Origin of the sequence: Porphyromonas sp. COT-290 OH3588 (genome assembly GCF_000769075.1) — a bacterium.
Taxonomy (GTDB): domain Bacteria; phylum Bacteroidota; class Bacteroidia; order Bacteroidales; family Porphyromonadaceae; genus Porphyromonas.
Genome location: NZ_JRFC01000047.1, coordinates 1 through 57,671 on the forward strand (window position 1 = coordinate 1; position 57,671 = coordinate 57,671).

49 protein-coding genes and 1 tRNA gene (1 of these 50 running past the window's edge) are annotated in these 57,671 nt (G+C 49.2%); 27 read left to right on the forward strand and 23 right to left on the reverse strand.

Annotation, left to right across the window (positions count from 1 at the left end):
* Window positions 1-566: 566 nt before the first annotated feature.
* From HQ48_RS08585 to HQ48_RS08645, 13 genes are all read left to right on the forward strand, one after another.
* Window positions 567-1,220 (forward strand): O-methyltransferase, encoded by a 654-nt coding sequence (locus HQ48_RS08585; protein ID WP_044233162.1) that lies wholly within the window; start codon window positions 567-569, stop codon window positions 1,218-1,220.
* Window positions 1,221-1,282: 62 nt separating this feature from the next.
* Window positions 1,283-2,257: a porphobilinogen synthase gene (gene hemB, locus HQ48_RS08590; protein WP_044233163.1), complete on the forward strand. Its 975-nt coding sequence runs from the start codon at window positions 1,283-1,285 to the stop codon at window positions 2,255-2,257.
* A 1-nt stretch (window position 2,258) separates the two neighbouring features.
* Window positions 2,259-2,771 carry a bifunctional adenosylcobinamide kinase/adenosylcobinamide-phosphate guanylyltransferase gene (locus HQ48_RS08595; RefSeq protein WP_044233165.1) on the forward strand — a complete coding sequence of 171 codons (513 nt, stop codon included), beginning with the start codon at window positions 2,259-2,261 and terminating at the stop codon, window positions 2,769-2,771.
* A 26-nt stretch (window positions 2,772-2,797) separates the two neighbouring features.
* Window positions 2,798-3,838, forward strand: coding sequence for a nicotinate-nucleotide--dimethylbenzimidazole phosphoribosyltransferase (cobT, locus tag HQ48_RS08600; protein WP_044233166.1), 1,041 nt, complete (start codon window positions 2,798-2,800; stop codon window positions 3,836-3,838).
* Window positions 3,838-4,608 carry an adenosylcobinamide-GDP ribazoletransferase gene (locus HQ48_RS08605; RefSeq protein WP_044233167.1) on the forward strand — a complete coding sequence of 257 codons (771 nt, stop codon included), beginning with the start codon at window positions 3,838-3,840 and terminating at the stop codon, window positions 4,606-4,608. Before cobT ends, HQ48_RS08605 begins: the two co-directional genes overlap by 1 nt.
* A 230-nt stretch (window positions 4,609-4,838) precedes the next feature.
* Window positions 4,839-5,258 (forward strand): SoxR reducing system RseC family protein, encoded by a 420-nt coding sequence (locus HQ48_RS08610; protein ID WP_160225975.1) that lies wholly within the window; start codon window positions 4,839-4,841, stop codon window positions 5,256-5,258.
* Between the two features lie 6 nt (window positions 5,259-5,264).
* Entirely contained in the window at window positions 5,265-6,236 is a 972-nt protein-coding gene (locus tag HQ48_RS08615) for a Fe-S cluster domain-containing protein (RefSeq protein ID WP_044233171.1), read from the forward strand.
* 31 nt (window positions 6,237-6,267) lie between these two features.
* Window positions 6,268-7,602, forward strand: coding sequence for an electron transport complex subunit RsxC (gene rsxC / locus HQ48_RS08620; RefSeq protein ID WP_044233173.1), 1,335 nt, complete (start codon window positions 6,268-6,270; stop codon window positions 7,600-7,602).
* Between the two features lie 5 nt (window positions 7,603-7,607).
* The gene (locus HQ48_RS08625; protein ID WP_044233216.1) at window positions 7,608-8,585 is read left to right on the forward strand and encodes an RnfABCDGE type electron transport complex subunit D; all 978 of its coding nucleotides are present in this window, start codon (window positions 7,608-7,610) and stop codon (window positions 8,583-8,585) included.
* A gap of 3 nt (window positions 8,586-8,588) precedes the next feature.
* Entirely contained in the window at window positions 8,589-9,266 is a 678-nt protein-coding gene (locus HQ48_RS08630; protein WP_044233174.1) for an RnfABCDGE type electron transport complex subunit G, read from the forward strand.
* A 3-nt stretch (window positions 9,267-9,269) separates the two neighbouring features.
* Window positions 9,270-9,863, forward strand: coding sequence for an RnfABCDGE type electron transport complex subunit E (locus HQ48_RS08635; protein ID WP_044190741.1), 594 nt, complete (start codon window positions 9,270-9,272; stop codon window positions 9,861-9,863).
* A 30-nt stretch (window positions 9,864-9,893) separates the two neighbouring features.
* Entirely contained in the window at window positions 9,894-10,475 is a 582-nt protein-coding gene (gene rsxA, locus HQ48_RS08640) for an electron transport complex subunit RsxA (protein WP_044190742.1), read from the forward strand.
* A 146-nt stretch (window positions 10,476-10,621) separates the two neighbouring features.
* Window positions 10,622-10,885, forward strand: a complete 264-nt coding sequence (locus HQ48_RS08645) for an HU family DNA-binding protein (protein WP_044190745.1) — start codon at window positions 10,622-10,624, stop codon at window positions 10,883-10,885.
* Window positions 10,886-11,039: 154 nt separating this feature from the next.
* Here the strand turns inward: HQ48_RS08645 and HQ48_RS08650 are convergent, their stop codons facing one another.
* From HQ48_RS08650 to HQ48_RS08670, 5 genes are read right to left on the reverse strand one after another with little or no spacing between them, the layout of a single operon-like run.
* A complete protein-coding gene (locus tag HQ48_RS08650; RefSeq protein ID WP_044233176.1) occupies window positions 11,040-12,398 on the reverse strand; it encodes a TolC family protein in 1,359 nt (452 codons plus the stop codon).
* A gap of 11 nt (window positions 12,399-12,409) precedes the next feature.
* A complete protein-coding gene (locus HQ48_RS08655; protein WP_044233181.1) occupies window positions 12,410-13,516 on the reverse strand; it encodes an efflux RND transporter periplasmic adaptor subunit in 1,107 nt (368 codons plus the stop codon).
* Between the two features lie 27 nt (window positions 13,517-13,543).
* Window positions 13,544-14,818 (reverse strand): ABC transporter permease, encoded by a 1,275-nt coding sequence (locus HQ48_RS08660; protein ID WP_044233219.1) that lies wholly within the window; start codon window positions 14,816-14,818, stop codon window positions 13,544-13,546.
* A gap of 22 nt (window positions 14,819-14,840) precedes the next feature.
* Window positions 14,841-16,130, reverse strand: coding sequence for an ABC transporter permease (locus HQ48_RS08665; protein ID WP_044190754.1), 1,290 nt, complete (start codon window positions 16,128-16,130; stop codon window positions 14,841-14,843).
* 25 nt (window positions 16,131-16,155) lie between these two features.
* Window positions 16,156-16,812, reverse strand: coding sequence for an ABC transporter ATP-binding protein (locus HQ48_RS08670; RefSeq protein WP_044233183.1), 657 nt, complete (start codon window positions 16,810-16,812; stop codon window positions 16,156-16,158).
* Window positions 16,813-17,989: 1,177 nt separating this feature from the next.
* On the opposite strand from HQ48_RS08670, the gene lon reads away from it, so the two are divergent.
* From lon to HQ48_RS08710, 8 genes are all read left to right on the forward strand, one after another.
* Window positions 17,990-20,377 (forward strand): endopeptidase La, encoded by a 2,388-nt coding sequence (gene lon, locus HQ48_RS08675; protein ID WP_235300218.1) that lies wholly within the window; start codon window positions 17,990-17,992, stop codon window positions 20,375-20,377.
* Window positions 20,378-20,383: 6 nt separating this feature from the next.
* Window positions 20,384-20,929 carry a DUF1599 domain-containing protein gene (locus tag HQ48_RS08680; protein ID WP_044190760.1) on the forward strand — a complete coding sequence of 182 codons (546 nt, stop codon included), beginning with the start codon at window positions 20,384-20,386 and terminating at the stop codon, window positions 20,927-20,929.
* Entirely contained in the window at window positions 20,926-22,221 is a 1,296-nt protein-coding gene (locus HQ48_RS08685) for a BT_3928 family protein (RefSeq protein WP_044233185.1), read from the forward strand. Before HQ48_RS08680 ends, HQ48_RS08685 begins: the two co-directional genes overlap by 4 nt.
* Before the next feature lie 33 nt (window positions 22,222-22,254).
* Window positions 22,255-23,004, forward strand: a complete 750-nt coding sequence (gene tpiA / locus HQ48_RS08690) for a triose-phosphate isomerase (RefSeq protein ID WP_044190767.1) — start codon at window positions 22,255-22,257, stop codon at window positions 23,002-23,004.
* A gap of 142 nt (window positions 23,005-23,146) precedes the next feature.
* Entirely contained in the window at window positions 23,147-23,674 is a 528-nt protein-coding gene (locus tag HQ48_RS08695; protein WP_044233186.1) for an SPOR domain-containing protein, read from the forward strand.
* Window positions 23,667-24,263, forward strand: coding sequence for a GTP cyclohydrolase I FolE (gene folE, locus HQ48_RS08700; protein WP_044233188.1), 597 nt, complete (start codon window positions 23,667-23,669; stop codon window positions 24,261-24,263). Before HQ48_RS08695 ends, folE begins: the two co-directional genes overlap by 8 nt.
* A 15-nt stretch (window positions 24,264-24,278) precedes the next feature.
* On the forward strand, window positions 24,279-24,899 hold the full coding sequence (locus HQ48_RS08705; RefSeq protein ID WP_081969778.1) for a methylated-DNA--[protein]-cysteine S-methyltransferase: 621 nt from the start codon (window positions 24,279-24,281) through the stop codon (window positions 24,897-24,899).
* A 9-nt stretch (window positions 24,900-24,908) separates the two neighbouring features.
* The gene (locus tag HQ48_RS08710) at window positions 24,909-25,871 is read left to right on the forward strand and encodes a hypothetical protein (RefSeq protein ID WP_044233190.1); all 963 of its coding nucleotides are present in this window, start codon (window positions 24,909-24,911) and stop codon (window positions 25,869-25,871) included.
* A 7-nt stretch (window positions 25,872-25,878) separates the two neighbouring features.
* On the opposite strand, the gene HQ48_RS08715 is transcribed toward HQ48_RS08710, so the two are convergent.
* The 3 genes from HQ48_RS08715 to HQ48_RS08725 form a co-directional block, all read right to left on the reverse strand.
* Window positions 25,879-26,625, reverse strand: coding sequence for a CPBP family intramembrane glutamic endopeptidase (locus HQ48_RS08715; RefSeq protein ID WP_044233192.1), 747 nt, complete (start codon window positions 26,623-26,625; stop codon window positions 25,879-25,881).
* A gap of 1 nt (window position 26,626) precedes the next feature.
* Window positions 26,627-27,256, reverse strand: coding sequence for a helix-turn-helix transcriptional regulator (locus HQ48_RS09245; protein ID WP_160225977.1), 630 nt, complete (start codon window positions 27,254-27,256; stop codon window positions 26,627-26,629).
* Between the two features lie 620 nt (window positions 27,257-27,876).
* Complete coding sequence (locus HQ48_RS08725; RefSeq protein WP_044233193.1) at window positions 27,877-30,669, reverse strand: TonB-dependent receptor; 2,793 nt, start codon at window positions 30,667-30,669, stop codon at window positions 27,877-27,879.
* A 673-nt stretch (window positions 30,670-31,342) separates the two neighbouring features.
* Here HQ48_RS08725 and HQ48_RS08730 point away from each other — a divergent pair.
* Window positions 31,343-31,804, forward strand: coding sequence for a helix-turn-helix transcriptional regulator (locus HQ48_RS08730; RefSeq protein ID WP_044233194.1), 462 nt, complete (start codon window positions 31,343-31,345; stop codon window positions 31,802-31,804).
* Between the two features lie 134 nt (window positions 31,805-31,938).
* Here HQ48_RS08730 and HQ48_RS08735 read toward each other — a convergent pair whose 3' ends face one another.
* A complete protein-coding gene (locus HQ48_RS08735; protein ID WP_044190788.1) occupies window positions 31,939-32,970 on the reverse strand; it encodes a branched-chain amino acid aminotransferase in 1,032 nt (343 codons plus the stop codon).
* Window positions 32,971-33,245: 275 nt separating this feature from the next.
* Here HQ48_RS08735 and HQ48_RS08740 point away from each other — a divergent pair, with 275 nt between their 5' ends.
* The 5 genes from HQ48_RS08740 to HQ48_RS08760 all read left to right on the forward strand — a co-directional run bounded on the left by HQ48_RS08740 (window position 33,246) and on the right by HQ48_RS08760 (window position 37,909).
* Complete coding sequence (locus HQ48_RS08740) at window positions 33,246-33,494, forward strand: hypothetical protein (RefSeq protein WP_044190791.1); 249 nt, start codon at window positions 33,246-33,248, stop codon at window positions 33,492-33,494.
* Window positions 33,495-34,082: 588 nt separating this feature from the next.
* On the forward strand, window positions 34,083-34,373 hold the full coding sequence (locus HQ48_RS08745) for a hypothetical protein (RefSeq protein WP_044190793.1): 291 nt from the start codon (window positions 34,083-34,085) through the stop codon (window positions 34,371-34,373).
* A 112-nt stretch (window positions 34,374-34,485) separates the two neighbouring features.
* The gene (locus tag HQ48_RS08750) at window positions 34,486-35,469 is read left to right on the forward strand and encodes a DUF6427 family protein (RefSeq protein WP_044233199.1); all 984 of its coding nucleotides are present in this window, start codon (window positions 34,486-34,488) and stop codon (window positions 35,467-35,469) included.
* Window positions 35,470-35,504: 35 nt separating this feature from the next.
* On the forward strand, window positions 35,505-37,172 hold the full coding sequence (locus tag HQ48_RS08755; RefSeq protein WP_044233200.1) for a formate--tetrahydrofolate ligase: 1,668 nt from the start codon (window positions 35,505-35,507) through the stop codon (window positions 37,170-37,172).
* 227 nt (window positions 37,173-37,399) lie between these two features.
* On the forward strand, window positions 37,400-37,909 hold the full coding sequence (locus HQ48_RS08760) for a hypothetical protein (protein WP_044233201.1): 510 nt from the start codon (window positions 37,400-37,402) through the stop codon (window positions 37,907-37,909).
* A gap of 123 nt (window positions 37,910-38,032) precedes the next feature.
* On the opposite strand, the gene HQ48_RS08765 is transcribed toward HQ48_RS08760, so the two are convergent.
* The 14 genes from HQ48_RS08765 to HQ48_RS08830 all read right to left on the reverse strand — a co-directional run.
* Entirely contained in the window at window positions 38,033-40,048 is a 2,016-nt protein-coding gene (locus HQ48_RS08765) for an OmpA family protein (RefSeq protein ID WP_052409043.1), read from the reverse strand.
* Window positions 40,049-40,060: 12 nt separating this feature from the next.
* On the reverse strand, window positions 40,061-40,654 hold the full coding sequence (locus HQ48_RS08770) for a radical SAM protein (protein ID WP_044233202.1): 594 nt from the start codon (window positions 40,652-40,654) through the stop codon (window positions 40,061-40,063).
* A gap of 772 nt (window positions 40,655-41,426) precedes the next feature.
* Entirely contained in the window at window positions 41,427-43,481 is a 2,055-nt protein-coding gene (locus HQ48_RS08775) for a TonB-dependent receptor domain-containing protein (RefSeq protein WP_044233203.1), read from the reverse strand.
* A 35-nt stretch (window positions 43,482-43,516) separates the two neighbouring features.
* Window positions 43,517-44,992, reverse strand: coding sequence for a transglycosylase SLT domain-containing protein (locus HQ48_RS08780; protein ID WP_052409044.1), 1,476 nt, complete (start codon window positions 44,990-44,992; stop codon window positions 43,517-43,519).
* A gap of 26 nt (window positions 44,993-45,018) precedes the next feature.
* Window positions 45,019-46,455 carry a metallophosphoesterase family protein gene (locus HQ48_RS08785; RefSeq protein WP_052409045.1) on the reverse strand — a complete coding sequence of 479 codons (1,437 nt, stop codon included), beginning with the start codon at window positions 46,453-46,455 and terminating at the stop codon, window positions 45,019-45,021.
* A gap of 6 nt (window positions 46,456-46,461) precedes the next feature.
* Complete coding sequence (coaD, locus tag HQ48_RS08790; protein ID WP_044190809.1) at window positions 46,462-46,923, reverse strand: pantetheine-phosphate adenylyltransferase; 462 nt, start codon at window positions 46,921-46,923, stop codon at window positions 46,462-46,464.
* A gap of 4 nt (window positions 46,924-46,927) precedes the next feature.
* Window positions 46,928-48,085 carry a Xaa-Pro peptidase family protein gene (locus HQ48_RS08795; RefSeq protein WP_044233204.1) on the reverse strand — a complete coding sequence of 386 codons (1,158 nt, stop codon included), beginning with the start codon at window positions 48,083-48,085 and terminating at the stop codon, window positions 46,928-46,930.
* A 42-nt stretch (window positions 48,086-48,127) separates the two neighbouring features.
* Window positions 48,128-49,696, reverse strand: coding sequence for a replicative DNA helicase (dnaB, locus tag HQ48_RS08800; RefSeq protein WP_044233205.1), 1,569 nt, complete (start codon window positions 49,694-49,696; stop codon window positions 48,128-48,130).
* A 6-nt stretch (window positions 49,697-49,702) separates the two neighbouring features.
* Window positions 49,703-51,490 carry a translation elongation factor 4 gene (gene lepA, locus HQ48_RS08805; protein WP_044233206.1) on the reverse strand — a complete coding sequence of 596 codons (1,788 nt, stop codon included), beginning with the start codon at window positions 51,488-51,490 and terminating at the stop codon, window positions 49,703-49,705.
* A gap of 769 nt (window positions 51,491-52,259) precedes the next feature.
* Window positions 52,260-53,174: a dihydrodipicolinate synthase family protein gene (locus HQ48_RS08810; RefSeq protein WP_044233207.1), complete on the reverse strand. Its 915-nt coding sequence runs from the start codon at window positions 53,172-53,174 to the stop codon at window positions 52,260-52,262.
* A 68-nt stretch (window positions 53,175-53,242) separates the two neighbouring features.
* Window positions 53,243-54,478 (reverse strand): MFS transporter, encoded by a 1,236-nt coding sequence (locus tag HQ48_RS08815; protein ID WP_044233208.1) that lies wholly within the window; start codon window positions 54,476-54,478, stop codon window positions 53,243-53,245.
* Window positions 54,479-54,859: 381 nt separating this feature from the next.
* Window positions 54,860-54,943 (reverse strand) — tRNA-Leu (locus HQ48_RS08820).
* A 253-nt stretch (window positions 54,944-55,196) separates the two neighbouring features.
* The gene (locus HQ48_RS08825) at window positions 55,197-56,843 is read right to left on the reverse strand and encodes a diphosphate--fructose-6-phosphate 1-phosphotransferase (RefSeq protein ID WP_044233209.1); all 1,647 of its coding nucleotides are present in this window, start codon (window positions 56,841-56,843) and stop codon (window positions 55,197-55,199) included.
* Between the two features lie 236 nt (window positions 56,844-57,079).
* Window positions 57,080-57,671, reverse strand: partial view of a ribonucleotide-diphosphate reductase subunit beta gene (locus HQ48_RS08830; RefSeq protein ID WP_044188300.1) — the 3' portion only. The gene runs 452 nt beyond the window's last position; the window shows 592 of its 1,044 coding nt (coding positions 453-1,044); its start codon lies beyond the right edge, outside the window; the stop codon is at window positions 57,080-57,082.

A 57,671-nucleotide genomic window follows, 5' to 3' on the forward strand; every position in this document is an offset into this window, starting at 1 on the left:
CAAAAGGATCTTGAACATCAGCAAGGCATCGTAGGCAGGGTTACCTACGGCATTCTGTGTCTTGGTGTACTTCTTGTTCAGCAGGGTGCGGATACCTCTTCCAATCAACGCAAGCATTGATTTGGCGGAGAAAGGAGTGCTTCATCCGGTCGCGACGAACCTGAGTATATACTTGTAGGAAGCTCGGAGCTGGTTCGGNCGATACAGTTAATTACATATTAAAGATAGTAATAATCAGAGATATATACAACGTTTCTAACCGAAAACAGGCAAAATGCCGTGCAACGGTCTCTGAATACTATCCCCCTATCCCCCTCCCTGAGGGAAATTTCCCTCAGGGAGGGGGATAGGGGGATAGTATTCAAGGCTCCCAAAGCCGCTCAAACACGCAAAAAACACCAAGAAAGATACAAGAAACTTTGTGCGGCGCATTGCGCAATAGTCTCATTTGATGCGGTTGCCCTGCTTCCCTAGTAGATTCTAGTCCGTATCTACAATTTAGCAGTACATTTGTCAGAGTGAAACAACTGAGTTGGTACTATAGAGCTAGATAATAGAATAAATTAATGGCAGTAATCATAGGAGAAGATCCACTAGAGCAGTATATTCTAGAGCACTCGTCGCCCGAGAGTCCTCTTCGTGCGGAGATTTACCGTGCTGCACATGTGCGGCTTATCCGCCCTCGAATGCTTTCGGGACACTTGCAGGGTAATTTACTCAAGATGATTGCCCAGATGTGTCGAGCCAAGTTAGTATTGGAGCTAGGGACTTATACGGGCTATGCTGCCCACTGCTTGGCCGAGGCACTGCCAGAAGATGGGCGAGTACATACGTTAGAGAGCGACGATGAGATGGAGGATTTCATTCGCCACTACATCAATCGAGCGGAGTATGGTCATAAGATCAAGCTACACATTGGAGATGCCATGAAGCTACTGCCAGAGTTGATGCGTCAGAACGACTTCGACCTAGTCTATATCGATGCCAATAAGCGACAGTACCCCGATTATTACAAATTGATCATCGATCATTTACATTCTGGTGCCGTCATTCTAGCGGACAATACCCTCTGGGACGGCAAAGTGGCTCTAGAACCTAAGCCCTCGGATGTGCAAACTCAGTGCATCCTAGAGTTTAATGCAATGGTGCAGGCCGACGAACGGGTGGAAAATCTTATCCTCCCCCTAAGGGACGGATTAACATTGATACGAGTCAAATGATCGCCTACCCAACTTGATTATAAGAATAAATAAGTATTACGATAATAATGTAGAATAGAATTATGTATCCTCTAACTAGACTACGCCGTCTGCGTCGCACCGAGAGCCTTCGCAGTCTGGTGCGTGAAACATCACTTAGCCCTAGAGATTTCATTGCTCCCTTGTTCGTTGTACACGGTACAGGTATTAGAGAAGAGATTGGTTCGATGCCGGGGCAGTATCGACTGTCGGTTGATTGTTTGCTTGAGGAGTGCCGTACACTGGCGGAGCTTGATGTGGCAGGCGTAATGCTATTTGGTATTCCTGAACATAAAGATGCTACGGGCAGTGAGGCCTACAGCGAGCAGGGAATCGTGCAGCAGGCCATTCGTGCTATCAAGCGTGAGCTCCCCGAGCTTATCGTCATCGCAGATATCTGTATGTGCGAGTACACCGATCACGGGCACTGTGGCATCATACACGAGTGTGAGGTGGTCAATGACGAAACGCTTGTTTACCTATCTCGCCAAGCTGTATCGTTTGCAGAGGCTGGGGTAGATATGGTAGCCCCTAGCGATATGATGGACGGGCGCATCATCGCCATGCGTCGAGCCTTGGACGAAGCTGGCTTTAGCTCACTGCCTATCATGTCGTATGCGGCTAAGTTCAGCTCGGCTTTCTACGGCCCATTTAGAGACGCAGCCGACTCAGCCCCTAGCTTCGGCGACCGCAGGGCTTATCAGATGGATCCAGCCAATGGACGCGAAGCTCTTCGCGAGATAGAGTCCGATATAGAGGAGGGTGCGGATATCGTGATGGTTAAGCCTGCCTTGCCCTATCTTGATGTCATCAAAGAGGCTTCTATGCGTTACGACCTACCGATAGCGGCTTATCAGGTCAGCGGAGAGTACGCCATGATTAAGGCCGCTGCTGCCAATGGCTGGATCGATGAGGATCGCATCGTTATGGAGTCTCTACTCTCAATTCGCCGAGCTGGCGCTAAGATCATCATGACCTACTTCGCAGCCCATGCGGCTCGCCTTCTTAGAGAGAAGTAGTATGACAAGGGTACATCTGATTACCGGAGGCGAACGATCGGGCAAGAGTACATACGCCGAGCGTTTAGCCCTCGAGGCAAGCGATCACCCCGTCTACTTGGCTACGGCTCGTATCTGGGACGAGGAGTTTCGCCAAAGGGTTGATCTGCACCAACAGAGGCGTTGCGCATGCTGGGAGAACATAGAGGAGGAAAAATACCCCTCTCGGCACGACCTTTCGGGTCGGACGGTGCTTCTGGACTGCGTTACGCTTTGGGCGACTAACTTCTTCTTTGATCTAGACGCGCTTGTAGACGATGCACTGACCGCTCTCAAGCAGGAGTTTGACGCTCTGCTGGAGCAGCACGACCTTAATCTGATTATCGTAACTAACGAAATCGGTATGGGAGGTGTCTCGCCCGATGCGACACAGAGGCGCTTTACCTCCCTGCAGGGTTGGTTCAATCAGTATATTGCCGAGCGAGCTGATCGGGTAACGCTCATGGTCAGTGGTATTCCTCTGCAGGTGAAATAAGTATAATATCTACACTACAAAGTACTATGATACACTTCTCTATCAAACCTCTAGACGAGAGCTATCGCCCACGCCTTGAGAGTAAAATAAACAATCTTGGTAAGCCCAAAGGCTCTCTCGGTAAGCTCGAGAAGCTCGCTTTACAGCTCGGTATGATACAGCGTAGCCTTACTCCTAAGCTTTGTAACCCATACAATATTATATTCTGTGCCGACCATGGCATCGTAGAGGAGGGCATCAGTCAGAGCCCCAAAGATGTGACGTGGCAGGTCGTGTATAATATGCTCTCGGGGGGGGCAGGGGTATGTTACCTCTCTAGGCAACATGGAGTCAAGCTCCTAATCGTAGACTCTGGAGTCGATCATGAGTTCGCTCCACGCCCCGACCTCATTGACCGAAAGATCGGGTGGGGGACTCGTAGCTATCTCTACGAGGCGGCCATGACTTGGGAGGAACTGGATATAGCACTAGAGGTAGGGGCGGAGATGGTCGATCGGGTTCATGCTCTGGGGTGCAATGTTATCAGTTTCGGCGAGATGGGTATTACCAATACGGCGGCATCGGCAGTATGGATGAGCTTGCTTGCTGGTATCCCTCTAGAGCAGTGTGTCGGTCGAGGTAGCGGACTCGATGATGTCGGTGTACGGCACAAGTATGATATCTTGAGCCGAGCGATCGCCAACTACTCTGGCGATGGACGAGCCGAGGACATTATTCGCTACTTCGGAGGCTACGAGATGGTTATGGCTGTTGGAGGCATGCTTCGTGCTGCAGAGCTTGGCATGGTGCTTCTTATCGACGGATTCATCATGACCGCTTGTTTGCTTGCAGCTTCCAGGCTATATCCCGAGGTACTAGCTTACGCTGTCTATGGGCATCAGGGAGATGAGGCAGGGCATGCTCGTCTACTTAGCCACCTAGGGGCTATGCCTCTACTACATCTAGATATGCGTTTGGGAGAGGGGAGTGGAGCTATCTGTGCTTATCCCATAGTGCAGTCTGCAGCGCTTATGCTCAGTGAGATGGCGTCATTCGAGAGGGCGAACGTAACCAAATACTTCGACTAATGACTTTGGCAAGTCTCTGGCGTTCCTTCTTGGCTGCCTCGTCGATGTTTACGCGCCTACCAGCATGGCGTTTGGCTAGTCTAACTAAGGAGGACTATGAGCATACGATAGACTGGTGGCCCGTCATTGGGCTTATCACTGGCGGAGTAATGGCAGGAGTCTTCCTCGCTAGCTCGTATATCTACTCTTCCCTGATTGCTCTACTACTGGCTATGGCGGCTCGGCTGATACTCACGGGGGCATTTCACGAAGATGGGCTAGGGGACTTTTTCGATGGCTTCGGCGGAGGGCGTAGCAGAGAGCAAATCCTCAGCATCATGAAAGATAGCCACGTGGGGAGCTATGCCGTCATAGGTTATGTGCTGTACTACTTATTATTTGTTTCGGTTTGCCTATCACTCCCCGTTCATATTATTCCAGTGGTTTTACTTTCATCGGATGTCTTTGCCAAATTTGTATCAAGTCTTCAGGTACAGTTCCTACCATACGCCCGCACGAGTGAAACGAGCAAAACGGGGGTGGTCTACAAACCAAGTAGGCTAATCCCACTAGTGCTGTCTGTAGTCTTGGCTATCGGCCTGCCTGCTCTTCTTCTATCGCCTTATATGCTCACCGCATTTATTCTCCCCCTGCTAGTAGGGGTGGCTCTGATGGGCTATATCCGTAGGCGTATAGGGGGCTATACAGGTGATTGTTGCGGGGCTATCTTCCTGCTGACCGAGCTGACGTGCTTGCTCTCAATAGTCTCTGTAATCCGCATTTATGGCTAAACAAAAGCGTAGCGCAATATAATAGGTCGCTTAATAAGGAACTTTATATACCTAAAAATATGGAGTTTCTTGATATAGATTTAATAGATTATACCTACATTTGCGGAGTGACGGATAGTCTTATAGGTAGAGATCGCTAGATGCTTTTGATGCTTTGAGACTGTCTCAGAGAGATTTGTAATGATGAGCTGATAACTCCAGCTCCCCTACAATGATAATTTATGGTAAGTGTGCAGAGACGCGAAGGGACTGTTTGTGATATTAACCAAAACCAAGTAACAGTTCGGATTCAGCAGCTCAGTGCCTGCGCTGGCTGTCATGCTAAGGATTTCTGCTGTTCGACAGACTGTGCCGAGCGTTATGTTCGTGTACAGACATCTGCTACCGACTTTAAGGTCGGGGATGTCGTGTTTGTCGAGGGCGAAGATCGTTTTGGTCGCTTAGCTGTCTTCCTTTCTTTCATCTTACCTATCCTTATTCTTGTGATTTCTTTGGTATTGGGGTTGCAGGTGATGAAGCTAGGAGAGCTCTCGGCTATCCTACTATCATTCGCTCTACTAGGAGTGTACTACGTGGGGCTCAAGCTTCTAGACCGTAGGCTTAGGCGCATCATTAAATTTAATATCCGCAAACTAGATCAAGCATCATAAGGAACTATGATTACCATTATTGTACTAGCACTATTGGGGGGTATCGGTGCCCTATTGCTATTTTTCGTATCCAAAAAGTTTGAGGTTAAAGAGGATCCACGTATTGGAGAGGTCAATGAGGTGCTACCGCAGGCCAACTGTGGGGGTTGTGGCTTCCCTGGTTGCTCGGCTTTTGCCTCGGCTTGCGTCAAAGGCGATAGTCTGGAGGGTTTGTATTGCCCAGTGGGTGGATCTCCCGTGATGGACAAAATTTCGGGTATTTTGGGGCTTGAGAGCGCCAAGAGCGATCCGCTTATTGCAGTCGTGCGATGCAACGGAAACTGTGAGGCTCGACCACGTACTAACCTATATGATGGCGCAACCAGCTGCCGCATTGCCTCGGCTCTGTACAAGGGCGACACAGACTGTAGCTTCGGTTGTCTTGGACATGGGGACTGTGTGGCAGCGTGTGCATTCGATGCCATACATATGAATACAGACACCCTGCTGCCAGAGGTCGTAGAGGACGCTTGTGTTGCTTGTGGAGCTTGTGTCACGGCTTGCCCCAAGAGTATCATAGAGCTACGCAAGAAAGGGCCTAAGGGCAGACGCATCTTCGTGAGCTGCGTCAATAAAGATAAGGGTGGTACTGCAATGAAAGCCTGTAAGAGTGCTTGCATCGGCTGCTCGAAGTGCTTCAAAGAATGTAAGTTCGAGGCCATCACTATGGCAGATAATCTTAGCTACATCGACCATACAAAGTGCCGTCTGTGCCGCAAGTGCGTCAGTGTCTGCCCTACGAATGCGATCCACGAACTAGGCTTCCCTCCCAAGAAGGAGGCTCCAGCAGAGCCCAAGGTAGAAGCCACAAGTAAACCTACCGCCGAGGCTCAGCCAACGGCTACCGTAGGTACACCTAAGGTAGAGCCTGCGCCTATGCCCAAGGTTGAGTCGGAGCAGAGTGCTCCCTCGCAAGTTTCTGCACCTCAATCCAATTAGTCTAATCAAAACACCAGAATAATTGACCAATATGCTAAGGACATTTAGTCTGGGAGGTATTCATCCCCCCGAAAACAAACTATCAGCCGGTAAACCTATTCAGCCCGTAGCCTTACCCAAGGAGGTGATTATTCCGTTGGGGCAACATATCGGAGCTCCTGCTGTAGCTACAGTCCAGAAAGGCGATATCGTTAAGGTCGGCACAGTGATTGCCAAGAGTGGAGGCTTTATTTCTGCCAATATCCACTCCTCTGTGTCGGGGAAAGTGACCAAAATAGACTCTGTCTTCGATGCTAGTGGCTACAAGCGGCCTGCCATATTTATTGCGGTAGATGGCGAAGATACGTGGGAGGAGGGGATTGACCGCTCTGCGGATATCGTTAGGGGCTGTGATCTCGAGCCACGTGCTATCATCGACAAAATACTAGTCTCGGGGATCGTTGGCCTTGGTGGTGCTACATTCCCCACACACGTTAAGTTATCTCCACCTCCGGGGCAGACAGCCGAGGTACTCATCATCAATGCTGTAGAGTGCGAGCCATACCTCACGAGCGATGATATCCTGATGATGGAGCATGGAGAGGAGATTCTCGTCGGTGTGTCTATCTTAATGAAAGCCCTAGGCGTTGGGCGATGCGTTATTGGTATCGAGAATAATAAGCCCAAAGCCATCGCACACATGAGTAATATTGCCTCTGCCTACTCGGGCGTAGAAGTGATGCCTCTGAAGGTGCAATATCCGCAAGGGGGAGAGAAGCAGCTCATCGATGCAGTCCTCGGCAAGCAAATCAAGAGCGGTGCACTACCTATCTCCGCAGGGGCTGTGGTACAGAATGTCGGTACGGTCTTCGCAGTCTACGAAGCTGTACAGAAGAATAAGCCTCTAGTGGAGCGTGTCGTCACAGTAACGGGTAAGAAACTTAGCAACCCCTCCAACTTCCTCGCCCGTGTCGGCACGCCTCTCTCCGTGCTGATAGAGGCAGCAGGAGGTCTGCCAGAAGATACTGGTAAGATCATCGGCGGTGGCCCCATGATGGGTAAAGCCCTTTTGGGGGCTGATGTACCTGTGACGAAGGGAACGTCTGGAGTACTCATTTTGCCTAGAGAGGAGAGCGTACGTAAGCCTATGCGCAACTGTATTCGCTGTGCCAAGTGCGTTAATGTATGTCCCATGGGACTTAACCCAGCGTTCCTAATGCGTGATGTGCAGTATAAGGCTTGGGACGATGCCGAAAAAGGCTACATCGTAGACTGCATCGAGTGTGGTTCTTGTAGCTTTACTTGTCCATCTAGCCGCCCATTGCTCGACTATATCCGCATCGGCAAGCAGCAAGTCATGGGGATTATTCGCTCACGTAAAGTCTAATGTTTATGGAAAAGTTAATTATATCTCCTTCGCCTCACATTCACAGTGGGGATACGGTAGAGCGCAATATGTATGCCGTACTGCTGGCACTTATCCCAGCGTGCTTGGTGTCGATCGCTCAGTTTGGTTTAGGTGCGTTAGTAGTCCTATCGGTAGCCGTAGGCGTATGCGTCTTAGCTGAGTGGCTAATCGTTAAGTATATCATGAAGTCCGAGGTGACTATCACGGACGGCTCAGCGGCACTCACGGGTATCCTTTTGGGGATGAATCTCCCAAGCAATCTCCCCGTGTGGATCATCGCCATAGGCGCTCTCGTGGCGATTGGTGTAGGCAAGATGAGCTTCGGAGGTTTGGGAGGCAATATTTTCAATCCTGCTTTGGTTGGGCGTGTCTTCTTGCTGATTGCTTATCCTGCACAAATGACCATTTGGCCAGAGGCAGGGCAGCTGACGAGCTACACAGATGCTACGACTGGTGCTACGCCTCTTGGTATCATGAAAGGCGTGATCAACTCAGCTCTGGGAGCATCTTGGGATCAACTTCCCTCATCGATAGATATGCTCTTGGGGGTACACGGCGGATCACTTGGGGAGGTTAGTGCTTTGGCCCTGCTATTAGGGCTGGCATACCTGCTCTACAAGCGCGTTATCACGTGGCATATCCCAGTATCTATACTAGTTTCGGCTTTTACTCTTGGCGGACTGATGTATCTAACCAACCCAGATATTTATCCTGCACCTTGGTTCCATTTGCTTACGGGAGGTATGCTTCTTGGTGCGGTCTTCATGGCTACTGACTATGTTACTAGCCCAATGAGCAAACGAGGTCAGCTTATCTATGGCTGTCTGATAGGGATTCTGACTGTGGCTATTCGTCTCTTCGGAGCCTATCCCGAGGGTATGAGCTTCGCTATCCTTATCATGAACGCCTTTACTCCGCTGATTAATATGTATGTGAAACCTAAACATTTTGGAGGGAAATAAGCCATGAAGAAGCTATCATCTACATTGCCCAATATGGTGCTATCCCTCGTGGGAATCTGCCTTGTAGTATCAGGGGTATTGGCCCTGCTCAACGACGTTACCAAAGCACCTATCGCAGAGGCTAAAGTACGTGCCAAGGTTGATGCAATCAAGCAAGTAACTCCAGAGTTTGACAATAATCCGTACGAGGATCGCTTCTCAATGCTTCTAGAGGGCGACAAGGATCCGCTTATGATTTACCCTGCACGTAAGGGAGAAACCAGCGTAGGTTATGCTATCGAAACCTATACCAATAATGGGTTTAATGGTCGCATTTCTCTGATGATGGGGCTAGACACAGCAGGCGTCTTGGTAGACTTCTCGGTCTTGGAGCTGAGCGAAACGCCGGGTCTTGGGACTAAGATTCCAGAGTGGTACCATACGCCTAGCAGTAAAGGACACATACAAGATATGCGTGGCCTGAATATGTCTGATAAAACTCCTCTGAAGGTAACCAAAGACGGAGGAGAAGTTGATGCGATCACTGCCGCTACAATCAGTAGCCGTGCCTTCCTTGATGCGGTTAATCGTGGATACAATGCATATCTTCAAGTCAAGGGGCAAACTGCGGATAGTGTAAGTAGTGCAACAGCCCGTGCCGATCAGCCAGTACAGGCAACCAACAAAGAAGTAACAGAATAGCTTATGAAACCACTAGATATCATTAAGAACGGCATTGTCAAAGAAAACCCCGTCTTCGTCTTGTTGCTTGGTATGTGTCCGACACTGGCGACCACAAGCTCTGCGTCCAATGGACTTGCCATGGGGCTTGCGACGACTTTCGTATTGATTTGCTCCAACAGTGTGATCTCACTCATCAAGCATCTCATCCCAGATATGGTGCGCATCCCCGGCTACATCGTAGTGATTGCGGGCTTCGTGACCGTCGTACAGATGGTTATGCAGGCTTATCTACCCGATCTCTATGCTAGTCTTGGCTTGTTCATTCCTTTGATTGTGGTAAACTGCGTTGTGCTAGGACGTGCAGAGGCTGTAGCCTCCAAGAATACTTTGGGTCATTCGGCTCTTGACGGAGTCGGTATTGGCTTAGGTTTTACACTTTCGCTGACACTTCTAGGGGCAGTGCGTGAGTTTTTGGGCACGGGCAAGTTCTTTGGCATGGAGCTATTCTCCGAGAGTTTTGGGGCGCTTCTGTTTATCCTTGCTCCCGGAGCTTTCATCGTGCTAGGCTACTTGATTGCACTGATGAATACGCTCAAAGAGAAGAAAGCATCCTAATGATCCATCGCTTCAATAGACTATAAGATTATGGCACATTATATCATCATTTTCATAGCGGCTGTCTTCGTTAATAACGTTGTGCTGTCGCAGTTTTTGGGCATCTGTCCTTTCCTTGGCGTGTCCAAAAAGGTAGATACGTCGGTAGGAATGGGGGCAGCTGTCGCATTCGTTCTGGCTATTGCAACCATCGTAACCTTTCTTTTACAGAAGTTTGTCCTAGAGCCTTTCGGTATTGCCTTCATGCAGACTATTTCGTTTATCCTTGTGATTGCAGCTCTAGTACAGATGGTAGAGATTATTTTGAAGAAAACTTCTCCTGCCCTCTATCAGGCTCTAGGGGTATTCCTCCCTTTGATTACCACTAACTGCTGTGTGCTTGGGGTAGCGATCCTAGTAATCCAAAAGGATTTCAACTTACTTGAGAGCGTTGTCTATGCGATTTCTACGGCTATCGGTTTTACCCTTGCTATGGTAGTTTTTGCGGGTATTCGTGAGCAACTAGATAGGACAATCCTACCACGTGCAATGCGTGGCATACCGATTGCTTTAATCTCTGCGGGCATTTTGGCGATGGCCTTTATGGGGTTCAGTGGATTGGTACGCTTGTAAGCCCTTGATTCAACGCAAGCAAAAAAATAACTAGTTGTATATAATCGAAATATTTATTGTAATTTTGAAGCAAAGATACCGCAGGAGTTTATGCGGTTTGTTGCGGAACACTTTTTAGTATTTAACAATAAATTTCAAAGTCCGTTATGAATAAGACAGAGTTTATCGCTCGTGTGGCAGAGAAGGCTGGGCTAACTAAGGTTGATGCCCAGAAAGCTGTGAATGCTTTCGCTGATGTAGTGGCAGAACAGCTCAAGAAGGGCGACAAGGTAGCCCTACTAGGTTTTGGTACTTTCTCTGTAAATGACAAGCCAGCACGCACAGGTATTAACCCAAAGACCAAGGAAAAGATCAACATCCCAGCTCGTAAGGCTGTAAAGTTCAAACCGGGTTCAGCTCTAGAGATCTAGTCCTATTGAGAAACATCTACTAGTGGTGAACGTTAGCCTCGATAAGTCTTAGGCATATTGGGCTATTCTGGTAAAAGAGTACAGAAACAACTTAGGGAGTGATGCTATACTGCATCACTCCCTAAGTTGTTTTTGTGTCTAGCCTCCTAAGCGTCTAGCCACTGATCGTGGTGTAGAACTCTAGCACTCGTGAGCGCAACACAAAGTCGTACTTAGATTTGAGTGCCTCTATCTCTGCCAGTAGATGCCTCGTTTTGGCTTCGGAGTATTCATTCATCGTTGCCTTACCAGCCATTAGCTTAGCCTCTACAAGCTGCAATGCCTCTGCCGAGGCAAGTAGAGAGGCTTCGCTTACCGAGATTTTACGCTCTGTTGCTAGTACACTGGCTCTAGCTTGAGCAATCTCTTTGTATAGCTTTTTCTTGGCTTGCTCTAGCTGTAGGGTGCGCTCCGTATAGTTGATTTTGGCCATTCTGATGCGGCTACGCGTCCTGAAGGCATCGAAGATAGGGATACTTAGGTTGAGGCCTATATAGCTTCTGCCATTGTGATCCCACTGGTCGGCTAGAGAGGGATTGAGAGCAGCGAATGCACCATATTGATAGTAGTAATTATTGCTATATCCAGTACTGAGAGATAGGGAGGGGTAGTAACCACTACGGGCTGATAAGATGTTGTGCTTGGCTGAGCCTATTGCATTCTTAGCGATTTGCAACTCGGGTCGTATTTCTAGAGCACTATCGTAGATCTGATCTGCCGAGGCTATGGCATGCCCCAGACTCAAAGACTGTTGGGTTAGTTCTACACCTTGTATCTCTACATCAGTTGGGCTATCAATAGCCTGAGTTAGGTCTAGCTTGGCTAGATCTAGGCTATTGAGTGCCTCCAGATGGCGTAGCTCCTCGGTGGCTAGTTGCGCTTCTGCTTCCGAGAGTTTGTCCCTCGACCAGCGACCAGAGGTTACCATTCCTCTAGTGTAATCACGCACTTGCTTTGTGCGCTCGCATTGCTCTGCCGTGGAGCGAGCCACTTCTCTGGCGAAAAGCCATGAGTAGTAGAGCTGCGTGACCTGAAGCGCTAAGTCCTCTTTGGCCTTTTGCAATTCGGCTGTCGCTCCTGCCACATCTAGCTGTGCAGCCTTGAGATCATGTAACCTCTGGAAGCCCGAGAAGAGTGATAGGCTGCCCGAAACAGATACTGACGTAGTAGCAGACGAACGGTCTACATAGACTCCGGTTTTATCTTGAGATCGGCCGAAGCTAAAGCCCTGACCTGCATTCGCCGATAGGCTTGGAAGGAAGTCGCTACGTTTGGCCTCTAGCTGTACTCGAGCCCTGCCGATAGATAGCTCACGTGCCTTGAGCTCAAGGTTGCGCATCTTGGCTAGACGGATGCAGTCCTCTAGGGTAAGCGCCTTGACTGGCTGTGCATCTGTGTTTACCTCTTGTGCTAGGGCTAGAGGAGAGCCTACTAGGCCTAGACTAAGGATATAGATGATGATTGATCTATTCATAAGGAGTTGTTTTACTGAATAATCTGATTGCCACGAACACGTTCCCCCACCTTGATGCCTTGCTTGACCTCGGCTTTCTGCCCGTCGGATAGGCCTATCTCGACGAATCGCTCCTCGGTCTGGAGTGGATTTTCTTGTGTTACAATCTGTACGAAGGTCGAGTCTCCTCGGTAGCTAAGACAAGACTCTGGTATGGTGATGACGTTGTCTGCCCTAGAGGTTGTGATCTTAGCATTGGCGCTGTATCCCGAGCGGAAAAGAGCGATAAGCTCTGAGTTCAGATTTTTCATTGCTCCCTTGACCTCGAATAGTGTCGCCGCTTGGCTAGCCTTGCCTTGAGGCGAGATATACTCCACCTCTGCCTCGAACTTTTGGTTTGGTAGGGCGCCTAGGCTGATCTCCATGCTCTGTCCTAGCGCCAGCTTGCCTACTTCTGTTTCGTCAGCATTGCCAAGGAAAATAAGATCGCTCATGTTGGCGATTGTGGCGATTGTAGTCCCTTCGTTGAAGTTGTTGGCCTGTATCACGGAGCTACCTACCTTGACGGGGACGCTCAGTACCTTACCCGAGCGAGTCGCACGCACTAGGGTTGTACTCTCTTTACTACTCCGTGCACTCACGCCCTTGCGTATGATAAGCAGAGCGTCCTCTGTCGAGGCGAGCTGTAGCTTGCTTGTTTCGTAGTCGGCCTTGCTCTTCTCGTACTCTTCTACCGAGATCAGGCCTTGGTCGTAGAGACCTTGGTTGCGCTGATGAACAGCCTTGATGCGCTCGTGCTCTACACGTGTCTGAGCGAATTGAGCCTCTGCATTGTTGCTCTGCATCATCTCTGGGACTACAGCGATACGAGCTATGATGTCGCCAGTGGCAACCTCGTCACCGGGATTGACTAGTATCTCGGAGATGATGCCTGCTATCTGAGGTTTGATGGCGACCTCATCTCTGGGTACAATACTACCAGTGAGAACTAGATGCCGACGAATGGTATCGCCCGCTCGGGCTGTCTCGATCTGATAGCTGAGCGGATCGCCCTGCCCCCTGCGCCATAGGTAGACGAACGTGATAATCACTGCTAGGGCGAAGATAGCCCCGAGTAGCCATTTGATAAACTTCTTCATAATTGAGTGTTTTTATAATTGTTTCCTTTATTCTTCTCTGATTGCCTCGATGGCCTTGACTTCTATCGCCTTGATTGCTGGTAATAGACCTGCCACCAATCCAGAGGCAACTATGATGAGTACTGCCAATAGAGCTGTACTTATGCTGATAATCGGATTAACCAACCTTAGCCCATCGGAGGATCCCTCGCCTAAGGAACTGGTCGCCATGACGACGAGCGACATAACGCCCACGCCCAGTACTAGACCGAGTAGCCCCGATAGTGTGGTGAGCAGGCTCGACTCGAGCATGAGCTGGCGAAGAATATCTCTAGGCCTTGCCCCGAGCGCTCGGCGCACGCCAATCTCCTGTGTCCGCTCGCGCACCGTGACGAGCAGGATATTGCTCACACCAATGATACCAGTGAGCAGAGTGCCAATCCCGACAATCCAGACGAGTATCCCTAGTGCGATATTGATGCCATCGAAAGTAGCGAAGATCTCATTGGTGTCGAATATGCGCACGGCCGTCTCGTCGGTTGGGGCGATGTGATGCTCTGCCCTGATAAGGTCTTTAATCTTTTCACTGGCTTGCTTACTATGCTCGGGGTGATGTGTCGTAACGTAGAGCAAGTCTACCTCTTCGGGTCGATTGCTTAGCGAGGAGACTATCCCTAGAGGAGCAAAAGCGGTGTGGCTGACCGGAACTACCATACTGAAGTTCTCACTCTTGGCCGATACGACTCCTACGATCGTGTAGTAGTGCCCCCCTATGAGTATGGATTTACCTACTGCCTGCGTAGCACTAATGCCCATCTTCTCTGTAGCGACACGCTTGCCGATGATGCACACCTTGCGGTGCTCTCGCTCATCTTGTAGGCTAAGATGACGACCAGCGATAAGGTTGACTAGTGTGATGTCGAAGAACTCGGGGGTTACCCCAGCCAAAATCTGCCTATCCTTCTTGCCTTCGTACTCGATCGTTGATCCCCAATCCTGTAGAGAGGCCCCAATCGCCTTGATCTCGGGTACACGAGCGCGTAGAATGTCTATATCTCGCGGGCTCATATCCCATCTGCGACCTTTGCCGAAGCCCGAATAGGGGAGGCTAGTTTCACTTGTATAGATCTGTAGCATATTGGGAGCGACCGACGAGGTCATCTCCTTGATGCCGTTCTGCAGCCCTTTGCTCAGGGATAATAGGATAACGAGCATAAATATGCCCCAAAACACCCCGAACGATGTGACAATGCTTCGACGTTTATTTCTGCCTAGCGTATGCCCCACCTCACGTAGAGTCTCGCGGTCTAATAGCCTTTTCATAATCATATCTCCTGTGAATTCATTACTGCCTCATAGCCTCGACTGTAGGGATGCGAAGCGCTTTGCGGGCTGGTAGATAGCCAGCAAGCAGTCCACCTAGCATCATCACGAGGATCGCACCGATAGCCGTGCTTACCGTTATATTGGGATTGATGAATAGGTAACTCTTAAAAGAGCCAATCTCCTTGACGCCCCATCCATTGACCACCATGATGTAGTCTACCAGTGCCATAATCCCTACACCGACCACTAGCCCCATAAGCCCAGAGATTAGGGTGATGAATACAGACTCTGTGAGGACCATGCCGATGATATCCTTGGTCTTGGCGCCTAGTGCCTTGCGAATGCCAATCTCTCGCTTGCGCTCGGTGACGGCAATCTGCATGATGTTGATTACCCCAACGACACCTATAATTAAGGTGCTTAGCCCAATAAGCCACAGAAATAGATCGATGCCGAAGAAGACCTGCTTCATCGTTCCGAGCATGGCGGCTTGAGAATCGACACGGATCGCACGCTCGTCGCTAGGGGAGAAGCCCTTCATGCCCGCACAGATCTGCGTTAATGCTTGGTCGAATGCCTCTTCCGCCTCGTCGCTATCTATGCTAGGGCATAGAGCCTGCATACCCCAGACTTGATTAGCTCGATGATCCGAACCGCTTAACCTCATGATCTGCATGGTCGATAGAGGAATGTAGCTCTTGCCATTCTCTCCATAGCTATCCTCGTGTACCCCAATCACCGTGTAGCCACTACCCGAGATCATCACTTGCTTACCTAGAGCAGCCTCTTCGGTATTGAATAGACTCCGAGCTAGATAGTCGTTGAGGACGATGACTTTGCGGATCTCACGTTCGTCTCTTGTATTGATAAATCGACTTGACGAAACTTTATATTTAAGATGTCTAACCTGACTGTAGGCCTCTGTGACGCCGAATAGATAAGTTTCGCCAGCTCGATCTGCATACGACACTCGGATACCCCAGCGGTTGTTGTATGGTGCTACGAGCTGTATTTGGGGCATCTGTCGCTGTATCTCGTAGCAGTCGTCTATGTGGTAGGCGGGCTCGTACCAGCGAGGTAAGCCATTATAAGGCTCAGATAGATAGCCGAAGGATATGTCTACCGCGGAGTTATTAAGACCTTGAGCAGATATATTCCTCATGATACCTCGGCTGATACCCGTACCAGAGCTAAGCAAGATGACTAGGATCAGTACGCCCCAGCCTACAGCTAGCCCTGTGAGTATCGTTCGGAGTTTATTCATCGAGAGTGTTGCCACGATCTCTCGTATTTGTTCTCGTCCCAGCATAGCTAGATGATTATTGATGTAGTAGTTAGCAGATCAATCCGTCCTTGATGTTTATGGTGCGGCTACATTGGTCGGCTACGGCTTGCTCATGAGTTACGATGATCATAGTTCGTCCCTCGGCATTCATTTCTTTGAGTAGCTGCATCACCTCTTCTGTTGTCTGGCTATCGAGGGCACCAGTGGGCTCATCTGCCAAGATTACGGCAGGCTCGGTGACGAGTGCTCGTGCTATGGCGACACGTTGTTTCTGACCTCCAGATAGCTCACTTGGTAGATGGTGTGCCCAGTTGGAGAGGCCCACTCGCTCTAGATACTGAGCTGCTCTACACATACGCTCGGCATATGGGACACCCCGATAGTAGAGGGGTAGGGCAATGTTTTCTAGTGCGTTCTTGAAAGGGATAAGGTTGAAGGACTGGAATATGAAGCCGATTTTGTGGTTGCGCATATCAGCGGCTTCGTTCTCGGTCAGATCCCTAACGATCTTACTGTCGAGCAGGTATTCCCCTTCGTCGTAGGTGTCTAGGATACCGAGGATGTTGAGTAGGGTGCTCTTGCCAGATCCCGATGCGCCCATGATGGCGACCAGCTCTCCTGCTCCGATCTCAAGATCTATGCCTTTGAGTACATGTAGCGGTTGAGCTCCCGGGTAGGTCTTATGTATGTTTCTTAATTTAATCATCTCTAGGTTATTATAATGATGTTAAGTAATCTGCTTCTATCTCCTGTTTATGTTTATTGGTGTATTACTTATCTATTACACCGCAAATGTAGTGCTTTTTAGTGAACAGACAACTCTTAGCCTAGATTTTTTTCAAAACTTCTTCGCTTGACGGTACTATTTGGTGTGCATCTATGGTCTTCTACGATACTATATATAGCAAGAGAGATAGTCTCTTGCTACCCTTGCGCCTTCCATGTTTGATAGAGGTTGGCTATGCTTCTAAACTGTAAATAAGTGTTATCTTTTTTCTTTTCACAGCGCTATCTCTGAGCTTTGCGATGAGCCGAAGTATTGAAATCGAAGGGCTAATTTGTTCCAGTTGGTGGAGTAACTTGCTCGGGTATGTCCATCAATCCGACAAGATTGATGGGAATAAATATCTCTTAGAGTGCCTTGGAGATGTAAAATCTATTGTTGATTAGATCTATATATTTGAAATATAGCAGCTTGTGAAATATTCGTTTTGGCTGGGTCTATGAGGGGAGCTGGTCGTGAGTGCCAAAATGAGGTCGGACGCCGTGTAGAGCCTCCTAGAGGCCAAATACGAGGTCTGCCGTTTTTTGCCCACTACAGATACAATCTCTCATCAACATTCTGAAATTTGAGCTAAAATATAAATCTAGGGGTACAGAAGTAGCCTTATCTCGATCGTTGCCAAAGCCTGCCATTTTCCCCACATCCCAATAGGATAAATTCTGCTTGTGGCGCCGCCACGCAATGGGTGGAACGAATGGGCGTAACACAACAAGAACCATAGAGAAAACGCTTCGCCAATCCATGTTATCGGCGAGTATGCACGTATTATTTGGAGGCCACTATCCATTATTGGAGCCTCATCAGTATAAGTGGATATTCATACCACTCGTGTCTGAGAAAAAACAAAATAATGATTATACTGCTATCATCGTTCGAAGATTCAGGTCACTTTGATACGGCTACTCCACACAGCACGTTGCTAGCTTAGGCATTTTATTGTAATTTTGTGCGATTAAACGGAGTATTTTCGTAATCTATTGACCACTTATATTAAACTGTGGTATAAATAGTGAATCAGTATCTAAAGTAGAACATGATAGAAATCAACGAACTGGAGGCATTTTTTGATGCAAGCCAGTCACAGATAAGTAGTTCGGTAATGCCTATCATCGGCGATATTGACCCGAATGAGGATTTTACGCTCTCGGACGAAGAGCTTGGAGCGACGATGCCCGTATTGCCTCTACGCAATATGGTACTTTTCCCGGGTCAGATTATGCCCGTATTGGTAGGGCGTGAGAAATCACGCAACCTAATTCGCTGGGCAGAGAGTAGTAAAGCTCTCTTTGCCGCAGTAGCTCAGCGTGATGCAGAGGTGGAGGATCCTACCATCTCCGATCTGTATGAGGTGGGCGTGGTAGCTACACTTGAGCAAGTGCTAGAGATGCCCGATGGCTCTCTGACGGCAATCATCAGAGGTAGCCAGCGTGTACGTATCGGGGCAGAACATAGCCTTATTCCTCACCTCTCTGCCGAGGTTAGTCTACTCTCGGAGATCATGCCTCGTAGAAACAACCCAGAGTTTAAGGTGCTCGCAGCTTCGATCAAGGAAAACTACCTCACGCAGTTTAAGTTGATACACAATGCGATGCCTAAGCAGATGCAGGAGAGCTTCCAGCGTAATAAGAATGGCATCTATCTGATCAATAACTCGATCGGGCTCTTGAGTATCAACATACAAGCCAAGCAAGCCCTACTCGAGCTAGACGACATACGTGATAGAGGGCTCAAGGTGTTGGGCTTCCAGCAGTCCGAGCTACAGATGCTACGCCTAAAAGCAAGTCTGACCAATAAGACCCAGAGGGAGATGGACAGACAGCAGAAGGAGTACTTCTTGCAGCAACAGATCCGTACCTTCCAAGAGGAACTAGGTGGTAGCGCCCACGATCTAGAGATTGCAGAGCTGCGTGAGCAGGCAGGTAAGATGCTCTGGAACGAGGCAGTAGGTGAGATCTTCGAGAAGGAGGTGCGCAAGGCCGAACGACTCAATCCGCAGAGCCCAGACTATGCAGTGCAGGTGCAGTATCTGCGTACCATACTATCATTGCCTTGGGGTGTCTACAGCCAAGACAACTTCGATCTGAAGAATGCTCAGAAGAAGCTCGACGAGGAGCACTTCGGCCTAGAGAAAGTCAAGGAGCGCATCCTTGAGCACCTAGCTGTACTCAAGCTCAAGGGAGATATGAAGTCGCCTATTATCTGCCTCTATGGCCCCCCGGGAGTCGGCAAAACCTCTCTAGGGCGTAGCATAGCCGATAGTCTAGGACGCAAATATGTGCGCATCTCTCTAGGTGGAGTACACGACGAGGCAGAGATACGAGGCCACCGCCGCACCTATATTGGGGCTATGAGTGGGCGTATCATACAGAGCTTGCAGAAGGCTGGTACCTCAAACCCTGTCTTTGTCCTCGATGAGATTGATAAGATCTCGGGCGACTATAAGGGGGATCCCGCAGCTGCTCTGCTCGAGGTGTTGGACCCAGAGCAGAATGGTACCTTCCACGACAACTACCTAGATATAGACTACGATCTAAGCAAGGTGCTCTTCATAGCCACTGCCAATAACATTGGGGCGATCTCACAGCCCTTGAGAGATCGCATGGAGCTAATAGAAGTGTCGGGCTATATCGCCGAGGAGAAGATGCAGATCGCCAAGCGCCATCTGATCCCAAAGATCGCTCAAGATCACGGATTAGGGGAGCGCAACATTCGCTTCACACCAAAGGCTATCGAGACCATCATCGAGCAATACACACGTGAGAGCGGAGTGCGTGCTTTGAGCAAGAAAATAGCTGCCATTATGCGTAAAATCGCTTGGCAGGAGGCCTCCAATGCAGAGGCCAAAACCGAGGTAACCCCAGCTCTAGTCAAGGAGTATCTTGGCAAACCTATCTTCTCAAGAGATAAGTACCAAGGCAATGAACATCCGGGAGTAGTGGTTGGTCTGGCTTGGACAAGTGTAGGAGGAGAGATCCTCTTCATCGAGAGTAGCTTGCATCGTGGGCAGGAGTTTAAGCTCAGCCTGACCGGTAGCCTCGGTGATGTGATGAAGGAGAGTGCCGTGCTAGCGCTCGACTATATCAGAGCGCACCGTGACGAACTGGGTATAGAGGATACTGCTATCAAGGATAAGGAAGTACACATACACGTCCCCGAGGGAGCTGTGCCCAAGGACGGCCCTAGTGCAGGCATCACGATAGTGACCTCTCTAGTATCTACCATGACGGGGCGCCTCGTGCGTCCACATATTGCTATGACGGGTGAGATTACTCTGCGTGGTAAGGTACTGCCCGTCGGTGGTATCAAGGAGAAGATATTAGCAGCCAAGCGCTCGGGCATCAAGGAGATTATTCTCTGCAAGGAGAACGAGAAGGATATCGCTGAGATCAAGGAGCTGTATGTGCGTGGCCTCAAGTTTCACTATGTCGAGGAGATCAGCCAAGTGCTTGATCTAGCCTTGGAGCCAGTAACGCCCCAAGCAAAGTAATCCCTTATGAACGAAGTATCACAGACAGCCCTAGAGGTAGAGCGAGTGGTCGGGCAGTGCCGTAGCCTCTTCGCCTCCAAGCTCCACGACTATGGAGCAGCTTGGCGCATCATGCGTCCAGCCTCTCTGACCGACCAGATCTACATCAAAGCCGGTCGCATACGTACGCTACAAACCAAGGGCATGAACCGTGTGAATGAGGGCATCGAACCTGAGTTCGTCGGTATCGTCAATTACGGTATTGTAGCTATGATACAACTAGACCTAGGAGCTGTGGATCAGCCCGATATAGACGCCACTAGAGCCCTAGCTCTATATGATGAGAAGTTGTCTGCTACACTAGAGCTTATGGCAGCCAAAAATCATGACTATGGCGAGGCTTGGCGCTCTATGCGCCTAGGCTCTATCGTAGACTTGATACTCTCCAAGGTCTATCGGACTAAGCAGATTGAGGATTTGGGGGGTGATACTTTGGTATCTGAGGGCATCGAAGCTAACTATATGGATATGGTTAATTATGCCATATTCGCATTAATCAAGATGCAGGAATGAGCCTCAAGCGTACACTTCTAGAGGCCTCCCGCATAGTTCTCGGTCTCGTCTTCGTTATATCAGGCCTACTCAAGGCAGTAGACCCAATGGGCGGAGCAATCAAGGTCGGGGAATACTTTGGTTCCATTCTTGGATCCAAGTTTTTGTGGATTTCGCACACTTTCCTGCCCCTGTCTGTACTGCTGTGTATAGTGGAGTTCTTGCTGGGGGCGTTTCTCTTGATGGGGATTTATCGACGTATTGCCTCGCGTATGACTTTTGTGATGATGGTCTTTATGACTATCGTCACGATTTACATATCGATTACTGACTCGGTCGGTGACTGTGGTTGCTTTGGGGACTTAATTAAACTCACCAATGTACAGAGCTTGATCAAGAATATCATCCTCTTGCCGATGTCCTACTTCGTGATGCGCTACGCCAGACAGATGAGCCATCTCTACACGCGCCGTGAGCGTTGGGTACCAGCCGCACTAGCCTTCATCGGCATCTCTCAGTTTACTTACTGCAATCAACGATATCTCCCTTATAGGGATTTTCGACCTTATCAGATTGGATTCGACCTCAACAAGAAGATACAAGAGGCTGACTCTACCTATCAGGCAGAGCTGCTTGAGGGGACAAGGTTTATCTATCGCAAGGGTGATAGGGTAGAGAGCTTCACAGTACACAACCTCCCTGATACTACTTGGACCTACGAGAGGCAGGAACAGAGTTCCGAACTCAAGAACCGCAAGCTGACCTACAGCTTCGAGATGCAGAACTCCGAGGGAGAGGCGATGGAACACCAGATCCTCAACGATCAGACGGGAGTCTTGCTCCTTTTCTCCCTCAACTGGAATGACGCCAATCAAGACAATATAGATGAGATCAACGAGCTCTACCGCTATGCTCAAGAGTATGGGTATAAGTTCTACGGTGTGTCGGCATCGACACCCGAGGAAGAGTCGGAGTGGCGCTACCAGACAGGTGCAGATTACCCAATCCTATTTATGGACGCCACGACTATTAAGACTATCATTCGAGCTAATCCGGGGTTAATCGTGATGAAGTCGGGGGTCGTAATCGACAAAATTTCGTCGGAGATGCTCCCCAGCATAGACAAAATCCCCTCTTATATCCATAGCCGTATGAAGCTAGGGCAGGGGACGGTCCCATCGCCTATGCGCCTTTTGCTGCTTGGACTCTGGGCCTCCATCTTACTGCTTGGCCTCCTTAGACTGTTGGCTAGGCGCATCAATGCCCGTGGGTATATCATCGGTCGCAAGAACCGAGTAGAAAAAGAGTTGTAAATAATTTATTAATGTATAATTCAAGACAAAGAAATGAGAAAAAACATTGTAGCAGGGAACTGGAAGATGAATAAGACCCTTGCAGAGGGCGTTGCTTTCGTTGAGGAGCTCAGCCAAGCTCTCAAGGGTAAGAGTCCTAAGTGTGATGTAGTTATTGCTGCTCCTTTTGTGCATCTAGCCACGCTAGCTGCCAAGGCAGAGGGTTTCGCTATCTCGGCAGAGAACTGCGCAGACAAGGATAAGGGTGCATACACTGGAGAGGTTTCCGCTGCTATGGTTGCCTCTACTGGAGCCAAGTATGTGATTCTCGGCCACAGCGAGCGTCGTGCCTACTACGGCGAAACAGACGCTATCCTTACAGACAAGGTAAACCTAGCTCTAGGCAATGGTCTAACTCCTATCTTCTGTATCGGTGAGGTTAAGGAAGAGCGTGAGGCTGGCGAGCACTTCCGAGTAGTGGAGCAGCAGATCTCTAACGCTCTATTTGGCCTATCGGCAGAAGATTTTGGTAAGCTAGTCATCGCCTACGAACCAGTTTGGGCCATTGGTACGGGGCTTACTGCTACGGCAGATCAAGCACAAGAGATTCATGCCCACATTCGTTCGTTCATCGCTGGCAAGTATGGTCAGCAGATCGCAGATGACTGCACAATCCTCTATGGCGGTAGCATGAATAAGAAGAATGCAGCCGATCTCCTGAGCCGTCCCGATGTAGATGGTGGCCTCATTGGTGGAGCCTCTCTAGTTGTAGAGGACTTCCTGCCAATCATTGAGGCTGTTTAGTCCCAAGATAGTCGAGGCCAGAGGCGGAGGGCCTTTCTAGTGCTCTCTCCTTTGGCCTGTATCTTCGTAGTTCCTACCACTCGTAGAGATAAGGGGTGTGCTAGGTGCTAGTGGTTTCAGTATTACTTAAAGAATGAGTATTATGTCTAAGTTGTTAATGGCTACAGGGTTGTATCTATCTATGGTGGCGGGTGTATGCGCTCAGCAGACTACTCCATCTGCAACTGCGAGGGCAGTACCGAAGAATATCTTCGAGGCACTTGAGGGCGAGGCTCCCGGCCAAGGACATGTCGTGATCTATCAGTCCGAGGAGCTCAGGCGTCTAGTAGGCGTTGTGTCTGGCCGTTATGGAGCTGTCCTTGGACGTGAGGGCAATACTTCTCTGCTTATGGGGTACCGCATTCAGTTTTTCAGTGGCAATACACCATCGTCCAAGGCGGAGGCTCAGTCACGTGCTGCACTTATTCGCCAGCTTGTACCAGAGTACAACTGCTACATCAGCTTCAATGCTCCTTTTTGGCGCCTCGTGGTAGGTGACTTCCTCTCCATGGCTCAGGCAAGAGAGGTGCGCAACCGCCTACTAGGCGTACTCCCTGCTTGGAGTAAGGAGTCCTATGTGATCAAAGATAAAGTACGTATACTCAACTATGACCCCACCGCAGATGAATAACCTTGATATCAACACCACCGATAGCTTACAGATCCAGCAAGCCCTAGAGCAACACTACCTTCAAGTACTTAGCCTCATAGGCGAAGACCCTACAAGAGAGGGATTGGTCAAAACCCCCGAGCGTGTAGCCAAGGCTATGCAGTTCCTTACTCAAGGCTATCGGCAAGATCCATCCGAGATCCTTCGCTCAGCAATGTTTCGAGAGGATTACAGACAGATGGTCATTGTGCGTGATATAGACTTCTACTCCATGTGTGAGCATCACATGCTCCCTTTCTTTGGTAAGGTACATATAGGCTATATCCCCAATGGCTACATTACGGGGCTATCCAAGCTCCCTCGTGTTGTTGATGTTTTCTCTAGGCGCCTACAAGTACAGGAGCGTCTTACGACGCAAATCAAGGAATGCATTCAAGAAACACTCAACCCTCTAGGTGTGATCGTCGTGATAGAGGCACAGCACATGTGTATGCAAATCAGAGGTGTAGAGAAACAGCACTCCCTGACCACGACGAGCGACTTCACGGGGGCTTTTAAGGAAGCCAAGACTCGTGAGGAGTTTATGCAGCTCATCTCACGAAATAAATAAATCTCCAGCCTACGTATGCAGAGGTGCAATGCGGAAGCCTCTTGCCTAGAGAGCACTTTTGTCTGTGCCCCCATGGGTTATGCCCGTCATGTCGCTTTGTATCCAATGAATGGCGATGACATCTCTTGCCTAAGAATAGACTACGATCTCTATACGACAGATTACGGTGATTTGCTCATTGCTTCCACCTATTTGGGAGTGTGTTACAGCACATTTTGTTCGTCTGTAGAAGCAGCCGAAGCCATTCTCCGGGGGGCCTTCCCCGGAGCAGAGCTATTTCGTCGCTCCTCAGAGTGGCAGGTCAGGTTGCTCTCTTGGCTTAAGCCTAACGCTCCTACAGATCAGCATATAGCACTTCATCTTATGGGTACAGATTTTAGGTTGAAGGTTTGGCGTGCGTTGCTGGAGGTGCCTATTGGACATGTGGCTACATACTCAGACCTTGCTCAAGCCATAGACAATCCTCGAGCCGTGCGAGCCGTTGGTTCCGCGGTAGGGAGCAATCCCATTGTCCCGTTTATTCCATGTCATCGCATCATTCGTCGTGATGGCTCACTTGGGAATTATAGTGCAGAGGGAGGAATAGAGCAGAAGGCTGCGCTCCTAGCCAGAGAGAAAGTGGTCTTGTCAATTTGATGTTTAACTATGAGCAAGTCAGAGTATTACACGGCTGAAGGCATCTCTGCTCAGCACTACGAGGCTCTTTTGCATGGGCATAGCTATCCCCTTTATTATGCGCCTTGGTGGCTCTCCACGGCTAGTCGAGGTAAAGCTGTCTATGTGGCGAGTTTTCGTGCCGACCGATGCGTAGCTGTGCTTGCTGCTGCCCTTAGCTATGGACGATTGATTACACCCTATTTTTGCCAATATAGTGGTATTCTGTTCCTTGACGAGGGGCTTACTCTGTATGAAAAGCAATTGATTACTCAGGCTATTCATCAACAACTGCCCAAACACACGTATTATCAAGTCAATTATCCGCCTAGCTATACTGATTGGTTAGGGCTACATTGGCTGTCATATAAGCAGACCACACGTTACAATTATATTTGGGACATCACTGGGATTACCTCTAGGGAGGAGCTGCTTCAATCTATTAGCCCGACTCTACGCAAAAATCTCAAGGCCAGCGAGCGGGCAGGGTTCGTGTATGCCTCAAATGTGTCGATAAGAGAGGCTATAGCACTGCTGAGGCTAACAGCTAGTCATAAGAAGTATAGGAGTGATTTTGTCTTGCAGGAGCAACTGATTAGCCAGAGTATCGAGCGAGGGCAAGGACAACTTGTCGGTTTACGAACGCCAGATACGGGACAGTTAGCGATGGTTTCGTTCTTCGTCAAGCACCAAAGAGTGGCTTATCTGATAGGAGAGGGCAACGATCGTGCGCTCAGTGGGCGCTATCAGCTCAAGGCATTAGTTCTGATGCACTATATTCTACAGGAGCAGGGAGGTATAGACTTGATCGATTTTGAGGGATCTATGCTTGAGCCAATTGCCAAAATCTATCAAGCGCTAGGAGCCTATCAGCAGTCCTATATGACCATAAGTAAGGGGAGTAAGTATAGTTTAGCCGGATTGCGAGCTCGCCTCTTGAGGCGTAAGGGCTAATGTAAGGTTAAGCGGAATAGATGAGGAGCTGCCAAGCAAAGAAGTTGTTGATTAGATGCAGCAATATAGGTATGCCAATTCGGCTAGTATAGTGATAGCTGTATCCGAGGACGAATCCAATAGTGAGGCGAGAGAGGAAACCGACCAAGGATAGATGCACTAGACTAAAAATCACACTCGTGACTCCAATCGCCAGCAATGGCCGATGTCTGTCGGCTGCAATAAAGAGGCTTTGCATAGTTCCTCTGAAAAATAGCTCTTCCACTAAGGCAGGCGTTAGGCAGATGACCACAAACTCCAAGAGTCTGCTATCCCAGCCCGACTGAAGTAGCTCTTTGATCTGTTGGGATACAGTATCTTCTATATCAATCCCCCAGCTACTAGGGAGTATACCGATGAGCCACTCGGACACGAAGCTAAGTGATGTAGAAGCTGCGACCATGCCACCAGCCACAGCAAATAGAAGCAGAAGAGAGAATGGGGAGCAAAATATCTCCCGCATCTCTCTGTACAGCCTCCTTGGTGTGGCTTGACGCAATAGCTGCCGCCCCTTGGGGTGGAACGATAGGGGCAGTAGAAATATGCCAATAGAGGACCACAGCATCGAATACATCAGAGCACTCTTGCTCTCGAGAATAGAGAACCCGAGCACCGAGGAGAGCGAGGCCACTCCTATCCCCACCAGCAGAGTACAGGCGAAGGTTAAGCCGATGAGGTATGCAATACTCAAGTATATGTCTGTCCTATTTGTCATGTCAATGCTGCTCGTAGGCAGGGAGGCGATTGCTCTTCCTGATTTGCTGCGGGGTGTAGCCAAAATTCTTGCGACAGAACTGGCACAAGTAGCTGATGCTAGAGAACCCATAGCGCTTGACGATATCTTGTAGCGTGAGCTCCTGCTGCAGAATGTCATTGTAAATGTACCTGCACTTCTGCTGCATCATCCATTTCTGAGGCGATAGACCAAACTCCTCTACAAACATTCGCTTGAGGGTCGTAGGTGATAGTTTGAAGTGCTGGCCTAGCTCATCGATCGTTGCATTGCTATAGCCTAGATGGAATACTTTGGTTCGGAAGCCCGTATTCTTACAGTGATAAAATCTAAGAAACTCCTCGGCCATCTGCCTCGTATAGTCCAATCGTAGGAGTAAGAAGAACTCTTGGAGCTTGATGTCAAACACATTGACGTCAATGTGGGGGAACTTGAGATACAGCCCCACAGTTTTTCCCCACAACTCTACGCCAGATGACATCGGCATTGACCGCATAACGCATGGCTGATTGAGCTTCTTCCGACAAGAATGCTTGCGCTTTTTGCCGCGGTCCTGACTAGTTTGATCGGGGCATTCGCCTAGACATAGATGAGTGCTAGGATGAAAGCGCATAGATAAACATGTCAAGCCGCTGGTTGTGCTCTCGAGAGAGAGAAAGCCTCCCATCGGAACTAAATAAATATGGTTACCACTGTTCGTTTGGAGTGTCTGTTTCTCATCTCCAATTATGTGCTCTCCTCCCATCACCCAAAGAAGAATGAAATATCCTTCACTTCGATAAATGCGTCTGTCCCCTTGCTTTAAGGTTGCTACTTCTGGTAAACGAAAGAGTGATGTTGGACATTGCTTAAAAGCCGAATGAGTAAAAAATATCTCGGACTTATTTGCTTTCTCCTCCCCTAATAGTAATTCCTTTCCCATATATCCTTCTCATTATAAATATCCTGCGAAGTTACAAAAAACAATAATTATATAATCATATAAGTCAGCCCTAGGCATTTTCGGAGGAGCTAGTAGAGGGGATATGAGTATCTTTGTAAGATATTATTTATTTCCTGATTATCAGGTTGATATATCCTTGTCTTGGTGTATCCTAGGGTACGTATTGTAGTAAGTAATAGTATCGGATATACGTATAATCCCCTCCAATTTAAGTGCATATTTGTATTAAATTGGAGGGGATTAATGAGTTTGCGGGGCTAGATTGAGCAATATAATGAACTCATCGCTTATCAGAAAGGGTGACGCCTGCTATCAAACCTCTTCATATCTGAGACAGAAGCATTACCCGTGAACTGATTGAAGCGATAGATAAAGTGGAGCATAACGTATCGTCCTAGAGTATTGGTTTCTAGCATTGAACTGCTTAAAGCATTGCTCTCTCTGTAGATGTTGTTTTGCTGGGCTAGTACGTCGTATGCCTTGAGGCGAATAGTCGCTCTGTTGTTCTTGAGGAAGGTGTACGATAGGCCGATATTAATCAGGGTTTGATCTCGATCGTAGCTTGATGTATACCCAGAGCTTGTGCGATAAGCAAGCAGAGCCTCTAGAGAGAAGCCTAGAGGTAGTTTGACATTCGTGTCCCAGTCTATACGGTAGTCCTGCGTGCTCTGCTGAGCTGTTTGTGGGAGTGTATTCCAAACATTGTAGTAGGCCCAAGTGCCTTTGATGCTGGTGTCTAGGCCGGCGTGTCTATAGGCCAGTGTTAGGCTTTCATTCAGTCTAATGGAACGAGCGTCGTTACGCTCTTCGTCCACAAAGCCAATTTGATTGGATAGGCTATTGAAGCTATTGATGCGTAGCGAAAACCGCTTACCGGGGAGTGGTGTAGTGTAGAAACCACCAAGCCCCACACGAGCATTGCCGTCGGCATTGGTGTAGCTAATGGTACGTACGCCTGTAGCAGGGTTGTATCTCGTACGGCTGACAATGTCGTTTTGGATATACTGTAGATGAGCGAAGATATTTAGAGAGCTCTGGCTACTTGGGTTAAATTGGCTAAATCGCCCAAATAGATTATGCATATACGCAGTTTTGAGGTTAGGGTTGCCCTCGTAGACAACGAGCTGATTGGTCTTATCTCTCACGGGGGCTAGCTGGTCGCTGCTGGGCTGGAAGCTGCGGCCTCGGTAGTCTAAGTTTAGGCTAAGAGCTTTGCGAGGGGTATATCTTAGCCTGAATGTGGGGGAGTAGTTCAGTACGCTTTGGTTGATCTGTCGATCTTCCCGACCAATCTTGGTGTAGTTACTCAGGTGCGATGGGTCTAGGTTGATACCTGCTGTAACGTCTAGTTTGTCGGTAGCCTTCTTCAGTGCTAACCCGATACGATGGGATAGGAAGTGCGAGCGTAGCTCATTGCTGTACTCTGGGTTCACCAGATCGTATAGCCCAGTAGCGACTTGCTTCTCTCTGGCCACTCGATCAGACTTGACCTCTTCGCCCTTGATCTGATACTGTCCTTGTAGAGCAAAGCCACGACCTAGGGGTTCGACATAGCTTATCCTAGCTCGGTAGTTGATTTTGTTCGTCTTCGTTTCTAGATATTGGTCTATGTCCGTTATTTGTCCATCTAAATGATTGGTTAGTGTGCTCTGGTAGATCCCTGTAGCGTCATCTGTATTGATCCCTGCTAGTAGAGAAAGAGCTAGTGTACGCCCTTTATTCCCGAGTTTTTGGCTCAGGTCGATATGGATCCGAGAGTTTGATACCTTGCTATCCATAGACTGCTTGAGGCTACTGGTGTTTATCGTTTCGGTTCCCTGACCTCTAAAGGTTGTAGAGGATGAAGTCTTGTTTCCAGCACCTATACCATAGTTTACGTTTGGAGCCACGATAAGGGTGGTTTTGTCTGTTGGCTTCCACTCTAGGCGTAGGTTGGCTCCTGTATTGTATTTGTCATTGTGCTCCACAGATCGTCCTCGCTCGGTTGTATTGCCCGAGGCGATAATATCTGTTCGTTCGTATGCACTCTCTTTGAGTTTATCGCTGTTGCCGATGAAGGCACCAGAGGAGAGCTCCCCTTGTTTACCCAATGTGTAGCCTAGGTTGCCTCCAAGCACCTTGCTGGTGCTAATGCCATCATTGCTATTGCCTCCGCCACTAGCCCCTCTTGGCCCTCTAGTGTTCCCTCCGAATATATTATTCATCTGACCAAGATCAGAGGCGATATCACTGAATCCTGAGTTATTGGTATTGTTTGCCCCTGCGACAATGCTCCATTGTGAGCTATCTGAGAAACGATTAAGCGTGGCATTGGCCTCGTATCTCCGATTTGGAACGCCAGCTCCAGCATACGCGGTGCCAAATAACCCTCTTTTATTGCTCTTCTTAATCGTTAGGTTGATGACTGTTTCTTCATCGCCATCCGAGAAGCCGGTCATGCGTGAGGCATCGCTCTCTCTGTCCAGTACTTGGATTTTGTCTATTGCATCAGCAGGAAGATTCTTTAGAGCGACCTTGGGATCGCTCTCGAAAAAGCGTTTTCCGTCTACCATGATCTTGGAGATATTCTTCCCATTGATCGTGATCTGTCCGGCCTCATTAATCTCTGCTCCGGGCAGCTTTTTCACGAGCTCCTCTAGAGCTGCTCCCTCACTTGTCCTGTAGCTCCCTGCATTGTACTCTAGGGTGTCACCCTTGACCACGACCTCATTGGCCTTGCCTACGACAGTGATTTCCTGCAGAGTTTTTTTGTCTTCGTGCAAGATGATGTCGTTTAGGAGTAGGGTATTCTTATGCTCCGTGAGGGATAGCTCTTGTTTGTGGGTGATAAACCCGATGAAGCTAACCTCTAGAGTGTATCTACCTGCGGGGAGTTTGATCAAGCTAAATCGACCTGAAGTATCTGTCGATATACCTGCTTGAGTCTGACCATTGGGGCGTAGTAGCCGTACACTGGCCTGTGGGAGGCTTTGCTTTGACTCGTCTAGTACTCGTCCTCTAATGTTGATGTTGCCTGCAGATAGTCCAAAAGACAATCCCATAAGGAGGCAGAATAGGCTCAACCTTAATCTATAATTAACCATTTAGTGACTCTTGTGAATTTATGTTCTTGTTTTTACTTAGAATCAGGCGTAGAGCAAAAGTTTAATCTTCATCCTCGGGAGCGACCTCGCTGTATGCTCTCTGGTGTGCCCAAATGGTTGCTGTCGTATTCATAGCCCAACGGCTAAGAGAAGTCCTCAAATTTGAGAAAGTGAATATACGCCATTTTGGCGTGTTTCTGAAGTTTGAATTCAATCCTCAGAAAAATGATTCTGGTTAACGAATTTATGTTCCCAAATAAGAATTAGCGGCCCTCGGCCAAAAGTGAGGGTAGTATAGGGTGGGGTAGTACTCGGGTATTTCAGTTTATGAACTTCATGAGCTCATAAATCTTCTGTGGTGTTCTGTAACTTTCTAGTTATGTATACTTTGTATATGTGTTTTATGATTGATAGTTTCGATTTCTATACATGGTGTGACCTTAAGGCGATTACATGATTGCTAGAGCTATTGTAAGTAGCTTGTAACTAGTGTTTTTGTGAGATTTGTGCAAGTAAAACTTCTCGTTTTTTAGGCTAGTTAGTCTATGTGCTTCGTGCTCAAGGTTGCCTTTTAGAGTTTTGAATTTCAATTTTTAAAACTTCTTGTTTTTGAATTTGGAATTTTGATTTGTATATTTGTATCCAAATCTAGAATACAAACATCTCGGACAATATGACAGACTTTATCAATCTCGAGGCAATATCTACACGACTAAAAGAGCTACTAGAGAGAAGTGAGATGAGTGCTAAAGACTTCTCTACACAGACGGGAATTGCTCCGTCTACACTCTCGCAGATACTCAATGGAAAGACGATGATCAACATCGACAGCATCAACAAGATTATTTCTCGTTGGCAGGGGGACCCCAACTTCGATCCGATGTGGTTTGTCCTTGGCGAAGCCTGCACACGCCTTGTAGATCAAGCGAACGCTTCGGAAGCAGACGAGTCGTATAAGGGCAGCTCGGCTAATGCCCATGACAAAGCTCTAGAACTTGCCCTCTCAAGTAAAATCGAAGAGGTGGGACGCCTCAAGGCTAGCTTAGAGGGTATGAAACCCAAGGTAATTGATCACATTACAGTTTTCTATACAGATAGGAGCTTCGAAACCTATCGACTTAGTGCTGACGAGTAGAGATATGGGATAGATAGGTAGCCAAGAGGAGCTGGAGTTGCTCCTACATGTACACAAAAAGCCCCGAAGCTAAGCGCCATTTTTGGCACAGCTTCGGGGCTTTGGCTTTGCTTAAGCCTATGGATCAACAAGTGCTAGAAGTCGTAGACGGTTACCCAGCCATGGGTGTCTGGCTCATCTCCATACTGGATAGCACGTAGCTTATTGTACATCTTCTCGCTGATTGGCCCTGCCTTGCCGTCTGGGCAGAACATATAGCTAGTACCCTCGTCTAGGTCGTCTACACGCTCGATGGGGCTGATGACGGCTGCAGTACCACAGGCACCTGCTTCTTGGAATGTGGCTAGCTCCTCCACGTGAATAGGTCTGCGCTCTACCTTCATACCCATGTCTTGGGCAATCTGCATGAGGCTCTTGTTGGTGATAGAGGGTAGGATAGATGTGCTCTCTGGGGTTACATACACGCCGTCCTTAATCCCGAAGAAGTTGGCTGGTCCGCATTCATCGATAAACTCCTTGTGCTTGGCATCTAGGTAGATAACAGCTGAGTAACCTTTGGAGTGAGCAAGCTGACCAGAGTAGAGGCTGGCTGCATAGTTACCACCGACCTTGTATGTACCCGTCCCTAGAGGTGCAGCACGGTCATAGCCACGCATGATAGCCATAGGGGTTGGTCGGAAGCCCTCCTTGAAGTAAGGCCCTACGGGAGTAACAAAGATCATGAACATGTATTCTGTCGCAGGCTTAACCCCTACCTGTTGCCCAAGACCAATCATTAGGGGGCGGAGATAAAGTGATGCGCCGGAGCCGTATGGAGGTACGAAGCGACGATTGAGCTTGATGACTTTCTCTACAGCTTCCAAAAACAGCTCTGTAGGCATCTCTGGCATCATGATACCCCGGCTGGTGTGTTGCATACGGTAGGCATTTTCTTCAGGTCTAAATACTCTCACTTTGCCATCCTTGCCCTCGAAAGCTTTCAAACCCTCAAACGACTCTTGCCCATAATGAAGACAAGTCGCTGCCATCGGGATGTTGATAGTTTCTGATGAGGAAATTTCTAGTTCGCCCCAAGCGCCATTGCGGTAGTAGCAACGGATGTTGTAGTCTGTGGGCACATAGCCGAAGGTCAAAGAAGACCAATCGAGATTAGCTTTGCTTCCCATTGTTTGTTTTATTTAAGTGTTTGTAAAATGAGGAATGGTTTTACAATCCCACGAGCAAAGTTAGGCTTTTGTTTTGGATAAAATGGGGCAATTAAGGACTATTTTCACAAATTGCTAGGGTATTACCTCTTAGGGCTTGACCGAGTGCTTCGGACTAATTCTCCAGATTTGGTCAAATTCCATATCTTTGAGATAGTTAAACTCATGGCTGATGGCCAAGGTCTTTGCGATCATTTTCGTCGGATCACTATCAACCATAATTGGATTTAAAAACAATGAAAGAAACTATCCATGGTCTTCTGATTGCGCTGGTCGTTGTTTCCATAACGATTGCCTCGGTTATTTATTTCATTAAGCTCTTGATATTTATCATTAAGTTGATTTACAGAAAGACAAAAATCTATCTCATAAAGCGGGAGGAAGAGCGTAAAAAGCGTAAGCTTGAACCTAAGCCGATACATTTTACCCTACATATCACGATAAATCAAGTCGATAAGGGAGGTAAGAATATCCGTGCTAGATGAACAGCTTTGAGGATTTTGTAATATTTACATTTTAGATGACGTTTTGATGTATTGCTAAGCCCGCTCTCGTTCGGTAGCACAAAAATACCATAACCTCGTATTTGCCGCCTAGGAGGCTCTACATGGCAGTTGGCCTCGTTTCGGTACTTGTTCCAGCTAATGCAAAATACCCCGCTTAAACTCAATAATTACAACTTGCTGATAACAAGAGGACTTAACTCTGTGTCCGAGCAGTTTTATCCATTTGGAGTGAAGAAGTTTTGATTTCTTCCCATCAATCTTTTAGGATTAGTGGACATATCTCAGAGAATTAATGGGGCAGTCTTCTGAGATGTGTCCTCCAATTTTTCGAAGAAGTCGTACTAAGCCTTTCAGATCACCTCGACTGCCCCCAAGTTTAAGCCCGCTTTCTTTATAGATCTTAACAGAAATAGAGCAATTTCGTAGCTTCAAGTCAAGGATCTTAGGGTTCAACTCTGATGGATTTAATATAAGAAATTGGTGGCTAATTCTTATCTTTGTCCTAGCACTGTTGCTCAAGATGAGGCAGTGCTACTTCATCAATCAATTCTAAGGTATTAAAGTATTATGGCAAGTAAGCGTAGACTAAAAAAGGGTGTTGTGGCTCTAGCGGCAGCATTATTCGACGAGGCTCTTCTATTCCGTGCCTTTGCTTCGGGTGAACAGGTCGATGAGCTAGAGGCCCTTATGGACGATATTATGGTATGGACAGACGATACGATCCGCCGTGTCGCTCGTCCCGACGGCAAGGACAATCCTAAGCTGGTACGTGCCTACTACACCAAGCTCCGCAGAGATATCAACGAAACTGCAGAGAAGTTCGACGAGCGCCTAGTTAAGGTGCTCGAGTCGTTGTAGTGCATCAAGCTGATTCATTATCCCTATCACCCAGCTGGTCGCATTCTCTTTGTTTAATTGGAGAATCGAGTGGCTGGGTGATTTTTTCGTGACTTCATAGCTCCGACTTATTATGTACGCTCCATCAAGAAGACTATCCTCGCAGGGGATCATTGCACTCTCTCTGCTGCTCTATACCCTAGGTCTGCTTCTCTCTGCACTGCCTCTAGACCCATGGCGCACGGCTCTCTATGAGCAGATGGGTTGGCGCCTGCCAGTGCCTCTAGATCTCTCGTATAGCTCCCTGCTAGAGTTTGCCGTGTTGGTGCCTGCTTTATCCATGATTTCCATCAGACTGACCGACTTCTTCTTCCTACACGACAAGTACGAGCAGCGTCTTAGCCTGCTTATTCTGCCACTGATCATGTATGCTGGTTTGTATCAGTCTGGGAGCTACGACGGCCTTGTCATAGCAGGCTCGCTCGGGGTGCTTTGGCTGCTGCTAGGGAGTTATCAAGACACTGAATGCCCCTCTCGCATGGTGCTAGTCGGTGCCCTGCTTGGAGGGCTTGGACTCTATCATGCCAAAGCACTATTGCTGCTACCTGTGCTCGTCCTGATGCTCTACCGACTGCGCTGTCTTTCTCTTCGCAATCTGCTCGCTACGCTCCACGGGCTTGCGCTTACCGCCTTCATTGCTCTACCTATATTCTATTTACTAGATCAAGATCTGCTCTTCTGGCACCTCGGGCAGTGGGTACACTCATGGGGCGTTTGGGGCTGGACTATGGAGGCTGGCGGCACTTCTTACTCAGATCTCCTCCCTCTCATTGTGCTTGTTGTGTTTTTGCTCGTCGGTGTGGGTATGCACTATGTGCGTGCTCAAGGAGAAAATGTTCGCCAGCGTGAACAAGAAGCCTCGCTTATACAGTTATCTATTGGAGGGATTGCTTGCGCTATCCTCTCGTCCGAGAGCGTAGCGGTTCTGTACCTCGTGATCTGTGTACCGATTGTCACACTCCTGACTAGGGGTATTGGTCAGCTTCGGGGGCGAGCTCAGCGTATAGCACTCTCTACAATAGCTGTTTTATTGTTACTGACAGCACTATTTCATTAGTATCCACTCACTAACTCTAAACATATTTCAACAAGATGAAAACAGACATCGAAATCGCACGTGGCGTCAAGCTACGCCCCATCTCCGAGATAGCACAGAAACTAGGTATTGATACCGACAAACTAGAGCCATACGGCAGGCATATCGCCAAAGTACCTCTATCGGTACTGGAGGGTAAATCTCCCAAGTCGAAGCTGATCCTCGTTACCGCCATTACCCCCACGAAGAGCGGACTAGGCAAAACGACCGTCTCCATCGGTCTATCGCTAGGGCTGAATAAAATAGGCAAGCGAGCTATCGTTGCCCTGCGTGAGCCTTCTCTGGGGCCTTGTTTCGGCATGAAAGGCGGTGCTGCTGGTGGTGGCTATGCTCAGGTGTTGCCTATGGAGAAAATCAACCTGCACTTCACTGGCGACTTCCACGCTATTACTTCAGCACACAATATGATCACGGCGTTGCTAGACAACTACATCTATCAGCACCGCTCGGACGCAAGCAAGGGACTAGCCGAGGTCCTCTGGAAGCGTGTGCTAGACGTCAATGATCGTTCTCTAAGGCAGGTAATCACGGGTCTGGGAGGCTCGGCCAATGGTCTGCCTACGGAGTCGGGTTTCGACATTACGCCTGCTAGCGAGATCATGGCGATTCTATGCCTCTCACGTGATATGCAGGACTTGCGCCGCCGCATCGAGAATATCTTGCTCGGCTACACGCACGATGGCGCTCCATTTACGGTTAAGGATCTAGGTGTAGCGGGTGCGATCACTGTGCTACTACAAGATGCTATCGCGCCCAACCTCGTACAAACGACAGAGCATACTCCTGCATTCATCCACGGAGGGCCATTTGCCAACATTGCTCACGGCTGTAACTCTATCCTAGCTACTCGTATGGCTATGGCACATGGCGAATACACGATTACGGAGGCTGGCTTCGGTGCCGACCTAGGAGCAGAGAAGTTCTTCAATATCAAGTGTCGCACTGCAGGGCTCAAGCCAGACTTGACTGTCCTCGTAGCCACAATCGGTGGGCTCAAGATGCACGGCGGTGTGCCCGAAACAGACCTCAAGAGCGAGAACCTCGAGGGGGTACGCACTGGGCTAGCCAACCTAGACAGACACATAGACAATTTGCAAAGCTTTGGTCAGTCGGTTGTCGTATCCTTCAATAAATTTGCGAGCGACACCGATGCCGAGATTGAGCTGGTGCGTGAGCACTGCGCCGCTCGTGGAGTTGGCTTCGCTATCAACACCGCCTTTGGTGAGGGGGGCGAGGGAGCAGTAGAGTTGGCTAAGCTCGTTGTCGATACGATCGAGAGCAATCCGTCGAAGCCACTCGTGCACACCTATGAGCTGGAGGCGAGCATCGAGGAGAAAGCCAATGCCGTAGCGAAGAAAATTTATGGTGCCGACAAGATCACTTTCTCAGCTAAGGCCAAGAAGCAGCTCAAGCGCATCTCGGAGCATGGTTGGGAACGTTTCCCAATCTGTATCGCCAAGACGCAGTACTCATTCTCGCAGAACCCGACGGCTTATGGTAGTGTACGTGGTTTCTCTATGGAAGTAGCCGATATTGTGATCAATACAGGTTCGGAGATGATTGTGCTCGTTATGGGTGCCATTATGCGCATGCCCGGTCTACCCAAGAGTCCACAAGCTCTACGCATCGATATCGTCAATGGCGAAATCGAAGGCCTGAGCTAGTCGGTAGATATGCTCAAAATGACAACTCTAGGGGCTGTGCCACAGTGGCGCAGCCCCTAGTTTTTTCGCTATTCGGGAGAAATATATTACCTTTGTCGCTCGTTCACAATAGACAAGCGGTTGATTTGTGACGATCTACAGCCCCGAAAGACGGGAACCAGCCACAATGCTTAGGTTGCATAAGCCTTCGTCTGAGCGGTTGGTATGTTGAATTTAATAAAAACTGTATGAATTTTAGAGGCATTCTTTTCGGTATTGCTGCCGCCTCAGTCGTTATGACTATTGGTACATCAGCCGTTCGCCCAGCCGACCGCACTAGCGGCCTTGAAGCAGGTGACGTACTACCGGAAATGAAGGTAACAGCCGAGCGTGCATACGACCTTGTACCAGCAGAAAACTCTAATCGCTACACCCTCGTACACTTCTGGGCAGCTTATGATGCCGAGAGCCGTGCGGAGAATGTAGTTTGGGACAGGTTCTTTGCTAGCACTGTGAGTGATAAAATCGCCTATCGAGGCATCTGCCTAGATCCCGATGAGGAAGTATTCACCCAGACGCTGACGCTCGATGGCGTAGATGCATTAGACCAGTATAGCACTCCTACGGACAAGCGCTTGGATCTGATGAAATCCTATGGTCTGGAGCAGAAGTTTCACTCATACCTCGTCGATGATAGAGGAGTAATCCTGAGTGTAGACCCTACGCCCGAAGAACTTGAAAGATTCTATTTACTTTAATCTGTCTGTACTCTGCGACATCATTTGTCTAGATTGGACAGCAACAAAAATGGCTACCAGTAGCAGCACTTCGCTCGCTGGTAGCCATTGTTTTTGTCGAGATCCCTATCGATTGAGAGATAACTATTGCTCTGGGACTACGACAAACTCCGTACGTCTATTGAGAGCATCACACACAGCCTGCTGCTCCTCGCTTAGATTAGCCACAAACTCGGGCGTAAGCTGATCACCCTCTTTGAGGAATGGATACTGCTCTGCCTGCCTCTGAGATACGGTAACGGGTTTTTGCTGCCCATAACCACGAGATAGCAGTCGCTCCGAGGCGATACCCTGCTCAATGAGGTAGGTCACTACTGACTGCGCTCTGCGTTCGGATAGACGCAGGTTATATTCCTGCGCTCCGTGCCTATCGGCATGAGCCGATAGCTCGATGCGGATCTCGGGATTCTCTTGCATGATACGTATCAGCTCCCCTAGAGGCTCGGCACTCTCGGGCAGTAGCTCCGCACTGTCGAAAGCATAGTACACATGGCGCAGAGCCTCGTGCTCTTCTCGAGAGGCTAGCCGAAAGTCCACAACGTACTGCTCGCTACGCTGCGCCACCTCTGTGCGGAAACGTGCGTACTGGTTGAGGTAGCCGGGTGCCGAGGCGAGCATCACGTAGCTGACATCGCCCCTAGCTTTGATGCGGTAGCTACCGTCCTGCTTCGTAGTGGCGACAACCTCCGAGGCATCTTTGCTATTACCCACCAGTCTGACCGTTGCTCCTGCGATTGCATAGTCGTCCCGATCCATCACATAGCCTTCAATAATTGTCACAATCTGAGGAAGGGAGAAGTGGTATAAGTGTGGTCTACCTCGCCCGTCATCTCTAGATGAGGAGATAATGCCTCTTACGGCTAGGCTCTCTTCGTCGGGTCTTTGGTTCAGCCGAGGGTCAAAAGCGATACCAAAATCGTCGGCATGGCTATTGAGGGGCTTCGGCAGTTGCTGTACATGCCACTGCCCAGAGGGGAGGAGTATGGCCTTGTAGACATCTAGCCCGCCATAGCTTGGGTGTCCGTCCGAGGAGAAATATAATAGGCTATCGCTCTGGCAGTAGGGGAATAGCTCGTCTGCTGGAGTGTTGATTGGCAAGCCTAGATTCTCCACCGCACCATAGCTATTGTTGTCGATGCTCACACGATAGATGTCTTTGCCGCCATAGCCTCCGGAGATGTCGCTCACGAAGAACATAGTCTTGCCACTTGGGCTGATGCTAGGGTGAGCCGCCATGATCGTACTATCACGCCAAATATCTACCAAATTGCCCTTGCTCCAGCCTTGCTCACCAGATTTACTCGCTCGCCAGATCTGTGCCGTTCGCATATATTGGTCCGATCGCTCGGCTAGGGTGTAGTACATTGTAGCGCCATCTGCCGTTAGTGACGGAGTACCTTCGTCTGCAAGCGTGTTGAGTGCGCCTACCAACGTGTCAGGCTTGCTCGACCATTGCCCATGCTGATCTCTCGACAGACGATACAGATTGCCGTCTAGCTCTCCCGTAATATCGTTTTTATCTCCCTCTCTGCCTCGATTGCTCCCAAAGTACAGCTCCGAGCCATCTGGTGCGAAGGCTGGTGCATAGTCACTGGCACTAGAGCTCCAACCATCGGCTCTCTGTAGACGGTACCTCTGTACATCGGCGGTATCGGTAAGGGCCAGACGACAGCCTTCTATCCCCACACGTGCCAGATGGCTTAGGCTATCTACAGCCAAGTATCGCTGATAATACTCGATTGCTTCAGGATAGGCCTGAGCCATCTGAGTAGCCTGCCCCAGTCTAAGCAAGAGGAGTGAGTCGGGATAGCCATATCGCTCTGCACTGCGGTAGTAGTTGAGTGCTCGTTGGCTCTGCCTCAAGGTGCGATAAGCCTCTGCCGTATGCCATGCATAGTAGGCTCGTAGCTCTAGAGCTCGTGGCGGAGTACGCCGATAGAGCTGACTATATAGCGTGGCAGCACGCAGATATTCACCTCTCGCCTCGGCCTCGGCCGCTTCCTTGCGAGAGGTGCCACAGCTCGTATGGACCAACACTCCAGAGAGCATGAGCACACCTACGAGATGCTTTGACCAAGATAACCCAATGAAACGATCCATATTAACTAAATACTAGCGAATGTCTATGAGCTTATGTGTCTGTAGGCTGAGCCTCCATTGTGGATGTTTGAGGACGAACTCGACGCAGCGCTCTACCGAGGCTTTGTCTAGCTGCATAGCATCATCGCCCACGAAAATAGGACTAACCAAATAGGCCGAGGCCTTGGGGAGCTCCGAGATAGGCGGGGGGAGGGGGCCATCGGCCGAGATAGGGAAGCGGAACTCCGATACGCCCTCGGGGAAACTCTTGTGTAGTTGCTTCAGAGCCTCTGGCTTAGGGCTACAAGTGATGTAGTCTAGGCCTCGTGGCGGACGACGTGTGCCGTTCGTTTCGATAGCTTGAGTGTATCCTTTGCTATGAAAAAACTCAACAGCCTGCTCCGAAAGCTGGAGGGTGGGCTCTCCGCCCGTCCAAATGATGAAGCGGGCAGGGTAATCCGCTATGGCCTGCCAGATCTTCTCTAGACTCATCTCATCGCCGTGGTCGAAGTCTGTATCGCAAAATGAGCAACGCAGATTACACTTGGCCAAACGAATGAAAATGGCAGCCTTACCCGTATTGATGCCTTCACCCTGAAGGCTATAGAATATCTCGTTAATCAACATAGTCCTACAAAGATATGGGATATCCGAGCATCAATCGCATGCTTGGAGCTATTTTGTCATAGGTAGGTGATGTCACTGACGACAAAAAACTTGCTTTTAGACGTCTGAAAAGTTTTGTTGAGACGTCTAAAAACTTCGGTTAAGACGTCTCAATTCTACTAACCAAGCCTTGAAATATACATCTCAAATCTTGAAATATATAACTCAAACCTCGAAATATATATTTCCAGCCTTGAAATGTAATTTTGAGACGTCTCAATCGAACTTTTGAGACGTCTCAACGAAAGTTTTTAGACGTCTAAACAGATGTTTTATGACGACTCAACTTACCACAACATAATACTAGGGATTTGGCTACTGCAGAGTAGAGCGATACGAAGCATTATCTCAGCGGTTACATTGGCTTAGACCTATGGGGGCGAACAAGTGTGTTGATTGGGAGAGGAATATGGCAGCTCCAAGTATCTTATACGTGCTGGAAGGATTTGCACAAACGTATAAGAGTGGGCGCTATAAAGGCTCCGATAAATCGGTAGGACAGATATACGTCGCCTAATATGCTTGATAGATCGGGCTTATAGAGCCTAATGAGTCTTAGGAGAGATGTGTGTTATCGGCCAGAGTGTAGCAGGTGAGCAAGCGTTAGCTCGCAAGGACCTCAATCAATAGTCGTATATTAATTGAACATAACGCCTGTTATAAATTTATATATCTGATATACAATATCATATATTGCATTCCTTATTATATATACCTACGCCTGCGATGGAGATTAGAGGCGTTCGCTTTCCGTTGTCCCAGCGGCTCCGCCTCGGTACTTCTTAGTCTTGGTATTATTAAATCGGTAACTGACAGACAAACTTAGGTCGGGATAATCGGAATTAACTAGATGATATAGCTGGCCTGCTCGTGCGGCTAATCGGTACTCTTCTTGGCCAGTAGTCAGCATATCGTCAGCTCTCAAAGTGATGCTCCAGTGCCTGCCGATGCTTTTAGACACGGAGGTATCAATCTGCCAAACGTTGTAGAGCTTCTTGGAGAGCTGACTGCCTCCTATGGCTCCACTTAACCCAACGGTGCATACGATACCCCAAGGCAGATTGATGAGATTGTCCCAGCTGGCCTCTATTGTTGGCCTATGTGGGTAGCCCTTGGCAATGTACCACACGCTAGAGAGCGTCCACGAGGGTTGCCACACCTCCCAATTGGGGGTATAAGCCAACTGAGCCCGATAGATCTGAGCATCAATGTTTTTGTGGATAAGCATCAAACTGCTATTGTAGTAAGGGTGTCGCTCAATATCCTCCATCTGCAAATCCTCTGCTACCTGACCGCTTAGCTCAAGACTGAGGTCGTGATAGCTGGCTCCTAACGTCAAAGTGTGATCGACACGAGGCCGTAAGAGTGGATTGCCCGCTTCTAGTGCATACTCGTGGACGTATAGAGCCGAGTTTTGTAGCCATCGATAGCTAGGGCGTGTGACGGCGGAGCTATATTGCAGAGAGAGGGCTCCATCACTATGCGAATAGGTAATGCCAGCAGACGGAAGCAAATACCATGTGCGACGTACAGCAATCTCTCGGTCAGTCTGCATGTCTTTCGTCCTCTGTTGTGTTTGCTCGAGACGAATGCCTAGATGAGCAGCATAATGCTCTGCGAAACTATTGGACCAATGAGCATAGACCGAGTTGCTGCGTTCTAGATTCAGCTGCTGGCTATTGGGGAGTAGCCTTAGAGCTTCTGGGGTTAATGTCTTGGCTTGTTGGTTGATTTGGCTCAAGTTGCCGTCCCACCCCAGCTGGATATTCCCCCATTGGTCCGATCGCTCTGCGTATATCCTCCAAGCCAATACTTGCCCAAGCGTTGAGTATTGTGCTTCAATACTACGTGTCGCAGGAGCAGGCTTGAGGTCCTTTACTATGGCAGAGAGCTGACTATTCGCTTGATTATAGATGTAGCTACCCTCAGCGTGCAGCGTCCACTCCGATGCGATTAGAGCGTGGTAGTAGCCGTTTATCTTGTGATTGGTGTGTGGTCGTATCAATGCATTGACCTTCTCGGCTTGGTAGCTCCGACGGAGGATATCGCTCGGCTTCACTGTAGCCTCAATAGCTCTAGTCTGTGAGCTGGTTGCCTCTCTGTGGTAGCGGTAGCTTAGACCGAATTCTTGCCCTACACGAGGTTGGTAGACCAAGTCTGTATAGGCATCGTAGCCGATCTCTCGATCCTCGCCTTGCGCCTTTGCTTCATTGATCAGATTGTCAATGGCTATTTCGTTGTCTTGCTCAAAGTTGTTGGTGCGGCCATAAGTACTTCCCGAGATCTTTAGGCTGAGCTTGTCGCTATGCCAATAGAGCTCTCCAAGGGTATTGTACCCCATCTCTTGCTGTTTAAGTAGATCCATGCCAACGTATCCTCCCAAGTTATTGTCAGTTTGCTTCTTAGGGACAATCCGTATGGCGGCACGAGCAGGTGTGTTGGCACTAAACTCATCGTTCATGACAAGCTCTATGCGCTCAATCTCCTTGGGGCTAATGTGCTCGAGATCTCCTCGATCAATCCTTCGTCCTGCGAAATACAGACTAGGCTCTCCCCCACCCTGAATCCGAAGGCTATTGGCGGAGGCTTCTACCAAAGGAAATTGGTCGAGCACCTGCCACAGTCGAGGCAGATGCGCCAAAGGGGTATCTACAACATGACGGACTAATCGCCCCTGCTCGATCTCTCGGTTTGTCCCTCTGTGCAGGAGCACCTGTGCATCGACAGAGGTTGCGCCCAAGCCGATACAAGTCATAGCAAGGCTTAGCTTACGGACAACAGCTTTCATAGAAGTTGAGTTGTGGGGTTAGCACTGTACAGAGGTTACTCTGCAGCAGTAGAGGTCTTGCTTCGGTATAGCTCATAGCGAGCCATAACCTCACGCACATATTTGTAAGTTTCTCTCCCTCGCAAATAGCCGTATTTGCACACGGGATCTGTATAGTATTTAGGGTCGCTCTTCAGTCGTATAAACTCCTCTACATGGCCGTCCCAGCGATTGGGGTCGGAGCCATACTTGCGCGCTAAGCGCTGAGCGTCTTGTATGTGGGCGACACCTGCATTGTAGCCCGCTAGAGTGAGCCTTATGCGTTGCTCCACGTCCTCCACCGAGCGGAAATATCTCTCTGTCGCAAGTAGGCAATCTACCGACACACGAACCGATACGACGGGATTGAGCAGCTCCGCTTTGCTCGCACCGAAGCTCTGTCCAGTACGAGGCATAATGCCCATGAGGCCACGAGCGCCAGACCAACCGATGATCTCGGCTTTGAAGTTAGACTCCTGATAGGCGATAGAAGCTAAGATCTGCCACGGCCAACCGAGGCGTGGGGCTTCCTTTTGGAACAACGCGTCGTAGGGCGACAGACGCCCAGCGCCTAGGTGCAGCATCTCTCCACGCCAGTCGTAGGGCTTAGAGGAGGGCTCTTGGCTGTCTTCTGTTTGCTCCTCCTCGAAGTATCTTTTGTACAGCTGCTTGTAAGCCTCAACCTCTGGAGCCTGCTCTGCCCAGCGGTCTATAGCTTCGGCTAGGCCGACACGCTCAGGAGAGGTAATCCAGCGCAGACGCTGTGGGAACCCAATCTCTAGTTTGATGTCGATACCGGGGTAATATCTCTTAGTGAGCCGAGCGAGCTCTTGGTCTACTACGGTATAGTCGATCTCTCGGTTGGCCACTTGAGCCATGAGATCCTCACTATTGATCGTGTCGCCAGAGAGAGCGACGATGTCGATGTCGCCTCCAAGCTGCTGCTCTAGGTTAAGTAGTCGCTGTTCGTAGCGGGATTCGGCTGGTACGTGTATGCGCTTGCCTAGTAGCTGAGTAACATTGCTGACATACATGCCTTGTTGCCCTTGCTGTCGTGAGGCTCTGCGTTGTACCAAGACTAGACCGCTTCGCTCCTCTAGCCCCGTATATCGGTAGCGTTGTTTCCCTGTGCCGCTGACAGCCTCTGGAGTAATACTTAGATCCATCAGTCCACTATCTATCAGATTATGGATCGCCTCAAGATTGGGGGCTATATGCAGCGTCATAGGCAGACCTAGACTATCTGCCATTAGCTTGACCAGCTCGTATTGGTAGCCCATCTCCTCATCTCGATAAGTGAAGTAGGTCGTTGCTCCAGAGAGAGTGACTACCCGCAGTGTATCGGGCAGAGCCATACGCCGAGCATAGAGCGTGCCCTGCTCTTTCTGTTTCGTACGTCGATAGCCTAAGGCAATACTTGCTCCTGCTATGGCTAAACCAAGCAATAGTAAGATCAGAAGCATTGGCAGGGACTTGGGTTTGGCGACAGTCATAGCCTAAGGGAATTGAAGATGACTAATTAGTTCGATTGGCGGCTCTGAGCTCTTCGCTGTATCGCTTCTCGATATTGATTCGCTTTCTTCTGAGCCTTGCTGGAGGAGCCGAAGGCATTGAACTCAAATCGCTCAGGCAGATCTCTCGCCCAGTCGATAGCCCGATTGGGCTTCTGCCCCGATCCGCTGTGGAGAAGCTCTACATCGTCGTACAGCTCGCCGCTGTACAGATAGGAGCGATAGCGTAGAGAGTTTGGTCGCACCTCAACGCTCTGGTAGAGTTGTAGCCCAGACCCCAGCCGATCGTGTATGGGATCGAAACCATTGCGATAGACCTTGGGCGAGCTGCTACTGATCACATAGAGCGGGCTGATGCTGTCGGCTCCGTCTTTTGTCGTGATGCGAGAATAAGCGTGGTCATGTCCTTGGAGGATTAGGTCTGCACCTGCCTCCTCGAGTATGGGCTTATAGACATAGCGCATCACGGGGTGACTACGGCTATCTCTCACACACTGCACTGCGTGATGGAACATAACCACCTGCCAAGGCTGCCCCGAGCTCTCGAGCGCCTCACGCAGCCAAGAGCGATGACGCAGTATGGCAATCGGGTCGTTGATCCCGTTGCTATCGAGGACGATGAAACGCATCAGCGGGAAGTCTACATAGTAGCTCCGCCTCTCGAAGCCCTCTGGGCCATTCGCGGGATAGTTGTACTGAGCTACCCAACGAGGGTCGAGCTCTCGAGTAAAGCCTTTTTTGAGGTATTCGTGATTGCCAGTGGAGAGGATAAATGGAGTTCTAGCCAAATAACCTGCACCCCAAGCAGAGTACCAGACACTCCAATACTCATCGGTGGGGCCCTCTATTTGGTCGCCCGCAGCGGCTACGAAACTTGGCCTAATGGCAGAGTCGATATGCCCTGTCAGTCGCTCAAAGAGCTCGCTACTCATTTGCCCAGATGGATCCTGCACATCGCCTAGATAGATGAAGCGCACAAGTGTGTCCAACCCACTGGGCATATCAATTCGCCCCGAAGCCTCTTGAGAGCCAGTCCTCACTCGGTAGAGATATGCCCTACCCTCCTCTAGGTTATCTAGGCTTGCCGTATAGTAGCAACCACGCCCAGATCGAGTTTGTACGATTTGTCCCTCGGCAGCGATGCTTGTCCAGTCTAGCTCCTGAGGAAGGATCATATCCGACACCTCGGCATACAAGAGTTCGGAGGGCTGTAAGCTCTCACCACAGCGCCAAGAGATACTCCGCTCGCTAGCGAAGTTCTGCCCGGGCGTTAGTGTCAGACGATCTATTTGCTCTGCCGTAGTATAGGGCTTCTCGGTTGGATTGCCGAACCAAGCCCTCCAGCGGAGCTTGAGTAGTATACCAACCCCTAAAGCAAGTACAAGCAAAACAATTAGAAGCCTTAGCCGCTTGTTCTTATCTCGTCGTATCTCCTTCTCTCTCATTATGGCCTATAAATCCAAGACAAAACCCTCGGGCAAGAACCCAGACACATCGCCACCGAAATGTAATAGCTCACGTACTACAGTAGAGCTGATGTGTGTGAGCTGCTGCGATGCTGGGAGCAAAACCGTTTCCATACTGGCAATATGCCGGTTGAGGTCTGCGAGAGTACGCTCATACTCCATATCTGTGCTCGAGCGAACGCCCCTGAGTAGAAAGCGAACGCCCTGCTCTTGAGCGAAGTCTACGGTTAGACCATCATAGGTCAGCACCTCTACCCTCGGCTCACTTCTGTAAAAGTACCTGATTTGCCTCTGCCTCTGCTCTGAGCTGAAGAGGCAACGCTTGCTTTCGTTCACGCCAATGGCGATGATTACCTTATCAAAGAGTGCAAGCCCTCTATTGACGATGTCTGCGTGTCCACGAGTAAATGGGTCGAACGACCCTGCATACATAGCGATGGTATCCATGAGCTTATGGCTTTAGGTCGATGATTGCCTCCTCAAGAGGCGTCAAATTCTCTACCCCACTCTCTGTCACGAGGTATGTATTCTCTATCCCTACGGCACCGATGTGAGGCAAAACGAACTTCGGCTCGTATGCGATGACCATGCCAGTCTGTAGCACATCTTTGCTACGTCCCATTAAGACGGGCATTTCGTTGATTTGTAGCCCTAGGCCGTGGCCTACGAACTGAGCCTTTTGCTCCAGCCCCATGAAGTAGCCGGACGCACCTTCCTGCTCTACTAACTCTAGCGTACGGGTGTAGATGTCGGCACAGCTAGTACCGGGACCAGCCACTTGCATAATCTCCCCATGTAGTCGACGGCTAAGCTCGTGCAGGCGGTATGCCTCTTCGCTCAGCTTGCCGACAGAGAAAGTACGGGTCATATCGGACATATAGACTCCATAGTTGCCAGCCATATCTACCATAACGGCAGAGCCATCACCAATCACTACCCCACTCGACCCAAGAGGCAGAGCCATAGAGCCTGCTCCGCCCATAGCGAAGTCGTAGGGAGAGGGAGCGGCAGCATTGTCCCCTGCGATTAGGCTACCCATATAGATCTCCATAGCAGAGCCGAAAGTGCGGAAGATCCCCACAGACCCAGATAGGCGCATCACACGCTCTATCTCTATTTGTAACTCTACATCCGTCATACCAGAGTGATAGAGCTGAGGGATCTGTCGATAGACCTGCATGTGTGCCTTGGCCGTCTGACGGATTTGTTGGATTTCTTCCTCGGTCTTGACCATACGAGCCGTGCGCAGTAGCTGGGTTGCATTGGCGAGCTTCGCTTGTGGCAGTAGTTTGCGCTGTCGCTCAATCTCTGCATAGCTTAGCTCATCTAGCTCAAGAGCGATGGTGCCTATTGTAGACAAATCTATGTGCTCGGCTATCTGCTCTATCTTGCGTACGTAGTGGATTTGAGGCTGCGCTCCGTAGGTCTGCGGACGACGTACGAAGAACTGAACCTCCCCTTGGGCTGGTATGTAGGCAAGCCCAGAATAGATCTGCCCAAAGAGATAGAGTAGATTAACGTTGCTGGCCACGAGCATAGCATCTATGCCGCTGGCACGCATCAGACCTTGCAGTCGCTCATGGCGACGAAAGCAATCGTTATGTATCATAGTTTAGGGTGGGTAATATGTGAAATATAGATGTGAATCTAGCTATGGCAAGAAATCTTGCCCCGGCATAGGAGGCGACAATGGGTCGAAGCTACCAGACGGATCGTTGAAGTCGGGCGTCGGCTGTGGCATATCCGTTTTCGCTCCTAGCCTAGAGCGACGTACGGTAAGGACACTGGTATTGAACTCATTGCCAGCACTAGGGCTCTGATAGGGCGAGAATTTGGCAAACTCGCTTTTGAAGGTTAGGCGCACATCTCCCACAGGACCGTTACGATGCTTGGCTATGATGAACTCCGCCACACCTCGTAGCGACTCACCCGTCTTCTCGTCTTGTGTGATCTTGTAGTACTCGGGGCGATGAATGAAGCACACAATATCGGCGTCCTGCTCAATAGCCCCCGACTCACGCAGGTCGGAGAGCTGTGGACGCTTGCTATTGGCATCTCCCTGTCTATTCTCTACCCCACGATTGAGCTGAGAGAGTGCAATGATAGGTATCTGCAGCTCCTTGGCAAGCATCTTGAGCGAGCGCGAGATCATACTCACCTCCTGCTCACGGTTACCAAATCCCATACCGCTAGCGTTCATCAGCTGTAAATAGTCGATGATGATCATCTGCACCTTGTGCTCTCGCACGAGGCGGCGAGCCTTACTGCGCAGCTCAAAGACCGAGAGGCTAGGGGTATCGTTGATGAAGAGCCTACCGGAGTCTAGCATTTTGATGTTGGTGTATAGGCGTGCCCACTCCTGCTCGTCTAGCTGACCGCTCTTGATCTTATCGCCCGAGATCTCACAGACGTTGGAGAGTAGACGCTTAACCAGCTGCACAGCACTCATTTCGAGGTTGAATAGAGCTACTGGTATCTTGTGATCGACTGCCATATACTTAGCCATCGACACGACGAAAGCAGTCTTACCCATGGCAGGACGAGCAGCAATAATAATCAAGTCTGACCTCTGCCAACCAGCCGTCATCTCGTCGATAGCAGGGAAGCCAGAGGTAATGCCGCTAAGCCCGTCTTTGTTGTTGGCTGCTTTTTGTATTTCCTCCACAGCATCTTTGACCAATGGGTTGATCTCGGAGAAGTCCTTGGAAGAATTGTTTTGTGCGATCTCGAATAGACGCCCCTCGGCTCTCTGTAGCTGCTCGGCGATGTCCTCCGTATCCTCGTAGGCATCTTTGAGTACCTCGCTAGAGAAGCCAATCAGCCTACGACTAAGAGCCTTCTTGGCCAATACGGCTGCATGAAACTCTAGGCTGGCCGTTGAGAGTACTTTTACCGTTAGACCAGAGATATAGGCAGGCCCACCGACGAGCTCTAGTTGCTCGGTTCGTCTAAGCTCTTCGGTTACGGTAAGCATATCGATCGGGTGCTGGCTTAGAGCTAGTGTCGTCATAGCCGTGTAAATCAGCTCGTGGGCTTTGACGTAGAAAGAGGTCGGTGTGAGCATCTCGCTTACACGGCTGTAAGCATCTTGCTCCAAGAGTATCGCACCAAGCACAGCCTCCTCGAAGTCTACCGCCTGAGGTGGCATACGCCCATCGAGAGGCACGATGGGCGTATCCTTAGGTGTTGTTTTACGTTTGGCTCGTTTAACTTCTGCCATAGTTGATTAGTCTAGTTTTAGTACGGCCAAGAAGGCTTTCTGTGGCACCTCTACGGTACCGATTTGTTTCATACGTTTCTTACCTTCCTTCTGTTTCTCTAGAAGCTTACGCTTACGAGAGACGTCACCACCGTAGCACTTAGCTGTAACGTCTTTACGAACGGCCTTGATCGTTTCTCTGGCGATTACCTTGGCGCCGATAGCTGCTTGAATGGCAATATCGAACTGCTGACGAGGAATGAGCTCCTTGAGTTTCTCACACATACGGCGGCCGAATGGTACACTATTGTCCACGTGCGTCAGCGTAGAGAGCGCATCGACAGACTCTCCGTTGAGCAGAATGTCTAGCTTAACGAGCTTGCTAGGGCGGAACTCGCTGATGTGGTAGTCGAAAGAAGCGTACCCCTTGGAGATGCTCTTGAGCTTGTCGTAGAAGTCAATCACGATCTCCCCTAGTGGCAGGTCGAAGAAAATCTCAATGCGGTCGCCTGAGATGTACTCCTGCTTGACGAGCTGACCTCGTTTGCCGAGGCATAGCGTCATGATGGGGCCTATATAGGCTGTATTGGTGATGATAGAGGCCCGAATATAGGGCTCTTCAATATGGTCGATGTGCGTTGGCTCGGGCAGACCTGCGGGGTTGTGCACCTCGATGCAGTTGCCCTTCTTGTCATACACTTTGTACGATACGTTGGGCACCGTGGTGATTACATTCATGTTGAACTCTCGGTCTAGACGTTCCTGAATAATCTCCATGTGTAGCAATCCTAGGAAGCCACATCGGAATCCAAAGCCGAGGGCAGCAGAGCTCTCTGGCTGGAAAGTCAGAGAAGCATCATTGAGCTGGAGTTTCTCTAGTGAGGCACGTAGGTTCTCGAAGTCCTCACTCTCGATTGGGTATAGCCCTGCGAATACCATAGGCTTCACCTCCTCGAAGCCTGCAATGGCCTCCTTGGCTCCTCCTACGATGTGGGTAATGGTATCCCCTACCTTAACCTCTTTACTAGTCTTGATACCCGAGATAATGTAGCCCACATCGCCAGTTCTGACCTCCTTGCGAGGCTCCATATCTAGGCGGAGTACTCCGATCTCGTCGGCATCGTACTCTTTACCTGTGGCTATAAACTTAACGTGGTCGCCTTTTTTAATCGAGCCATTCACCACCTTGAAGTAGGCGATGATGCCACGGAAAGGATTGAAGACCGAGTCGAAAATGAGGCACTGGAGAGGTGCGTCGGGATCGCCCTTGGGTGCAGGGATACGCTCCACTATGGCAGAGAGTATGTTCTCTACGCCAATTCCCGTTTTGCCACTTGCCCGTATGATCTCCTCACGTTTGCAGCCCAAGAGGTCGATAATCTGATCCTCTACCTCCTCGGGCATAGCACTCGGCAAATCCACCTTATTGACAATGGGGATAATTTCCAAGTCATGCTCTAGAGCCATATATAGGTTAGAGATCGTCTGCGCTTGGATACCTTGAGCCGCATCAACGATGAGTAGCGCCCCCTCGCAAGCAGCGATCGAGCGTGACACCTCGTAGCTAAAGTCCACGTGTCCCGGAGTGTCAATGAGGTTGAGCACATATGGCTCTCCATTGTGAGTATAATTCATCTGGATAGCATGGCTCTTGATGGTAATACCACGCTCACGCTCCAGATCCATATTATCTAGCACCTGCTCTTGGAGTTCCTTACCCGTTACGGTCTGCGTTGTTTCCAATAGTCTATCGGCCAAGGTGCTCTTACCGTGGTCGATATGTGCTATGATGCAAAAGTTTCTAATCTTATCCATATTATAGGTGCAAACTTACACAAAATCCAGCGATTGCTCAACTACCTCTTGCCCCTGTCGTCCTATGCTCTCCAGACTTGCATCGGCTGAGAAGTGCATTGATTGAAGAAATAGTGCCAGAGGAGAAAAAGCAATCATATAAACTAGCTGTTAATATTTGCTAAAGGATCTCTCCTACTCCTCTACCTCATGCAGGAGCAATCTTGATGTATTCACTAGAGAGCTCAAAGAATTGATGGGAAGATTTAGTTGGATTGATGGACTAATTCCCCAAGGTGTATCCACTAATCTAAAAAGATTGATGGGAAGAAATATCTCGAAGAGGCTTTCGAGAGGAGGAAATTGGCCGGATGACCTTTCTATAGTTCTGTTTTCTAGACTATTATATAGAGGCTGTTTAGGGTGTATGTTTTCATTGGTCTAGGGCCAATGCCCTAAAAAGGGCTGGACGCAATCTAGAGCCCTCTAGGGGGCAAATATAAGGTTTGACATTTTCATGCTTACTCAACTTGCTTCTCCCCATCAATAAGACGAAAAGTGAACGAGAATCTAAAATTCCATTAATCAAACTTCTTAAGCCACGAGCTTATCCAGATACCATAAGAAGAGAGGGAGCAGATCGCACAATGTCGATTTACTCCCTCCCCGTGGTCACCTACCTTGCAGAGGTATGCTACATAACCCTAGTATTTGGGGCGATATGACTTACTTTGATGAGCACCGTGAACTAAGCTGCGCTCAGTACAGCAGACCTCTGTCTTAGTCGTGACTACTTATTGCAGCGATTGAAAAAGTCGATAGCCTCTAGCTCTGCCTTGATTTGGGCTTCTTCCTCGTCTGTGATATTCATGAAAGGCTTGCGATTAGGGCCGAGGTCTAGACCGATGAGCTTCATGATGCGCTTACCTGCACAGATATTGCCACGATACTTAGCAATTACATCAATCACATCTTGGGCATAGTTCTGTAGCTCACGAGCCTTCTTAATGTCGCCCGCTTTCCATGCCTCGATGATACCATTCAGACAGATAGCATTGTAGTTGGTCGTACCTCCGATACCGCCTTGGGCGCCCCCCATAACGAGGGCAGAGAGTATCGTTTCGTCCTGCCCGTGGAGCATATCATACTTGCCACCCTTGTAGAGCATACAGCGATTGTACTCGTAGAGATGCTCGTAGGTATACTTAATACCAGCGAAGTTAGGGATACGGCCGTCCACAGCCTTGAGCAGATCTAGCATAGATAGATAGGCTCCGTTGAAGACCGGGATATGGTAGTAATAGAAAGGCAACGAAGGTGCCGCTGCGGCCATAGGCTCGATGTACTGCACGAGCTGCTCGATGCTACCAATCTTGGGGAATGGTGTAGCCATAGCCCCAATACCCCAAGCGCCAATCTTCTCGGCGTGAGCTGCTAGGCGTGCACTAGAGGTAAGCGATGTGCTACCTACGTGCACGATTACTTTGAAGCCCTCGGGAGCTACACGCACCCATTCCTCGGCTAGCTGCATACGTTCCTCTTCGCTGAGCATATAGCCCTCACCAGAGGATCCGTTGATGAATACCCCTTTGAGCCCTGAGCGAACCAGCAGAGCACAATACTCGGGTATAGGAGCGAGATTCACATTACCCTCGGCATCGAAGGGGGTGAATGGCGCATCAATTAGACCAATGATCTTTTCCATTTTGATTTATTGATTTGATAAAAGTTGATTTGGATATCCGAAGTTATAGGGAGTCTTTGCCTAGAGGTTTACTCCATATTGTCTGTTTTGGGGCGTAGCAATAGGAGCTGAATCAGCACGACGACACCAATAGCGACTGCCATGGTAGCGAAGTCGGAGCCTAGGTTGTTTGTATCTTGGCTCTTGCCTAGTGCTTGAGTGATGTAGCCACCAGCGATGACACCGCTCATATTCATCAGGCCATAAGCCGTGGAGCGGTAACGAGAGGGGAAGAATTGGCAGAGGATAGGCATATTGTTCGTATCGAAGAAGCCTAGCCCGAAGCCAAAGAGGAAGCCTCCGCCCACCACTGTCACATACGAGTGTCCGAAGCCCAAAAGGAGTAGAGCTGGCACCATCATGCCGAGCCCAATGGCAGAGGTATAGACACGCCCCTTGACATTGGTCTGTGCCCAACGGTCGCTGATAGCACCGCCGACGAAGACCCCGATAAAGCAGGATAGAGCAATCGTCGCCGTAGAGATAGGCCCAGCGAGTGTCATATCAATACCTAGGTTCTGCTCAAAGAGTGTTGGGAGCCAATTCTTAGTAGCCCACCCCGGTAGGCTGGTAGCGGTAAAGAATAGTAGCATACCCCAGAAAGATACCGAACTGAAGATATGGCCAAGGCTGGCAAACATACCTCTGAGAGAGTTCTGTCCCTGAACTGACTGTTGGCGCTGCTCCCCTCGGCTAGGTACCTCGTGTAGCAAGAAAATGAGCACAAGAGCATATAGTGCACCGAAAAGGCCAAAGTAGAAGAACGTACTCTGCCAGCTCAGTTGCTCGGAGAGCAACGCTCCGAAGCCTCCTAGAGCTTGACCAACGTACAGCCCCGTCATGTGTACCCCGATAGCTAGAGATCGGCTACGGCCAGAGTGAAAGTCGGCAATCAGAGCTAGCGCCGCAGGGATATACATAGCCTCACTGAAGCCCATAACCATGCGTAGGGCATAGAGAGTGGAGAAGTCGTGCGTGAAGCCCATCAGGAGCGTCACAGTAGACCAAACGAATAGACTACCAACGATCAGCCACTTGCGGTTGATGCGGTCTGCGATGAGGCCTGCGAAAGGGCTCGCTAAACCATAGATCCACATGAAGGCGGCCATCAGCACGCCAAACATCTCTCCCGACTCTAGCTCTTTGATGTCTACGCTCATCGCAGACTTCATAGTCGAGAGCATCTGCCTGTCCATATAGTTGAGCAGGGCTACGACCCAGAGTAGACCAACGACGATCCAAGGATAATACTTACTATGCTTCATATTTCAATTATTTGGTTAATCCTCTTACCAAGCCTAACTTTTGAATACAAACATAGTTAAATAATCATTTTTTCGACAATCTATGGCGATAAATCTGACTTATCCGCCTTAACACGCTATTAAATCTTCTATTTTGTTTATTTACTCAAGTAGAGAGCAGTCTATAAATCATTAATATCGCCGAGATAGACAAAAATATCTTCACAATAAAAGGATATCTCTCCTTTCTCTTTATTATGTGTCCTATACCTTCAAAAATGGGGTTCGATGTGTGTCGGCTAGCTTGTCTTTTCCATGGGTTTGTTTCTGGATAAGGTGCCCAGAACACAAAAAAGGTTCGTCAAAATGCAAATTTTGACGAACCTTTCAAATTAAGAGCTGTACCCGAAGCGGGACTCGAACCCGCACAGCCAAAATGGCCAAGGGATTTTAAGTCCCTCGTGTCTACCATTCCACCATTCGGGCGCCTAGGATTGCTCCTAATAACGGGTGCAAAAGTAAGACATTTTCCTCATATAACACAGTGAGTAGTCTATATCTTCCCAAAGATTTCCTCCCACAGGCTAACAAAACATACAGCAAGATTGTACACCAAGGACTACAACCGGTAGAGCCACAAATATTTATCGAGATTTAGATGTAAGGCCATACGAAAGGCGGTGTGTCGAAATGTAAACTTCGACGCACCGCCTTAGAATAGGATGTTTAGCCTAGAGACTTACTTAGATTGCTCTAGCTTTAGAGTTTCTGAGGGCTGGTCACATAGCTCCGATGGACCGAAGTACTGGATAGGACCGGGATAAACGTAACAAGTGTTCTCAGCCCACTCGGCACGCTTGCTTACGAAGTACTGGAATGGCTTACCATTGAGGTCTACGAGTGCCTTCTGGATAACTGGCTTCATAGCACCATGACGACGCTCCATATTCATCATCATAGTCGTAGGGATACCACCAGCGATCCATTCCTCTGCGGGAGCCGTTAGGTTCTGCACAGAGCTCATATAACCAGTAACGCCTGCGCTGATCAGACAAGCAGCCGTACGACCTAGAGCATAGCAGTAGTCTGCATCGAAGTTCGATGGCATAGCGCAGCGACCCTCGTACCCGAAGAAGTGTGTTAGGGCAGCGAACTTGCCATTGTACTTACCTTCGGCCTTCCATGCTGCAAGCTTGGTAGCTACCATCTCGGCCAGAAGCTTCTCCGTCTCGATGAGAGATACTTGTACGTTGCCGTGTGGGTCACGGTCTAGGGTTAGCTGGCGAGCTACTGTAGCTGGTAGGCTAGCATAGAGAGCAGAGTTGGCTTCGCTCAGATGCGCTGTCACATAAGCACGTTGTTCGTCTGCAGGTACAGCACGGAACTCAGCTTCGTGGTGTGCGAGGTAATCGTTGAGCTCTGCGATCAGAGCCTTCATAGCAGGGATAAACTCTACTAGACCCTCGGGAATAAGTACCGTACCGTACTGATCACCCTTGGCTGAACGCTTAGCCACAGCCTCGGCGATAGAGGTTACTACGTCATCAAGAGTTAGGTTCTTGGCTTCGATCTCCTCAGATACGATTGCGATGTTTGGCTGTACCTGTAGGGCACACTCAAGAGCGATGTGAGAGGCAGAGCGACCCATCAGCTTGATGAAGTGCCAGTACTTACGTGCAGAGTTGCAGTCACGTTGGATATTACCGATAACTTCGCTGTAGACTTTGGTAGCGGTGTCGAAACCGAAAGAAGTCTCGATCTGCTCATTCTTGAGGTCACCATCGATTGTCTTGGGGCAACCGATTACCTGTACAGGAGCATCGATGCTCTTGTAGTACTCGGCTAGCACGGCAGCGTTGGTATTGGAGTCGTCACCACCGACGATAATCAGAGCGTTGATAGAGAGCTTTTTGATGATTTCTAAACCCTTGTCGTACTGCTCAATCTCCTCTAGCTTGGTACGCCCAGAGCCGATGATGTCGAAGCCGCCAGTATTGCGATACTCATCGATGATGTCGGCTGTCAGCTCCTTATAGTTGTGCTTAACGAGTCCGTCTGGACCCATCAAGAAACCATAGAGTTTGCTGTCTGGGTGGATCGCCTTGATGCCATCGAAGATACCAGAGATCACGTTGTGTCCGCCGGGAGCCTGACCACCAGAGAGGATAACACCTACATTGATAGGCTTAGCTTCAACAGCTTCTGTCGTTGCTTCAAATGTCAGCTTTGGCAGTCCGTAAGTATTGGGGAATAGTTCCTTAATAGCTTCTTGGTCACTAACGCTCTGTGTAGCTTCGCCCAATACAACCTTCACCGAACCACGGAGAGCCTTGGGTAGCTTGGGGCTATACTGCCCACGAGCTGCTTGCAATGCACTTTTAATCATCGTCTTAATTATACTTTATCTTAAATATTGGTTACACTTAAGTTTTTCACTGCAAATATCGCAATAATTTATCAAACTGCCTCAATTCTTGATTTTGAGCCTACAGGCTTATAAGCAAAATGCGTCTAGATAGAATACGAAAAGCGGCGTATCCTCGCACCGGAAGGTAAGAAGATACACCGCTTGCGTAGCGTAGAGCTCCCTCGTTGAGAGCCTACAATTATTGTTTATACAACTTACAAGTCGTCTTCAATAGCACCACTCTTGGAGTAAGCGCTAGGCTTAGCCTCGAAGAAGTCGGTCTTGATCAGGTTAGCATTACTATACTGAGATACCCAGTTCATGCTTGGTGGTTCAGACTCATAGCCCTCGAAGAGCACCCCGAAGCCGAGGTTCTCACTACGTAGATTGGCTAGGTACTTGATGTAGTCGCTAACCATCTGTACTGTCAAGCCCTCGATTTGATCTCCGATGACATATTCACCCCAAGCAATTTCTTGTAGCGCACCTTCTTTGATCATGCCACGGAATGTTTCGATCGCTTCGGGAGTGAATAGCTGTGGTTCTTCCTTCTTGAGTTCTAAGATCATTGAGCGGAAGAGCCAAAGATGTGTATTTTCATCACGATTGATGTAGCGGATCTCCTGTACAGACCCCGGCATCTTACCATTGCGGCCAAGGTTGTAGAAGAACATAAAGCCAGAGTAGAAGTAAACCCCCTCTAGGATATAGTTCGCCACCATCGTCTTGAGTAGCTGCTGTGGGCTCTGATCTTCTTGGAACTCGTTGTAGATATCACCAATGAACTTATTGCGACGTAGCAGATGT

Bases quoted from the DNA above. Each gene is read 5' to 3' on its own strand.
- HQ48_RS08740 (WP_044190791.1), top strand. From the start codon at position 33,246: ATGAAAGAAACTATCCATGGTCTTCTGATTGCGCTGGTCGTTGTTTCC.
- cobT (WP_044233166.1), top strand. From the start codon at position 2,798: ATGATACACTTCTCTATCAAACCTCTAGACGAGAGCTATCGCCCACGC.
- HQ48_RS08710 (WP_044233190.1), top strand. From the start codon at position 24,909: ATGAGCAAGTCAGAGTATTACACGGCTGAAGGCATCTCTGCTCAGCAC.
- hemB (WP_044233163.1), top strand. From the start codon at position 1,283: ATGTATCCTCTAACTAGACTACGCCGTCTGCGTCGCACCGAGAGCCTT.
- HQ48_RS08750 (WP_044233199.1), top strand. From the start codon at position 34,486: ATGTACGCTCCATCAAGAAGACTATCCTCGCAGGGGATCATTGCACTC.
- HQ48_RS08595 (WP_044233165.1), top strand. From the start codon at position 2,259: ATGACAAGGGTACATCTGATTACCGGAGGCGAACGATCGGGCAAGAGT.
- HQ48_RS08770 (WP_044233202.1), bottom strand. From the start codon at position 40,654: ATGTTGATTAACGAGATATTCTATAGCCTTCAGGGTGAAGGCATCAAT.
- HQ48_RS08735 (WP_044190788.1), bottom strand. From the start codon at position 32,970: ATGGGAAGCAAAGCTAATCTCGATTGGTCTTCTTTGACCTTCGGCTAT.
- HQ48_RS08705 (WP_081969778.1), top strand. From the start codon at position 24,279: ATGCAGAGGTGCAATGCGGAAGCCTCTTGCCTAGAGAGCACTTTTGTC.
- HQ48_RS08825 (WP_044233209.1), bottom strand. From the start codon at position 56,843: ATGATTAAAAGTGCATTGCAAGCAGCTCGTGGGCAGTATAGCCCCAAG.
- HQ48_RS08605 (WP_044233167.1), top strand. From the start codon at position 3,838: ATGACTTTGGCAAGTCTCTGGCGTTCCTTCTTGGCTGCCTCGTCGATG.
- HQ48_RS08625 (WP_044233216.1), top strand. From the start codon at position 7,608: ATGGAAAAGTTAATTATATCTCCTTCGCCTCACATTCACAGTGGGGAT.
- HQ48_RS08645 (WP_044190745.1), top strand. From the start codon at position 10,622: ATGAATAAGACAGAGTTTATCGCTCGTGTGGCAGAGAAGGCTGGGCTA.
- HQ48_RS08725 (WP_044233193.1), bottom strand. From the start codon at position 30,669: ATGGTTAATTATAGATTAAGGTTGAGCCTATTCTGCCTCCTTATGGGA.
- HQ48_RS08815 (WP_044233208.1), bottom strand. From the start codon at position 54,478: ATGAAGCATAGTAAGTATTATCCTTGGATCGTCGTTGGTCTACTCTGG.
- HQ48_RS08665 (WP_044190754.1), bottom strand. From the start codon at position 16,130: ATGCTGGGACGAGAACAAATACGAGAGATCGTGGCAACACTCTCGATG.
- HQ48_RS08655 (WP_044233181.1), bottom strand. From the start codon at position 13,516: ATGAAGAAGTTTATCAAATGGCTACTCGGGGCTATCTTCGCCCTAGCA.
- HQ48_RS09245 (WP_160225977.1), bottom strand. From the start codon at position 27,256: ATGCGCTTTCATCCTAGCACTCATCTATGTCTAGGCGAATGCCCCGAT.
- rsxC (WP_044233173.1), top strand. From the start codon at position 6,268: ATGCTAAGGACATTTAGTCTGGGAGGTATTCATCCCCCCGAAAACAAA.
- HQ48_RS08785 (WP_052409045.1), bottom strand. From the start codon at position 46,455: ATGAGAGAGAAGGAGATACGACGAGATAAGAACAAGCGGCTAAGGCTT.
- HQ48_RS08680 (WP_044190760.1), top strand. From the start codon at position 20,384: ATGAACGAAGTATCACAGACAGCCCTAGAGGTAGAGCGAGTGGTCGGG.
- HQ48_RS08810 (WP_044233207.1), bottom strand. From the start codon at position 53,174: ATGGAAAAGATCATTGGTCTAATTGATGCGCCATTCACCCCCTTCGAT.
- HQ48_RS08615 (WP_044233171.1), top strand. From the start codon at position 5,265: ATGATTACCATTATTGTACTAGCACTATTGGGGGGTATCGGTGCCCTA.
- HQ48_RS08760 (WP_044233201.1), top strand. From the start codon at position 37,400: ATGAATTTTAGAGGCATTCTTTTCGGTATTGCTGCCGCCTCAGTCGTT.
- HQ48_RS08775 (WP_044233203.1), bottom strand. From the start codon at position 43,481: ATGAAAGCTGTTGTCCGTAAGCTAAGCCTTGCTATGACTTGTATCGGC.
- HQ48_RS08745 (WP_044190793.1), top strand. From the start codon at position 34,083: ATGGCAAGTAAGCGTAGACTAAAAAAGGGTGTTGTGGCTCTAGCGGCA.
- HQ48_RS08780 (WP_052409044.1), bottom strand. From the start codon at position 44,992: ATGACTGTCGCCAAACCCAAGTCCCTGCCAATGCTTCTGATCTTACTA.
- dnaB (WP_044233205.1), bottom strand. From the start codon at position 49,696: ATGGCAGAAGTTAAACGAGCCAAACGTAAAACAACACCTAAGGATACG.
- tpiA (WP_044190767.1), top strand. From the start codon at position 22,255: ATGAGAAAAAACATTGTAGCAGGGAACTGGAAGATGAATAAGACCCTT.
- HQ48_RS08585 (WP_044233162.1), top strand. From the start codon at position 567: ATGGCAGTAATCATAGGAGAAGATCCACTAGAGCAGTATATTCTAGAG.
- coaD (WP_044190809.1), bottom strand. From the start codon at position 46,923: ATGGATACCATCGCTATGTATGCAGGGTCGTTCGACCCATTTACTCGT.
- HQ48_RS08695 (WP_044233186.1), top strand. From the start codon at position 23,147: ATGTCTAAGTTGTTAATGGCTACAGGGTTGTATCTATCTATGGTGGCG.
- HQ48_RS08715 (WP_044233192.1), bottom strand. From the start codon at position 26,625: ATGACAAATAGGACAGACATATACTTGAGTATTGCATACCTCATCGGC.
- HQ48_RS08685 (WP_044233185.1), top strand. From the start codon at position 20,926: ATGAGCCTCAAGCGTACACTTCTAGAGGCCTCCCGCATAGTTCTCGGT.
- HQ48_RS08670 (WP_044233183.1), bottom strand. From the start codon at position 16,812: ATGATTAAATTAAGAAACATACATAAGACCTACCCGGGAGCTCAACCG.
- HQ48_RS08755 (WP_044233200.1), top strand. From the start codon at position 35,505: ATGAAAACAGACATCGAAATCGCACGTGGCGTCAAGCTACGCCCCATC.
- HQ48_RS08650 (WP_044233176.1), bottom strand. From the start codon at position 12,398: ATGAATAGATCAATCATCATCTATATCCTTAGTCTAGGCCTAGTAGGC.
- HQ48_RS08635 (WP_044190741.1), top strand. From the start codon at position 9,270: ATGAAACCACTAGATATCATTAAGAACGGCATTGTCAAAGAAAACCCC.
- HQ48_RS08630 (WP_044233174.1), top strand. From the start codon at position 8,589: ATGAAGAAGCTATCATCTACATTGCCCAATATGGTGCTATCCCTCGTG.
- HQ48_RS08660 (WP_044233219.1), bottom strand. From the start codon at position 14,818: ATGAAAAGGCTATTAGACCGCGAGACTCTACGTGAGGTGGGGCATACG.
- HQ48_RS08765 (WP_052409043.1), bottom strand. From the start codon at position 40,048: ATGGATCGTTTCATTGGGTTATCTTGGTCAAAGCATCTCGTAGGTGTG.
- folE (WP_044233188.1), top strand. From the start codon at position 23,667: ATGAATAACCTTGATATCAACACCACCGATAGCTTACAGATCCAGCAA.
- HQ48_RS08795 (WP_044233204.1), bottom strand. From the start codon at position 48,085: ATGATACATAACGATTGCTTTCGTCGCCATGAGCGACTGCAAGGTCTG.
- HQ48_RS08730 (WP_044233194.1), top strand. From the start codon at position 31,343: ATGACAGACTTTATCAATCTCGAGGCAATATCTACACGACTAAAAGAG.
- lepA (WP_044233206.1), bottom strand. From the start codon at position 51,490: ATGGATAAGATTAGAAACTTTTGCATCATAGCACATATCGACCACGGT.
- rsxA (WP_044190742.1), top strand. From the start codon at position 9,894: ATGGCACATTATATCATCATTTTCATAGCGGCTGTCTTCGTTAATAAC.
- lon (WP_235300218.1), top strand. From the start codon at position 17,990: ATGCCTATCATCGGCGATATTGACCCGAATGAGGATTTTACGCTCTCG.